Here is a 57,671-nt window from a genome sequence, read left to right on the forward strand (position 1 = left end):
AATCGTCGTGCCCAGCGCGCATGCCACTGCGTCCACGCGCCACCAGTCCGCATCGGCGGGCAGTGCGTCGAAGTCCACGACCGGGTTCACCAGTTTCGGATGCGGAGGGAGCGGTCGGCGCGTCGGCGCGACGACCTGCTCCACGCGAGCCGAGGCCAGTGCACGCTGCAGCGCGGCCTCACCGACGAGGCCGGTCGCCCCGGCCAGCAAGATGCGTGTCATGGAGATACCCGGCGGCTGGAAAGCCGCCATCTTGCCAGCCGTGCACTGGCGATGCCCGGGCTTCGGTTACGCTTCTCCGGCGGGCGCTGCCCGCTTATCGGGAATCCTCCATGCGTGCCGTCGTACTGCCTGCCATCCCCGGTCGCCCCGGATGAACCTGCCGCTCCACTACGGCGTTCTGGGCGCAGTCGAAGCGGGGGCGATCGCGCTGCTCATCGGCGTGCTGTGCTTCCTGTTCTGGAATGCGCTCTGTGCCCGCCTGCGCGGGTCGATGGGTCATGCGATCGGCTGGTCGTGCCTGTCGGCCGTGGTGATCGGCGCAGGCGTGGACGTCTGGAACATGTTCTACCTCGGCATCGCGCGGCTCGAGTCGCCGCTGTATGCGCGCATTGCGCTGCAGGGCATCCACGATGCCGACGGGCTCGGCACGCGCGTGGTCCTGGAAATCGCGGGTGCACTGACCGGTGTCGTGCTGGGTTGGCATTGGTTCAGCAAGAAAATCGAAACCGCGAGCGCGCAGGCTGGCGACGAAAAAACGGATGCGTAACACCAAACAGGGTGCCGCATCACGGATTGGATGCCGCCCTGACATCGCGCTCACGGGTGCCTAACACCGGTTTAGTCGAAGCCGCCTCCGGCGTGGTTAAGCACGCGTGCACGTTCATTTCGCGACGCAAATTTCGTTCATAACGACGGAGGCAAGGTGGGGCCGTGCGCAATCGGACGCACTCCCACAGAACGGAGCACTGACATGACGAATAACAACCGCAAGCCGCTGATCGCCCTGGTCGCCCTGAGCGCCGCGCTGGCCATGCCGCTGGCATTCGCGCAGGAAAAGACCGACGACGCCGCACAGGCGCAGCAGACCGAGCAGAGCGCAGAGCAGGCCGCGGGTTCGGCGACCACCCCGACCCAGAGCACCGAGGCGGGCGCCACGCAGGCCAAGCAGGGTTGGGCTGACGTCGACACCAATGGCGACGGCAACATCAGCAAGGAAGAAGCTGGCGCGAATCCGGGCCTGAGCCAGGTGTTCGACCAGGCCGACGCCAACACGGACGGCTCGCTGACCGCCGATGAGTACAAGGCGTTCGTGAGCAAGAACTACGGCGACCAGCAGAAGTAAGTCATCGCAACAGCCGGGTAATGCCGCGCAGCGCACCGGCGCAACCTCATCGAGGGGCGGCCTTCGGGCCGTCCTTCGCTTTTCCGGAGCCACGCTCCGCAAGGAGGAAAGCATGAAATCGACTGCAGGCGTCGCCGGAGTGGCGATGGTGTTGACACTGCTGTTGTCGGCCGCCGCGTCGGTGCACGCACAGGACGCGTCGGACCGTACCGACAAGACCCCGACGCAGGCTGCTTCGACCCCTGCGCCCGCACCCCGACCCTTCGACGAACTCGACCAGAATGCCGACGGCGCCATCAGCAAGGACGAGGCTGCGGTCGATCCACCGCTCGCCCAGGCCTTCGGCACCCTCGACAAGGATGCGGATGGCCGTTTGAGCCCCGACGAATACGCGATACATGCCCAAGGCACGCCCTGAGGTACCCCTCTCCCAGAACCACCGCATGGAGGAAACGCCATGAAACTGAATTCCCCGCGACGATTGACCCTGGGTCTCGGCTTGGCACTTGCCAGCGCCGGCCTGCTGACCGCCTGTGGCCCCAAACCGGAAGACACGCCGCCGCCCAGTGCTCCCGAGCCCGTGGAGACGGCGCCGCCGACGGACAACATGACGCCGCCCGCGCCGGCGCCGACCGACCCCGCTACTCCGCCGACCGATCCGACCCTTCCGCCCCCCGCCAATCCGAACGCGCCGGAAACCACCCCGCCGCCGGCCGAGGGCACTCCTCCGCCCGCGACGTCCGGCGGCTGAGTGCGGCATCCGCCAGTACTTCATTGATGACACGACGGCCGCCTCCTGCAGGCGGCCGTTTTCATGGGCGTACGCGGCGCGACTGCTATCCTTCGCGGCCTTCTTGGAAGGTGAAGGACGGGCAGACGATGGCACGCATCCGCTGGGTCGGTTTCGATGGTGACGACACGCTGTGGAGGAGCGAGGACTACTACCGGCAGGCCGAAGCCGATTTCGAAGCGATCCTCGGACATTACGTCGACCTGGCCGATGCCGGCATGCACCGGCAATTGCTGGAGGTCGAGCGCCGCAACCTGAAGATTTTCGGCTACGGCGTGAAGGGCATGACGCTGTCGATGCTGGAGACCGCCATCCAGGTCACGGGAGAACGCATCAGCGCGCGCGACCTGCATCGCGTCATCGAGATCGGACGCGCCACGCTGCAGCACCCGGTGGACCTCCTGCCGGGCATCCGCGACGCGGTCGAGCGGATCGCGGCCGACCACGAGATCGTCCTGATCACCAAGGGCGACCTGTTCCACCAGGAAGCCAAGATCGCGCAGTCGGGCCTGGCCGACCTGTTCCACCGCATCGAGGTGGTCTCGGAGAAGGACGAAGCGACCTACGCGCGCGTCCTCCGCGAACTCGATGTCATGCCGTCCGGCTTCGCGATGGTCGGCAATTCGCTGCGATCGGACATCGAACCGGTCCTGGGCCTCGGGGGGTGGGGCATCCACATGCCCTACCACGTCACCTGGGCGCTGGAGGCCGAGCATGGGGTCGCTGCGGACGCGCCGCGCCTGCACGTGGTGGAGGATGCCAGCGGGCTGGCGGCGGCCGTGGCCCGGATCGAAGCGACGCCGGAGGCATGATCCGGCGGGTGGCCAGCCGTAGGGTGGGGCACAATGGTGTGGTGATGAAACGCATGCTGCTGACCCCGGTTCTGCTGTGCTCGCTCGCATGGGCATCCGTCGCGCCGACGGTCGCGCAGGATGCGGCGCCCGACGCTTACACGCCTGCCAGTGGCGATGCGTCGGTCGACCGTCACCTGGCAGACATCAACGAGTACGCCAGCCGCTATCCGGCAGCGTTCGCGGACGAGATGGCGCGCTACTACGCTGTCCCGCGCGCCTATGTCGAAGCGATGCAACAACAGCCCGATTGGACAGCCGGGGACATCTTCATGGCCTGCGCGCTGGCGCAGATCGTGGGGCAACCCTGTCGTGCCGTCGTGCGCGAGTGGTCGCGCGACCATGAAGGCGGCTGGAAGGCCGTCGCGGCCCGCCTGCAGGCAGAACCCGGCAGCGCGCCGTATCGCCGGTTGCGCAGCGCCCTGGATGCGACCTACCGCCGCTGGGATCGTCCGGCGCCCGCGAGCGAGAAGTGAGTGGAGAGAAGTGAGGCGTGAGCGGGAGCCCGCCTTTACCCACGCCTCATTTCTCTCCTCACTCCTGCTTCTTCCCGTACATGATCAGAAGCACCAGGTCTTCCCCGCCGTCCTGGCGGATCGCGTGGGTGCTGCCAGGTCGGGTCAGCATCGCGTCGCCGGCCTCCACCGCCCGCGCGACGCCATCCAGCTCGTACACGCCGCGCCCGCTGAGCACGTAATAGATCTCGTCCTTGTGGTGCTGGTGCAGGCCGATGCCGGCACCCTTGTGCAGCACGCGCCTGCGGAACTCGAAGCCAAGCGCGGGCGCGTCGCGGAAGAAGGGATACGCCGTGGTGGTGCCCGCGCCGCCGTGCGGTCCCGGCTGCTCCACGGCGATGTCGCGCGCGTGCACGATGAGCGACGGGTTCGGCTGCGCCTTGCGGTCGGCCAGCGCGGTCGCGGGCGCGCCGCAGTCCGTATCGCGGGTCACGTGCGCAACGAGCGCGGGATCGACCTGCTTCCAGCCTCCCACCACCAGGCACGCCACCATCACCGCGCCGCGCTGCTGGAAGTGGGTGTCGTCCTGCTGGTCCTGCGCCGGCACGTGCATGAAGTAGGCCTTGCTCGCTTCGTCGCCGGCCGCTCGAAGCCAATCCATGCTCAGGGTGGTCAGGTCGATCAGGCCGATGCGCTCCCGCTGCGCCAGGTCGCGCACGGCCTGTGCGTACAGGCCATGCGTATCGAGCAGTTGGCCGCGATCGAATTTCCTGCGCGCCACCGGCGTCACCAGGATGGGCGTGGCGCCTTTCGCACGCGCGAGGTCGACGTAGCGCATCAGCCACTCCGGGAACGCGCGCTGCGGCTCGTTGTAGCGGGTGGGGTCTTCGATCTTCTCATCGTTGTGGCCGAACTGGATCAGCAGCACGTCGCCCTTGCGCACGTCCTTCGCCATGCCGTCGAACCAGCCTTCGGCGATGAAGCTGCGCGCGCTGCGCCCGCTCTGCGCGTGGTTGCGCACGACGAATGCCTTCGGGTCAAGGAAGCCCTGCAACTGCTGTCCCCACCCCTCGCGCGGCGCGCGTTCCGGGCCATAGGCGCTGGCCGTGGAGTCGCCTGCGATGAAGACCTGGCGTGGGAATGCGGCGTGCGCGGGTGCGCAGCAAAGGAAGATCGTCAGGATGACAAGTCGACGCAACATCGATGTTCTCCTCGCGTCGCTCCCACAGGATCCCGTGCAGACGCGCGCTGCGTCAGCGCGCCAGCCAACCGCCATCGACGGGGATGACCGCGCCGTTGACGTAGTCCGATGCACGCGAGGACAGGAACACCGCCGTGCCCCCCAAGTCGGAGGGTTCGCCCCAACGCCCGGCCGGGATGCGGTCGAGGATCGCCTTGTTGCGGTCTTCGTCCGCACGCAGCTGCGCGGTGTTGTCGGTCGCCATGTAGCCCGGCGCGATGGCGTTGATGTTGATGCCCTTGGCGCCCCACTCGTTGGCGAGCAGGCGTGTGATGCCGGCGATGCCCGACTTGCTGGCCGTGTACGACGGCACGCGGATGCCGCCCTGGAACGACAGCATCGAGGCGATGTTGATGATCTTGCCGCTGCCCTGTGCGATGAAGTGGCGACCGGCGGCCTGCGACATGAAGAACGCGGACTTGATGTTGACGTTCATCACGTCGTCCCAGTCCTTCTCGCTGAAGTCCACCGCGTCGGCGCGGCGGATCAGGCCAGCGTTGTTGACGAGGATATCGAGGCCGCCGAGGCCCTCGACGGTTTCCTTCACCAGGCGTTCCACCGGATCGATGCTGATCAGGTTCGCCTCCAGGTTGAGGAAACGACGGCCCAGGGCGCGCACCTTCTCGCCGGTCTCGGCGGCTTCGACGATGCCGGCAGCGGCGATGTCGGCACCGGCTTCGGCCAATGCCACGGCGATGCCCTGGCCCAGGCCGGTGTTGGCGCCGGTGACCAGCGCGATCTTGCCTTCGAGACTGAACGGATTGCTTGCCATCGTGGATTCCCTCGGTGTGGTGCACTTCTGGTAGAGCGGAGCTTGCTCCGCTGCGCTTGATGCATCGGCTTCGGATGGTGGTTCAGCCGAGCAAGCTCGGCTCTACGGCACGCCCGTCACTTCAGCTGGCAGATGTCCAGCACGTGCATGTCGGTGTAGTCCAGGTTCTCGCCGCCCATCGCCCAGATGAAGGCGTAGTTGCTGGTGCCCGACCCCATGTGGATCGACCACGGCGGCGACACGACGGCCTCGTCGTTCTGCACGACGATGTGGCGCTGCGCGTCCGGTTCGCCCATGAAGTGGTAGACGCGGTCGTTGTCGGCCAGGTCGAAGTAGAAATAGACCTCGCTGCGGCGGTCGTGCAGGTGCGGCGGCATGGTGTTCCACACGCTGCCGGTCTTCAGCACGGTCAGGCCCAGCAGCAGCTGCGACGACTGGCAGGTCGCCGGCACGATGAACTGGTAGATCGTGCGCTCGTTGCTCGTCTCCAGCGCTCCGCGCTCGAGCGCGACGGCATCCTTGATCGAGAGCTGCTTGGTCTCGAAGCGCGCGTGCGCCGGCGTCGAGGTCAGGTAGAACTTGGCGGGGTGCGATGCGTCATCGGATTCGAATGCCACGTCGGTGCTGCCCATGGCCACGTACAGGCCATCCTTCGGGCCCAGCGCGTAGGTGGTGCCGTCGACGGTGACCTTGCCGGCGCCCCCACCAACGTTGATGACGCCCAGCTCGCGGCGCTCAAGGAACGGCTTGCCGGCCGCCGACGCGGGCTCGGTCTGACGCGGCAGGTCGACCTTCTGCGACACCGGTGCAGCGCCACCGATCACGAAGCGCTCGTTGTGCGAGTAGTTCAGCTGCACCGTGTCGGCGACGAACAGGTTGCCGATCAGGTAGCGGTCGCGCAGCTGGTCGTTGCTCGCGCCGTCCATCATGTCCGGGTGGGTGGCGTGGTAGGTCTTGCAGAACATGGGCGGAACTCCGTGGATGCGGACGCGTGTGGAACAGGGCGTCGGGTAGGTCGTGGGCCGATTCTACGGGCTTTGGTAACCGGTGTCATTTTGCGGTGCGGCAGGGGTGTCGCAGCCGCACCGGGCGGATTATTCGGGGGGCTGGGACGAGTCCCGGATGATCAGGTGCGGGCGGATGCTGGCGGCGGCGAGCACGGGCGTGCCTTCCGGCTGGATCAGCATGGCAGCCGCGGTGCGGCCGGTATCGCGGGTGTTGCGGCGCACCGACGTCAGCGAGGGCCACAGGCGCGAGGCCAGCGGGCTGTCGTCGAAGCCGACCACCGACAGCTGGCGCGGGATGCTGATGCCGGCGCGCATGGCGACCTTGTACACGCCGGCCGCCATTTCGTCGTTGCCCGTGAAGATGGCGGTGGGCCGGTTCTTGCCGGACAGCAGCTTTTCGGCCGCGACAACGCCGGATTCGAATGTATAGCCCGCTTCGATGATGCGCGACTTCGGCAGATCCAGGCCGCGCTTCGCGAGCGCCTGCACGAAGCCATCGGTGCGTTCGATCGAGGAGCGATAGGCACTGGGGCCGGTGATCAGCGCGATGTCGGTATGGCCCAGCGACAACAGGTACTCGGCCGCTTCGGCCGCGCCGTCGCGGTCATGGGTGACCACCATGCGCGAGGGCTCGTCCATCGAAACCGACGCAATGCGCGAGTAACGGCAGCCGATCTCCGCCAGCATGTCGGCCAGCGCCTGGTCTTCGGACGCGCGCGGCACCAGCATCACGCCGTGCAGCTTCTGCTGCTGCACGAAACGGCGCACGCCGTCGATGTAGCCGGGGCTGCGGCTGTCGCAGGGATGCACGACGAGCTCGAAGCCCGAATCGCGCAAGGCGTCCAGCGCGCCGTACTGCATGTTCACGATGTACTGCGCCGTCGGATTGTCGTAGACCATGCCGATCAGGAACGAGCGCCGGAACGCCAGCCCGCGTGCCATCGGATCCGGCGAGTAGCCCACCTCGCGCATCAGCGCTTCGACCTTTTCGCGCGTGTCCTTACGCACCAGCGGCGAGTGGTTGATGATCCGCGACACGGTTTTCTTGGAGACGCCGGACAGACGCGCGATGTCGTTGATGGTGGCGGCCTTGCCACCGGTGGGCAGGCTGGCAGGGCTTTCGGGCTTCTTGCGCGCGGGCATGGGGCGATGCGGGTCCGGTCGTCGGTCGAGGGGATTCTAGCGGCTGGGGGTCAGTCCAGCGCGCGATAGCGGAAATTACGGAAATGCACCTTGCCCTGGCCAGCGGCGTACAGCGACGGCTTCAGGGCGAGGAAGCCCCCGGCCACGTTGTGGTGGTAGCCGGAGACCTCCATCTGCACGGGGTACTTGGTCCAAGTCTTGCCGTTCGTGCTGGTATGGAGGGTGAGGACATGGCGGTTGTGGGTGACCCGTAGCCAGAGCTTGCCGCCCTTGGTGCTCGGGGCCAGCTTGCCGGGGCGCTCAAGCCCGTAACGGTGCATCACGAACTGTTCCCCGTTGCTGCCCACGCCGGCATACAGGCGGTCGTTGTAGAACAACACCGCGCCACCCTGCGCGCCGGGCTCGACGTCCATCTCGACCTCGAACTGGTAGGCCAGGTCGCCCGCGATGATGCCCAGCGGCGAGCTGTCGCGCGGCGCGGTGCCCTTGCCCTGCAGCGCCATCACGCCATCGCCGAAAGTGAGTCGACGCGACTCGTCCGGCGCCGGGTCGTAGAAGGCCCACTGCGGGCCGAGCTTGCCGCTGCGGAAGTCGTCCGACAGCGCCATCCCGTGCGGCGACAGCGCTTGGCCCGCGGGTTTACGCAGCGGCTGGCTCAAGTCGCCGCCCTTGGCGACGAACCAGCCGTCCTCCGTCCACTCGATCGGATCGAGCAGTGCCTGCCTGCCCAGCGTCCAGAAGTCGTGTTCGTAACCGTGGTAGATCATCCACCACTGGCCTGCGGCATCCTCGACCAGCGTCGCATGGCCGCGCGACCACCAGTACTGGTCGCGCGAGGTCGTGCGCACCACGGGGTTGTTGGGTGCGTTCACCCACGGACCATGGATCGAACGCGAACGCGCGACGATCACCATGTGGCCGGTGGGCGGGCCGGCCGTTCCGCCGACCGCCGTGACCATGTAGTACCAGCCGTTGCGGAAGGTGATCTTCGGGCCTTCCTGCGCATAGCCTTCGACATCCCAGGATTCGGGATACCGCCAACCGTCGTAGACATGCTTCACCGCGCCGACGGTGCTCAGACCGTCGTCGGCCAACTGCACATAGTCGCCGCCGCTGAGGAACAGGTAGCGCTTGCCGTCTTCGCCCACCGCGTGGCCGGGGTCGATATGCCCGGGCAGGCCGATGTCGATCGGTTCGCTCCACGGCCCGCGGATGTCGTCGGCCCACACGACGAAGTTGCTGCGCCGGGGCGATTCCGTTCCGCCCACGCGCGCGGGAAAGTAGATGTAGTAGCGGCCCTGGTGCTTGACCAGGTCCGGCGCCCAGATCGAGCCGACGTTCTTCGTGATCGCATGGCCGATCGGCTGCCAGTTGATCAGGTCGCGCGAATGCCACACCGGCAAACCCGGATACGCCGTGAACGACGACAGCGTGAGGTAGTAGTCGTCGCCATCCTTGAGCACCGACGGATCGGGTCGATCGCCCGCCAGCACCGGATTGAGGAACGTGCCATCGCCGAGGTCGGCCTGGCGCTGATGCTCGATACCGCGCTTCCAGGCGGGAGGTGTGGTGTCCGCGGCCATTGCCTCGAAGGCGAAACAAAAGGACAGCGCGACGGCGATGAGCCTGATCAACGGCATGCGGAGCTTCCTCAGGGCGTCGCCGGGTGCGACGCCTTCCATTGCGGGTATTCCTTCGACAGCAGCCGCTTCGGCCAGCTGCCGTACCACTCGTAACCGGTGCGACGCTCGCGTGGGATGTCCTCGTAGCGCGCGACGCGTTGGCTGTCACGTGTCGCGAGGACGGCGCTGTTGTCCTTCACGTCGTAGAAGCGCGCCCACAGGCCGGAAGCCGTCGGATCGGCCACCAGCCGGCGGTCCTTCGTACTGCTGTGGTACTGGAACTGCTCGGCGGGCGCCTCGAATGTCTCGATGCGCAACCCCGTGATTTCCACCCGGCGCAGCCACGCGACCGCGCCGTCGACCGCCTTCACCACGTCGGGCGACGGGTCGGGAATCGACATCAGGTAGCGCACCACGCCGACGGTTTCCTGCCCGGTGATCGAAGGCAGTTCGAACTTGCGTCCCTGCGCGGGCGCCAGCGTCTGCGCGTCGTACTGGCCCGCCCAGCCCGCAAGCGCGTCGCCCTGCCTGATCTGCAGCCGGAGCAGGCAGGCGTCGCCCGCGTCGACGGCGGACTGGACGCGGGCGCGCAGCGCGGCATCGACGAAGGCGTAGCGGCGCGTGTCCGACACCACCTTGCGTAGCGTGCCGAGCACACCGGCGGTGACGTCGTCGGCGATGGTGATGTGGGGGTGGTAGGACTGCGTGGCCGGCACCGTGTGCGGCCAGCCCCCGCACGAGGGGATCTGTTGCGCCAGGGTGAACTGCAAGCCCTTCAGGCTGCCGTCGCGATAGCGTACGTCGCCGGTGATCGCATACGCCGTGGCCAGGTAGTCGAGCTGGGTGTAGATGTTGCGATTGTCGAAGCTACCGCCGGACTTGCGCGCCTCTGCATCGAAACGCGCTTTCTCGGCATCGTCCAGGATCCTCGCCGGATCCTGGTTTTCGATCCAGCCGCCGTCCACGCGCTGGTAGCGCAGGATGTTGTCGGCGATCTTCGCAACGTCCTCCGGCAGATAGCGCGGGTACGCATCGCCATGCACGTTGCGCCAGTGGTGGATGGCGTCCTCGAAGCCGGCGAGCGAAGGCGCGTCATCCGACGGCGCGGCCATCGCGGACGAGGATGCGATCAGCAACGCGATGGCTAGGGCACGCACCGCGATCATCCCTTCAACGCCCGCGGCAACCACAGCGAGAGGTCGGGGAACAGCGCCACCACCAGCAGCACCGCCAAGCCGGCCAGCCAGAACGGCCAGATCGTGCGCATGCTCTGCGCGATGGTGATCTTGCCGATGGCCGTACCGATGAACAGCACGGATCCCACCGGCGGCGTCACCAGGCCGATGCCGCCCGTCAGTACCAGCACCAGTCCGAAGTGGATCGGATCAATGCCGTACGCGCGTGCGACGGGCAGGAAGATGGGGGTGCAGATGAGGATCATGGGAGCCAGGTCCATGAACGTGCCCAGCACCAGCAGCACCAGCACGATAAGCAGCAGCACGGTGTACTTGCTGTGTGCGATCGACTGCAGCGCATCGACCGCAGCGGCCGGGACCTGCAGATAGGCGAGCAGCCAGCCGAAGACGGCGGCCGTCGCGATCACGAACAGGATCACGCCGGTGGTGCGCGCCGCATGCGTCACCGTGGCGAAGAATTCCTTCACCGACAGTTGCCGGTACAGGACGCTGGTGACCAGCAGTGCGTAGACGACCGCGATCGCGGCGCTCTCCACCGCTGTGAAAATGCCGGCGCGGATGCCGAAAAAGATCAGTCCCACCAGGCCGAGACCGGGCAGCGCGGCCACCAGCCGCAGCATCACTGCGCGCATGCCGGGGAAGGGCTCGGTGCCATAGCCGCGCCTGCAGGCGACCGCCCAGCCGGTGAACATCAGCACGACCGTCATCAGCAATGCCGGCACGATGCCCGCGGCGAACAGGTCGGCGATCGACAGGCCACCGCCCGCGGCCGCCGAGAACAGGATGAGGTTGTGCGACGGCGGCACCAGCAGCGCCACCAAGGCAGCGGTGATGCTGACGTTGACGGCGAAATCGCGGTCATAGCCCCGCTTGACCATCTGCGGAATCATCGTGCCGCCGACGGCCGATACGTCGGCAATCGCCGAGCCGGATACGCCGCCGAAGAACAGCGACGACAGGATGCTGACCTGGCCGAGGCCACCACGCAAACGTCCCACCAGTGAGGCGGCCAGGCTGATGAGGCGCTCGGAAATGCCGCCGCGAAGCATGATCTCGCCCGCGAAGATGAAAAGCGGAATGGCGATCAGCGATGCGGAGCCCGTGCCCGACGAGATCTGCTGCACCAGCACGATGCTGGGCAGGTCGAGATAGAGCAGCGTCGCCAGCGAAGCCGCAGCCAGCGCATACGCGACCGGCACGCCGATCAGCAGCAGGATCGCGAAGAGGGAAAACAGCAGGGTGATCGCCATCGGTCAGCGGGCCTCGTCGGTCAGCGGCGCACGCAGCACCAGGAACAGGCGGTACAGGGCGAACACCACCATCAACGTCCCGCCGACCGACAGCGGCAGGTAGCCGATGCTCTGCGGCATCGGCGCGCCGGCGATGCGGATGTCCAGGCCGTCGAACAGCAGCACCGCGCCCCAGTACGCCATCACGCCACCAATGGCCGCGATCACCAGGGGCGAGATGGCATGCAGCACCTTCTTCAGGCGCGGACCGACCGCATCGGCCAACAGGAAGAAACCGAAATGTCGCTGGGTGTGCACGCCAGCTGCGGCTCCCAGGCTCATGGCGGTGGTCAGCAGCAGCACGGTGACCGGTTCGGTCCAGCTGGGCGAATCGTTGATGACGTAACGCGCGATGACCTGCCAGCCTTGCACGACCACCAGCCCCAGCAGGGCGGCGACGGCGATGGCGATCGCGGCATCGGACAGCAGGTCCATGCCGCGCTGTACCGGGGTGGCGGGAAGGAGCGTGGTTTCTTCTGACATGGTCGATCCTCAGGCCAGGTCGCGGATGCGGCGGTAGAGCGTGTCGATCGCCGGATCGCTGCGGTATTCGGAGAGCAGGGGCTGCGATGCCCGTGCGAAAGCGGACAGGTCCGCGTCGTTGCGCTCGACCCCGGCCGCGAAGACGGCGCCGCGCGCTTCCGCTTCCGATGCGTCCCAAAGCGTGCGCATCACGCCGACGGACTGGCGCGCGGTGTCGATCAGGAGGTCGCGGTCGCGCCGCTGGAGGCTGTCCAGCGTCCGCTGCGAGACCAGCAGCACGTCGGGCGCGTACGAGTGGTTGGTCTGCGACCAGTAGCGCGCGGCTTCGAAATGCCGGCTGGAGTGGAAGCTGCGGATGTTGTTTTCCGCGCCGTCGATCATGTGCGTCTCCAGCCCCGAGAACACTTCGCCCAGCGACAGCGGAGTGGGATTGGCGCCGAACAGGCGCAGCATGCGGATGAAGATGTCGGACACCGGCACGCGGATCTTCAGGCCATGCAGGTCGGCCGGCGCGCGGATGGCATGCTTGGTGTTGTAGAAGCACCGCGCGCCCGAATCGTAGATCGCCAGGCCAACCAGGCCGCGCCGTGCGAAACCGTCCAGCACCGCCTGGCCCACGCCCTCGTCCATCGCCCGCCGCATGTGCGGGACCGAATCGAAGACGTACGGCAGGCAGAGCGCCTGGGTCAACGGGAAGGCATTGTTCAGCGCGCCGGCATACACGCGCGTCATGTCGATGGCGCCGAACCGCGCCATGTCGATGGCTTCGGATTCGCGGCCCAGCTGGCCTGAGTGGTACTGGCGCAGGGTCACCCGGCCACCGGTCTCCCTCGCGAGGGTCTCGCCGATCCAGCGCACGGCCTGGACGGTGGGATAGTCCTTCACGTGCACGTCGGTAGCGGTGAGCACGCGCCGTCCCTCGTCGGCGAATGCCCGGCCGCCTGCCATCGGCAGCGCGGCCGCCACGCCCAGGCCGGCGCCCAGGAAACGACGACGGTTCATCATGCGCGCCAGTCTCCCTCGTCCTTCGCGGTCGCAGCCGTGGCCACGCCGTCGATGCTGCCATGACCGTCGAACGCGATGCACGCCCGCTGGCCCGGCAGGATGTCGTGGATGCCGGTGGCGTTGCCGGTGGCGATCAGGTCGCCGGCTTTCAGCGGGCGGCCGCGGCGCGCCGAACGCGAGAGCGCGAACGCGAAGGCGGCACGCAGCCCGCCGGGCAGCGTGGTCGCGCCTCCCTGTCCGACCTGCCGGCCGTCGATCGAGGTGGTGCACGCCAGCGAGGCATCGCTGCGATGGGCCCAGTCCGGGATCTCGACGCCCATCACCAGGCCATTGTTGTTGCCGAAGTCGGACACGACGACACGCGGACCCAGCTGATTGATCGTCGCCAGCGGACTGCTGGCGACTTCCATGCCGGTGAACAGCGTCGATGGCACGGCGGCGGTCTCTTCAGGCGTCCAGTCGAGCTTGCCGGCTGGCGCATCCGCGTCCAGTCGCAGCACGTATTCGGCTTCCACCGCGCCGAAGCCGCCCTCGAACACTTCGAAGACCGATTGACTACCGGTGGTCATCTGCAGCTGCTTTGCGAAGATCGGCCCCAGCAGGCGCTCGTCGCCGGACGCATCGCGGCGCTCGGGCGCGATGAATCCGACCTTCCATCCGACCACCCGGTCCGGCCATTGCGCGATCGCCAGATCCTGGACGCGGTAGGCGGTAACGAGGTCGTCGGGGATATCGCCGGGAAAGCCCGGCAAAGCCCTGCCCTGGCGGCGCGCGCCGACGAAACTGTCCGCGATGGCGGCCAGTGCGGGCACCGCGGCGCGCGCGTCGGCGAGGGCATTCTGGTCGTTGCTCAAGTGGGTTCTCCCCGCTGCGTTTTGTTGCACTGCCGAGTGACAGTGCAGGTTGATGGCCTGTATATGGTAAACCGGTGTCATTGACAATGTGCACTGCCGCAAAAACCCATCCCGATGCCACGATGCGTCGATCCACTCCTGGGAGGGAGCCAATGCTTCATATCCGTTTCCCCGCGCGGGCCCGCGGACTGACCTGCGGTCTGGTCGCGATGCTGATGCTGCTGGCCGCGCCACCGCTGCTGGCGGCCGACGCCACGAGCGTCGCCTTTCCCGGCGCACAGGGCGCGGCGGCACACACGCCGGGAGGGCGCGGTGGCAGGATCGTCCGTGTCACCACGCTGGCCGCGGACGGCCCCGGCTCGTTCAAGGAAGCGGTGACCGGGAAGGGTCCGCGCATCGTGGTGTTCGAGGTCGGCGGCGTGATCGATCTCGGCATGAAGGAACTGCGCATCGACGAGCCGTTCCTGACCATTGCCGGCCAGACCGCGCCGCACCCCGGCGTGACCCTCATCAAGGGTGGCCTGACCATCGCCGCCCATGACGTGGTGATCCGCCATCTGCGTATCCGGCCGGGCGACGGCGGCAAGCCGAAGCGTTCCGGCGACATCGACGCCATCACCACGGTGCGTGGGGCGCACGACGTGATCGTTGACCATTGTTCGCTGACCTGGGCGACGGACGAGAACCTCAGCGCTTCCAGCACCCGCTTCCATGGCGAGAACGAGGCGGAGTGGATGGCCAACGCGTCGCGCCGCATCACCTACAGCAACAACATCATCGGTGAGGGACTCGCACACGCCACCCATCCGAAGGGCGAGCACTCGAAGGGGTCGCTGATCCACGACCACGTGAACGACGTGCTGATCGTGGGCAACCTGTACGCGCACAACTACGAACGCAGCCCGCTGTTCAAGGGCGGTGCGCGCGGCCAGGTGATCAACAACCTCATCTACAACCCGGGCCAGCGAGCGATCCACTACAACCTGATCGCCGAAGAATGGCTGGGTCATCCGTACTCGAAGGGCGAGATGGTGGTGCGCGGCAACGTCATGCGCGCCGGCAGGTCGACCGAACCGCTGGCCTTCCTGATGATCGGCGGTTCCGGCGACCTCGACCTGTATGCGCAGGACAACCTCATCGTCGACCGCGTGGGCAACACGAGCATTCAGGAGACCGGCAGCTATACCACCGCGCCGGTCAAGCTCAACCGCCTGAAGAGCGCACCGGCGCTGCCGTTCGGCGTCGCGCTGCTGCCATCCGCCAAGGTGCAGGATGCGGTGATCGAAACGGTGGGCGCCACGCCCTGGAACCGCGACCTGATCGACCGTCGCATCGTGGCCGATGTCATCGAGGGGCGCGGCGAGATCATCGACAGCCAGGAGCAGGTGGGCGGCTATCCCCAGTACAAGGAAGCGCGCAAGCCCTTCGTCGAGAGCGAATGGAATCTCGACACGATGGAGCCGGTGTCCGGCCGTTATCCACGCGGAGAGCCGCTGCGCTGAGGCGAACGCTGCCGGCGCAGGCCGGCAACGTTCGGACAGGCCCGCCCATCGGCGGGCCTTCTGCTTTCCGGCTGGCATGCATGGCGGGCGTGAGGTCAAGAGAGGATCGTCGGCGGATGCGCGGCCGCGGCACTGGTGCGCTCGCGCGTTCCCGCATGAGCGAGCCCGTGGCGGGGCCGTTGGACCGTGCGGCGGACGTCCTGCGGGACGCCCGCCGGCGGGACTCAGAAGTTGAACCGTGCGCCCACGTAGTACTGCCGGCCCGTGTGGTGGTAGACCGAGGCGCGATCGCCCACGGAATCCACGTACTGGTCGTTGAACTCGTCCGTCAGGTTGAGCCCTTCGAAGGTGAGCGTGAACTGCTTGTTCCACTTGTACGACATCGACACGTCCACGCTGCGCGCGCTGCGCTTGCCTTCCACGTCGTTGTTGTTCTGGCCCGGCACGCGCTGCAGGTAGTCGTCCCGGAACGAGGTCGACACGCGGGCACTGAACGTGTCGTTGTCGTAGTACAGCGTCGCGTTGTACGAATCGGTCGACAGGTTGACCAGGTCGTTGGCGATGTAGGTCACCGGGAACGATCCGGGCACCGCGTAGTCGATGTCCGATTCGACGTGCGTATAGTTGAGTAGCACGCCGAAGTGACGGAAGCCGCCCGGCAGGAAGGTGAACGGCTGCTGGTAGTTCAGTTCGAAGCCTTTCAACGGACCGCCAGGCGTGTTGATCGGCGTGCGCACGTCGAACTGGACGTCCCAGAACGTAGAGGGCACCCATTCCAGCGGCAGGCCGGTATCGCGATAGGCGATGTTCTCACGCAGCTCCTGGATGTAGGTCTCGATGTCCTTGTAGAACAGCGCCAGCGAAAGCACCGAGTCCTCGGCGAAGTACCATTCCGCGCTGAAGTCGTAGGTCTTGGCGCGGAACGGGTCCAGATACGGATTGCCCACGCGGATGTTCGGCGTGCCGGTCGTGGTGACGCCGGCGCCGGGCGACAGGTTGCCCAGTTGCGGACGCGCCATCACCTTGGCGGCACCGAAACGCAGCACGAGCTCGTCGGTGACGTCCCAGGCGACGTTGAACGAGGGCAGCCAGTCCTTGTAGTCGTTGCTGACGGTGACCGGACTGCCGCCGCCGACCGACGTATAGCCGCTGGCATCGATATCCGTGGTGGCATAGCGAAGACCGACGTTGCCGCGCAGCGGACGCCCGGCAAGATCGGTGTTGAAGTCCAGTTGCAGGTAGCTGCCCCAGTCCTCCTCGCCGATGCTGCGGTTGTTCCCGCGCGCGTTGCCGTTGGTGATGCTGCTGAGGGTGAAGTCGCCGCCGGGCAGGCCGGTGTTGCAGTTGCAGTAGATGTCGAACAGGCTGGCGATCGCGCCGAGATCCGGAATGAGCCACGCACTCGGCCCGCGGCCGTCGAGTCCGCGGCCGAAGCCGGTGACCAGGGTGGACAGGTCCGCCAGGGTGGTGCCGGCCGGCAGTGCGGGCACCGACGTCTCGCTCGCGCGGCGGAACTCCCAGGTGTCCATCTGGAATTTCTTGTACGACACGCCGCCCCGCAGCGTGAAGGTCTCGTTGATCGCGAAATCCAGATCCAGCTTGCCGGTGTCGAAGGTGTTGTCGACCCCCTGCGGCCGGATGCGGATTTCCGAGCCGGTGGTATTGGCGGCGGGGCTGCTGATCCAGCGCCAGGCCGACGGGCTGGTCACGTCCAGGCTGCCGTACGTGATCACCGGCAGGCGGCTGTTGCCCCGGTAGTCCCAGCTGTAGCCATCGAGGTTCTGGATGTCGAAGGTCACCGTGGTCTGCACGGGATTCCGGAACTCGGACGTCGAGGTGCCGACCATCGCATTCAGCGTCAGCCGGTCGGTGACGTCCTGTTCCAGGCTCAGGCTGTACTGGCTGAATTCGGTGGAGAGCTCATCGAACCGCGACTCCGACCGGACGTCGACATTGTCGAACACGCCATAGACCAGGTTGCCGCGATCATCGACCTCGGCCTGCAGCACGTGCGTTTCGTACTTGCCGCCCTGCGAGTTCGAGCGACTGAAGGAGATCGTTTCCAGGAAATCCTCCTGGCGCGTGGCATCCAGCTTCGAGTACAGCGCGTCGAAGCTCAGCAGGGTACGGTCGCTGGGCTTGAACTGCAGCGCGGCCGTGACGCCGAGACGTTCCTGCTCGTGCGTCAGCCGACCATACCGGGGCAGGCGCGGATGGAAGGTGGTGGTCGCGGACGCCAGGCGGTAGGCATCGTTGTTGGCCTGCGTATTGGCCGGGCGTGGATTGCCGGTGGAGCAATTCAGGGCCGTGGTACCGCGCCCGCTGTTGTTGGTGTTGTTCTGCGGAGCGTAGCCGACCGGGCTGCAGAAGCCGTTGGACGAGGCACCGTTGTCCCAGCGCACCGCGCTGTAGCCTTCCTCCAGCAGGTTGCGCTCGCTGTACGCGGCGGAGAGCAGCGCGCCGAACCTGCCGTCGGCCCACGTGTTGCTGATCAGCGCGGAGAAGCGCGGGTCCCACTGTTTCGACAGGTCGTTGTAGCCCATCTGGGTGGTCACGGTACTGGTGAAACCGTCGTAGTCGAACGGACGCGCGCCGCGCAGGTCGACGGTGGCGCCGAGCGAGCCTTCGTCCACCTGCGCCGACTGCGTCTTGCGTACCGTCAGCTTGCTGAAGAGCTCCGATGCGAACACATTGAAGTCGAAGCCGCGGCCGCGGTTGGCGCCACCCGAGCTGTCGGTGCCGCCGGTGGTCGCCAGCGCCTCCAGTCCGTTGATGCGCACGCGGGTGAAATCCTGGCCCAGGCCGCGCACGGTGATCGAGCGGCCTTCACCGGCGTCGCGGTCGATCGCCACGCCGGGAATGCGCTGCAGCGCTTCGGCGAGGTTGAGATCCGGGAACTTGCCGATGTCTTCGGCGACCACGGCGTCGATCTGTTCGGCGCTGTAGCGCTTTTCCTCCAGCGCCTTCTCCAGGCTGGCGCGGAACGTGCCCACCACCTCGATGCGGTCGAGTTCGGTAGGGGCAGGCGTTGTGGTGACCGACGTGTCCTGCGACTGCGCGAAGGCAGGCGTGTGCAGGGCGACGGCGATCGAGAACGCGAGTGCGGTAACCGGTGTCTTCCGGCGATTCTGATAGTGGTTCATGACATCCCCCTCCCAAGGGCGGCCCGTGGCGTATCGATAGGTCGCCGGGCTGCGGCGACGTGGAATTCCCCAATCATTCCAGTGCGGCGCATGCAGAATGACACCGCTGGTCAAGGACGCTATCAGAGAGTGCGCCGCAACAACAAGTAGTTGATTCGAATGGGAAAATGTCCCGAGACAATGGTGTTGTCAACGGGCGGCCCCCTCATCGGAAGCGCCCGGTCACAGACACAAAAAAAGCCCGGCCGGGAGAGGCGGCCGGGCTTCAGGTGCGCCCCGTGGGGGAGGTGCGGGACCGTCAATGCATCAGAACTTGTATCGCAGGCCCAGCAGGTACTGGCGGCCGGTTTCGCTGTAGTCCAGCGGGAGCTGGCCACCCGAGTTCGCCACCCACGACTCCTGCGGTTCGTCGGTCAGGTTGATGCCTTCCAGGCTCAGTTCCAGCTTGTCGTTGATCTTCCAGCGCACGGACGCGTCGACCGTGGTGGTGCCGGTCTGCCCGTGCACGTCGAAGCCGGCTTCGGTGGCCGGGACCTGCAGCAGGAAGTCGTCGCGATTCGTCGCCGAGACACGACCGGAGAAGCGTTCGCCTTCGTAGTAGAGCGTCGCGTTCCACGCGTGCTTGGACAGGCCGGTCAGATCGGTCTTGAACGAGTTGGCACCGGTCGACGTCAGGTACTGGATCTGCGAATCGACGTAGGTGTAGTTCAACTGCACGCCGAGATTGCCGAACTTGCCCGGCAGGAAAGTGAAGGGCTGTGTGTAGTTGGCTTCGAAACCGGTCAGTTCGCCGCCCGGGGTGTTGAGCGGAACACTGAAGACGAAGTCGTCGTTGACACCGGCGCCGGTGCCGTCCAACAGGCTGGCGGGCAGGCCGCTCGACGAGTACGGCTGCACGACGCGCGTGGTCTGGATGAAGCTCTCGATGTCCTTGTAGAACAACCCCAGGCCCAGCATCGCGCCTTCGTTGAAATACCACTCGAAACCGAGATCGACCGTCTTGGCGCGGATGGGATCCAGGTTCGGATTGCCGCCGCTGACGGTGCGCGCACCGCCGCTGACGTTGACGGTCACGCCCGGCGTCAGGCTGCCCAGGCCGGGACGCGTCATCACCTTGGCGGCGCCCAGCCGGATCAGGAAGTCAGGCGTGATCTCGGCCACCAGGTTCATCGACGGCAGGGTGTCGCTGTACTCGCGAGAGACCGTCGTGGCGACCGGCGTGCCGCTGGCCGTCGCGATGCCCGTGGAAGACTGCTTGGTACGCACGTAACGCACGCCGACGTTGCCGGACACCGGAATCGCGCCAAGATCGGCGGAGAATTCGCCCATCAGGTAGACACCACGATCTTTCTCCTCGACGCTGCGCGTGTTCACCGCGCGCTCGTTGAGGGTGAACGGACCGGTATTGCTGTAGATGTCGTAGAAGTCGGCGATGCCCTGGTAGTCGGGGATCACCCACGTGCCCGGCAATCCGCTCACGCCGCTCAGGCTGGCCTGTTCGGTCAGGTCGGCCGGCACGATGCGGGTGCCGTCGGTGAACATCGGCACGCCGGTCAGTGCTTCCGTCGAACGACGCAGTTCGCGCGTGGAGAAGCTGTAGTCCTTGGCCTGCACGCCGCCCTTCAGGCGGAAGCCCGCGCTGATGTTCCAGTTGAAATCCAGCTGGGCGACGTCGAAATCGTTCTCGACGTACTGCGGACGGATGCGGATCTCGGCCAGGGTCCAGCCGTTGGGGTCGGTCGGGCTGATGCCGTAGTCGATCACCGGCTTGTACGGATTGCCACGATAGTCGTAGCTGTAATTGTCGACGTTCAACTTGTCCATGATGATGGTCGTCTGGATCGGATTCTCGTGTTCCGATTTCGACGTGCCCAGCTTCCCGGAGATCTTGAAGTTGTCCGTGAACTCGTGCTCGCCTTCCAGTCCCAGCTGCGTGAAGACCGTGTTCCACTCGTCGTGGCGGCTCTCGGAGCGGATGTCCACGTCGTCGAACAGGCCGTAGACCAGTGCGCCGTTCTCGATCGCGCCTTCGCGCACGATGGTCTGCGGCTTGCCGCCCTGCGAGGCGCCGCGGCTGAACGAGATGGCTTCGATGTATTTCTCGTCGCGCACCGCATCGATCTTCGAATACAGCGCATCGAAGGCGAACTGGGTGCGGTCGGTCGGCTTGAACTGCAGCGATGCCGTCACGCCGGTGCGCTTCTGGTCGTGCTCCATCAGCGTGTAGCGGGGAAAGCGCGGATGGTAGGTGTTGGCGGCAAGGGCCGGCGTGTAGGGCGAGGCGGGATTGAAGCCGTTGTTGCTGGTGCCGCCGGCCCAGCGTCCGCTGCCGCTGCCCTCTTCCAGTGCCTGCCGCTCGGAGTAGGCGACCGACAGCAGTGCGCCGAACTTGCCGTCGGCCCAGGTATTGGCGATCAGGCCCGCCAGGCGCGGGTCGGTCGTGCTGCCCATGTCGGCATAGCTGGCCTGGCCGCTGGCGACCAGCGTGAACCCGTCGTAGTCGAACGGGCGCGCGGTGCGCAGGTCGACGGTGGCGCCGAGCGAGCCTTCTTCCACATCCGCCTGTGCGGTCTTGCGCACGATCAGCTGCGAAAACAGGTCGGAGGCGAACACGTTGAAGTCGAAACCGCGTCCGCGGTTGGAGCCGCCGTTCTGGTCGGTGGAACCGACCGTGGTCAATGCCTCCATGCCGTTGATGCGCACGCGGGTGAAGTCGGGGCCCAGGCCGCGCACCGAGATGTTGCGGCCCTCGCCGGCATCGCGGGTGATGACCACGCCGGGGATGCGCTGCAGCGATTCGGCCAGGTTGAGATCCGGGAACTTGCCGATGTCCTCGGCGACGATCGCATCGACCACGCCGGCTTCGCCGCGCTTGATGTCGAGGGCTTTCTCGACGCTGGCGCGATACCCGGTGACGCTGACGGTGTCGAGGGTGTCGACGCTCTCGGCAGGCGCGGACTGACCGGAGTCGGCCGATTGCGCGGTCTCCTGGGCATGCGCCGCCGCACTCATCTGCAACGCCAGGCCGATCGAGACGGCAAGCAAGGTAACCGGTGTCTTCCGGTTCTGGTGACTAACTGGCATGTTCTCCCCTCCTCAAGGGACCATGGCCGCGTGGAGCGACTGTTTTGATGGCAAAAACTGCGGTTTATTCCCTTACGAATCCTGCCAGCTGGTAAAATGACACCGCTGGTCAAAAACAACGCTAACAGAGTGTGCGCTGCAACAACAACTGCCGTCTCCGCGCGTTTTTCCTTGTCCCGTGGACAAGTCGCGGATGACAGGCGAGGCTGGTGCGCCACCATCACGGGAGGAGTGGGGTCATGGGCAAGATCGTCTGTTTCGGGGAGCTGTTGCTGCGACTGGGCGCGCCTGGCCGCCAGGCATTGCTGCAGTCGCCGGTGCTCGACGTGCACATCGGTGGCGCGGAGGCGAACGTCGCGGTCTCGCTTGCGCGCTTCGGCCACGACGCGCGCATGGTCGGTCTGGTCGCGGATAACGCACTGGGTGAGGCCGCGCTGGGCGAGCTGCGCCGGCACCGCGTCGACACGCGCGCCGTGCAGCAGGTCGCAGGACGCATGGGCCTGTATTTCCTGACGACGGGTGCGATCCAGCGACCGAGCGAAGTGCTCTACGACCGCGCCGATTCGGCCTTCGCGCGCGCAGGTGGCGGCACGCACGACTGGCCTGCGCTGCTGTCGGGTGCGGACTGGCTGCATGTCTCCGGCGTCACGCCTGCGCTTGGCCAGCAGGCGGCGGACGGCGTCCGCGTGGCGGTCGACGCCGCGCGCGCCGCGGGTGTGAACGTGTCGTTCGACGGCAACTTCCGGCCCAAGCTCTGGGACGCGTGGGGGGGCGATGCACCGACGATCCTGCGCGGCCTGATGTCCGGGGCCGACATCCTGTTCGCCAGTCATCGCGACCTGGAGGTCGTCCTCGGCCTAGACTTCCCGCAGGCGACGCCGCAGGAACGCTTCGCGGCCGGAGCCGCTGCGGCCTTCAAGGCGTTCCCGCACCTCCGGCAGATGGCGGCGACGATCCGCGTGCAACGCAGCGTGGACCATCACGCGCTGTCCGGCATCACGGCCCTGCGCGACGGCAGCCTGCTGACGACGCCGTCCTACGAAGTGACTCCCATCGTGGATCGCATCGGCACCGGCGATGCGTTCGCGGCCGGCGTCCTGCACGGCGGCCTTGCCGGCATGGCGCCCGCCGACGCATTGCACTTCGGTGTGGCGGCGGCATGCCTGAAGCACTCGCTGCCGGGCGACTTCAATCTCGTCGCCGCGAACGACGTACAGGCATTCCTCGGCGAGAACAGCCTGGACGTCAAACGCTGATCACGTTCGGCCGCAAGGGAATGTTGCGTTGCCGCATTCCCGGACGCAGCAAAAACTATCGTTTGAAGATGCTGGCGCGGGCTTTGCTGGTGGCGCGATTCCAGCAGACTGCGCGCCATGATGAGCGCCGTCCATGCGTAGCAAACTGTTCGTGCCCGGCAGTCGCCCGATGCTGTTCGCCAAGGCGTTGGCCGGCGACGCAGACCTCCTGTCCTTCGACCTCGAGGATGCCGTCGCGGGCGAAGACAAGGCGGCGGCGCGCACGCAGGTCGCTGCCTTCCTGCAGCCGGCACCGCACCGTGCCGCGCGCAAGCAGGTGGTCGTACGGGTGAACGCCTGGAGTTCGTCGGCGTGGGCGGACGACCTGCGCGCGATCCTGCCGCTGGACATCGACCTGCTCAACCTGCCGAAGATCGAGTCGGTGGAACAGCTCCGTCAGGCGATCAGTGAAGTCGAGTCGGTCGAAGCGCGCCTCGGCGTCCGCAGGGCCGTCGGGCTGCTGGTGAACATCGAAACCCCCCGCGCGCTGCGCCATGCGGTCAAGATCGCGCAGGCCCATCCGCGCGTCCGCGGCCTGCAACTTGGGCTTGGCGATCTGTTCGAGCCCCACGGCATCCGCCGCAGCGACCTGCGCAACGTGCACGCCGCGCAGTACGCCCTGCGCATGGCCGCGGCGGAAGCGGGAGCGTTCGCTTACGACGCCGCGTTCCCTGGCCTGGAAGACGAAGCCGGCTTCCGCGCCGAAGCCGACGCGGCGCGCGCACTCGGGTTCGCGGGCAAGAGTTGCGTGCATCCGCGCCAGGTGGCGTGGGCCAACGCGGCGTTCGCGCCGTCCGTCGAGGAAGTCGACGCGGCGCGTCGCACGGTTGCCGCCGCAGAGGGGAGTGCGGGTGTCTACGCGGTGGACGGCCGCATGGTGGATGCCCCGTTCCTCGCGCGCGCGCGCGCCGTCCTCGCCGCTGCCGGACGGGAGCGCGCATGACGGTCGTTTCGCGGGTCCGCGGCCGCTTCGGTCGGGTGTCGCTGCACAGGTATCTGGCGATGGTGGGCATTGCCGTGCTGGTCGCATGCGGCGTGTTGCCGGGCCATGCGCGCGGCGAAAGCCTCACGCGTCTTTCGGAGGGGTCGCTTCCTGTACCGCCCGCGAGTGCGCGTGCCCTGCACAGCGCCGGTGACGACCTGCTGGCCTTCGGCGACACCGCTGCGTGGCGGTGGGAGAAGACCGGAGCACGCTGGCAGGCGATCGGACTGAAGGGGCCGGCCCCCGTCGATCATTGGCGGAATGCGGCGCCGGGGCGTCTCTACCTGCTGCAATCGGATATCAACGGCTCGCGGATCGCCGGGATCGCAACAGCGACCCTCGTGCGCGGACAGCTGTCCGTGCAGCCATTGCCGGCGTTTCCGCAACCCCTCGAGCAGGTCCAGCTTGCGGCGGATTCCGCGAATGTCTACGCGGCCGGTCGCGACGACGCGGGCACGGCGCGCGTATGGCGGCGCGCGGTCGATGCCTCGGCCGCCACCGCGTGGCAGGCGCTGCCTGCGCTTCCGTCGGGCGCGCCCCTCAACTCGCTTGTCGCGCAACGCGGCGAACTGATCGCCACCACGCGCGGCGCAGGCGAGGATGCCCAGTGGCGCTGGTCGTCCGAAAACGGCTGGCAATCATTGCCGCCCGTTCCCGGTGCGCTTGCCGGCGAAGGCACGGCGCGCGCGCTCGGACAGGCCCACGTGCTGTATCTGCTCAAGCCATTCGCCGGTTCCACCGCCTCGCGGCTCGCGACCTTCCATACTATCACCCGCGCCTGGACCGACATTCCCGGGTCCACGGCCGCGCTCTCGCCCCGTGTCACGGCCTGGGGCGACGGACTGGTCGGCTGGGACGCCGGCGCCAGCGCGCTGCGGACGACCTCGATCACCGGCGGCACCTACCTGCTCAAGTGGCTGGACTGGCTGGTCATCGTCGTGTATCTCGCAGCGATGGTCGGCATCGGCCTGTACTTCTACCTGCGGGAGAAACGCGCATCCACGGCGGATTTCTTCGTCGGCGGCCGCAGCATCCCGTTCTGGGCGGCCGGCGTCAGCCTGTACGCCACCAACACCAGTTCCATCAGTTTCATCGCGATTCCGGCGAAGGCGTTCGAAACGAACTGGCAGTACCTGACCAACAACCTGATCGCGGTCGTCGGCCTGATGTTCGTCGCCATCTGGATCGTGCCGCTGCTGCGCCGCCTCGACCTGATGTCGGTGTTCTCCTACTTGGAGAAGCGTTTCCATCCCGCCATCCGGATGCTCGCCAGCGCCCTGTGCATCGCGATGCAGATCGGCAGCCGCATGAGCGTGATCCTGTTCCTGCCCGCGCTCGCGATCGCCACGATCACCGGCCTGGACGTGGTGTGGAGCATCCTCATCATGGGCGTGTTCACCATCATTTACACCACGCTGGGCGGCATGAAGGCGGTCATCTGGACCGACTTCGTGCAGGTGTTCGTGATGTTCGGCGGCGCGATCTTCGCCATCGGATTCATCATCTACCACCTCAACGGCGGCGTGCCCGAGTTCCTCCAGGTGGCGATGGCGGAGAACAAGACGCAGCTGTTCGATTTCAGTTTCGACCTCACCAAGGCGACCGTCTGGGGCTTCATCTTCCTGGTGGTGTTCGACGTGGTGCTGACGTTCCCGAAAGACCAGGTGCTGATGCAGCGCGTGCTGTCCACGAAGTCCGACAAGGAGGCGGGGCGTTCGATATGGACGTTCGCCGCCATCATGATTCCCGGCGGCTTCTTCTTCTATGCGATCGGCACGGCGCTGTACGTGTACTACCAGTCCCATCCCGAGCGCATGAATCCGCTGCTGCCCATCGACGCGACATTCCCGCTGTTCATCGCGGCAGAACTGCCGATGGGCGTCACCGGCCTGATCATCGCCGGCATCTTCGCCGCCGCCATGTCCACGCTGTCCAGCATCATCAACAGCGTCTCGACGCTGGCCTCCGTGGATTTCTACGAGAAGCTGGCGAAGAACCCGACCCCGAAGAAGAGCGTGCTGTTCGCGGAGATCATGGGCGTGCTGGTGGGCCTGGTGGGCATCGGCATCGCGCTGGTGCTCTCGCGCTACGACATCCACTCCCTGTTCGACGTCTCGATCGAACTGGCAGGTCTGCTGGGGGGCGGCTTCGCCGGGGCGTACACGCTGGGGATGTTCACGCGGCGCGCCAACGCACAGGGCGTTGCCATCGGCATCGCCGGGGCCATCGTGCTGACCCTGCTTATCTGGTCGATGGATCTCGTGCATCCGTACTTCTACCTGGGCATCTCGATCCTGCTGTGCATCGTCATCGGCTACGCGGCCAGCTGGCTGTTCCCGCCACCGGCGCAATCGCTGCAGGGCCTGACGATCCACCGGCAGGATGCCGTGAACACGGCCGGCTGAGCGCATGGGCCATAGGTCCCATCGTCGGCGCGCCACGCCTCGTGTAGCCTGACGGCAGCAGGGGGAGGCGCGTGGATACCCAGTTCCTGAACACGTTCGTGGTGGTGGCCGACCGCGGTTCGATGGCGGCCGCGGCGCGCGTGCTGAACATCACCCCCGCCGCGGTGGCGCAGCAGATCCGCACGCTCGAGCGGGAACTGGGCGCGCCTTTGATCGCGCGCGCGGGGCGCACCGTCAGCCTGACCGAAGAGGGCGCGCGCATCCTGCAGCGGGCACGCGACCTGCTCCGCGACGTATCGGACATGCGCAGTGTGGCCAACGACAGCGACGTGTCGGGCGAACTGCGCCTGGGCGCGTGCCCGACCGCGCTGGCCGGCATGCTGCCCGACATCCTGGCGCGCATGGTCGATGCATTCCCGCAGATCAACGTCTACATCCGGCCGGCGTACTCGGCCGAGCTCTATCGCGCGGTGGAGGCGGGCGAACTGGACGCGGCGCTGGTGCTGCAGGCGCCGTACAGCCTGCCCAAGACCTGCGACTGGCAGCTGCTGCGCGAAGAGCCGCTGGTGATGATCGCGCCGGCGCGGATGGCGGGACGCGACCCGCACGACCTGCTGCGCAGCGAACCGCTGATCCGCTACGACCGCAACCAGTGGGGCGGGCGCGTGGCGGACGAATACCTGCATGCCGCCGGGATCGTGCCGCGCGAGCGGTTCGAACTGAACGGGCTCAACGCCATTGCGGTGATGGTGGACCGCGGCCTGGGTGTGTCGCTGGTACCCGACTGGGCACGTCCTTGGCCGGAGGGGCTGGACCTGGTGCGCATTCCGCTGCCGCTGCCCAGCGAGCCACGCCGGATCGGCATGGTGTGGTCGCGCTCCTCGGTGCGCATCCGCCTGGTCACCGTACTGCTGCAGGAGAGTCGTGCCGCCACCGGCCATGCCTGAGCCGCGATGTTGCAGTGCACGCTACAAAAACTAGCCTGTGAACATATCGGCGGACGATTCTTCCGTGACCGGTGTCGCCTTACGCTGCCGCCATCGTCGGGTTCACGCGTCTGGGAGGAACGCGGGGCACGCCGGCCGCCAACGCGGTCTTCGCATACACATCTCTAGTCCGGAACGTGCCGCCCGCTGCGCGACCGTGCCGTCCACCGAAGCATTCCGAGAGCACACCATGAAACAGGTACCCGCCGCGTTCGGCGTTTTCCTGCTGGCCGCCGCCGTCAGCGCCAGCGTCAAGGCCCAACAGAACACTCCGCTGCCGCCGCAGGACGCGACGACCGAAGAACGGGCGAAGGATGCCGTCGACCTGGATCAGGTGATCGTGACCGGCGTGCGTGCGCCGAAGTCGATCGACCGCATCCCCGGTGCGGTGTCGCTGGTGTCCAAGGAAGAGGTCAAGCACACGCTTGCGCTGACCGAAGACGCGACGGCGGTGCTGGCACGCACGGTGCCCGGCTATGCGGAATCGTCCCAGGCCATGAGCAATACCGGTGAAACCCTGCGCGGCCGCATCGCGCTGCGCCTGTTCGATGGCGTGCCGCAAGGCTCGCCGTTGCGCGAGGGTGGCCGCAACGCGACGTTCACCGACATGGGCATCGTGGACCGCATCGAGGTCATCAACGGTCCGTCGGCGTCGGAGGGCATCGGTGCCGCGGGTGGCATCATCAACTACATCTCCACGGTGCCGACCAAGGAAGGCAGCGAATTCCGCTTCCTGTCGCGCTATTCCACCCAGTTCAAGGACGACAGCGCCGGCTGGAAACTCGGCCTGAACTATGCGTTCAAGCAGGAGAACCGCGACCTGGTGGTGGGCGTGTCGCGCATCGATCGCGGCATGGCGTACGACGCGGATGGTCGTCGTGTCGGCATGAACACGAGCGGCTCGGTATCGGACTCGGTGGCCCGTAACCTGTTCCTGAAGGGTGGCATCAACTTCGGTGAAGACGGCGTGCAGCGGCTGCAGCTGAGTTACAGCAATTTCAAGATCGAGGGCAACGGCGACTACATCCAGGTCGAGGGCTGCCGCCCCGGCACCTGCCCCAATCCGGTGACCAACACGTCCGAGCGCGGGCAGATCTTCGGCAGCAAGGCGGAGTTCAACGACTTCGAGCAGTTGAATGCGCTGTACACGCACGGAGACTTCCTTGGCGGCAATCTGGTGCTGAATGCGTACTGGGCTGACCAGGCCATGCGTTATCTCCCGGAGAACGGAGACGATCGCCAGTTGGTATGGCCGCTGCCGGTGGGCGCGGAGCGCATCTTCGACCAGTCGGAAATCACCAGCAAGAAGTGGGGTTTCCGTCCGTCGTGGACCCGCTCGTCGCTGTTCGGCGTCGATGGCCTGGAACTCCGCACCGGTGTCGACTATGTCTACGACGAAGCGCAGCAGCGCCTCGCATTGACCAACCGCCTGTGGGTGCCGCCCATGGAATACACCAGCGTCGCGCCCTACGTCCAGCTCAGCTACGACATCGGCCCGGTGACCGTGAGCGGTGGCTTCCGTCGCGAGGACGGTGAGCTGCACGTCGACAGCTACACGACTACGCCCTTCCGCAACAGCGTGTTCGTCGAGGGCGGCGGCGTGGAGTACACCGAGAACCTGGTGAACTTCGGCGCCATCTGGCGTATCGCCGGCGGCTGGTCGGTGTTCGCCTCGTACGGCGAAGGCTTCAGTCTGCCCAACATCGGCATCCCGCTCCGCAACATCAACGTGCCGGGCCAGTCGGTGGACCGGATCCGCGACCTGCAGGCGATCGTCGTCGACAACCGCGAGTACGGTTTCAACTGGCGTGGCGACCGCGGTTCGCTCGGCGGTTCGTACTACGACTCGCGCTCGCCGTTCGGCACCTCGCTGGCGGTCGACCCGGCGACCAACGACTACGTGCTCAACCGCGCCCCGACCCGCATCAAGGGCGTCGAACTGAGCGGCGAATGGCGCTTCAATCCGCAGTGGAAGGTCAACGGTCTTTACTCGCGTATCCGGGGCGAGACCGCGTTCTGGAATGCCGACCTGCTGGGTCGCTATCCCGCAGGCGGGCTCAACAAGCCGATCGGTGTCTCGGACATCAATCCGGACAAGATCGGCGCGTCGGTCAACTGGCGTTTCAACGAACAGGGTGACGTCACCCTCAACGCCACGAAGCTGCTGGATCGCGACCTCACGGGTTCCGATACGCGCGCGTTCGACGGGCAGACCTACTCGTTCCAGGAACACACGCAGGGTTACACGCTGTTCGATCTCAGCGCCAACTACAATTTCGAGAACTATGGTCGCGTGACGCTGGGCATCGAGAACCTGACCAACAAGCAGTACGTGCTCAGCTGGTCGCAGGTGGACTTCTTCAAGAACTACTTCGCCGGTCGCGGTCGCATGTACTCCGTTACCTACGAGTACACGTTCTGATCCACCATCCGCGGATGCCGGTCTTGTCCTTCGCCGCATCCACCCGCGCCGCCCCCTCTCCAGGGCGGCGCGGGCTCTGGATGGTCCTGATACTCTCGCTCGCCGCCTGCGCGACCGCCACCCCGCCGCCGCTCCCGCGTGCGCCGATGGATACGCTGCTCACACAGGACATCGGCAAAGCCGGCTACCTGGGCGCCGTCGCCGTGGTCGCCGATCACGGCGCCGTGGTCTACCGCGGTGCGTTCGGCCATGCCGACCTTCAAGGCCGGCATCCGCTGCGCGAAGACGCGATCTTCCGTATCTATTCCATGACCAAGCCCGTCACCTCGGTGGCGGCATTGATGCTGGTCGAACAGGGCAGGCTGCACCTCGATGCCCCGGTGGCCACCTATCTGCCCGAATTCGCGGGTCTGCAGCGGGTCGCGGGCGGCAGCGTGGAGGCGCCCGCGCTCGTGCCGGTGCAGCGCCCGCTGACCGTGCGGCACCTGCTCACGCACACCGCCGGTTTTGCCACGGGCGGTGACGACATCCGCGTGGCATCCGCCCTGCTGCAGGCGCAGGCGCCGGAAGAAGCCACGGACCTCGCCGGCTATGCCGACCGCGTCGCACGCGCGCCGCTCGCCACCGAGCCGGGCACGCGTTTCCGCTACGACGGCGTCAACACCGAAGTGCTGGCGCGCGTGGTCGAAGTCGCCAGCGGTCAATCGTTCGAGACGTTCCTGCGGACGCGCATCTTCACGCCGCTCGCCCTGCGCGACACCGGTTTCGAAGTGCCGCCGGAGCAACGTGGCCGCATCATGGCGCTGACCACGCGCGATGCCGCAGGCCAGCGCGTCCTGGCCGACACGCCGTCCGCACACGAACCCGGCGTCCGCCTGCGCCCCTACACGAGCGGTGCCGGTGGCCTCTATTCCACCGCCGCCGACTACCTACGCTTCGCGCGGATGCTGGCCGAAGGCGGCACGCTCGAGGGCGTGCGCCTGCTACGCGAAGACACCGTGGCGATGATGATGTCCGACCAGCTCGCGGGCTTCGATCCGCCGGTACCTGCCCCCGAGCCGGGCGAAGGCTTCGGCCTGGGCGGGTATGTCGTCACCGATCCGGCGATCAGTGCGCGTCCCGGATCGCGTGGGCAGTTCGGCTGGTCCGGCGCCGCTTCCACGTACTTCACCATCGACCGCGAGCGCGGGCTGGTGATCCTGCTGCTGTCGCAGCACCTGCCCACCGACGGGGCGCCTCCGTTGCCCAAGCTGGCCACGCCGTTCTATCGCGCGGTCTATTCGGCGGTGTCGCCATGAGTCGCGGTCATGGCGGCGGCGTGCTGGTGGCGGGATCGGCCAATCTCGATTTCGTCGTGCGTGCGGCGCATGTGCCGGCGCCGGGCGAGACCGTATTGGGTCGTGAGTTCGCGACGTTTCCGGGCGGCAAGGGCGCCAACCAGGCCGTCGCCAGTGCGCGTGCCGGCGGTGTGCCGACCCGCATGCTGCTCGCGCTCGGTGACGATCCGTACGCCGTGGTGCTCGAAGCCGCCCTTGCCGACGCCGACGTGTCCACGCACATCGTGCGCGTGCCGGATACCGCCAGCGGCACCGCCTTCATCTGCCTGTCCGACGACGCGGAGAACGCGATCACCGTCGCGCCGGGCGCCAACGCGGGATTGAGGCCGCACCATCTTCCCTCGCTGCGCGGCATCAGCCATCTGCTCCTGCAGCTGGAAACACCGCTGGACAGCGTGGCCAGCTACGCCCGGCTTGCCCGCGAGGCCGGCGTTCGGGTGGTGTTGAATGCCGCACCCGCCACCCCGTTGCCCGCGGGCCTGCTCGACAGCGTCGACGTACTGGTCGTCAACGAAGGCGAACTGGCCACGTTGGCCGGCGAAGGTTCCGTAGCCGCGCAGGCGGCGCGCCTGCCGGTGCCCTGCGTGATCGTGACGCTTGGCGCGCGCGGTTGCTTCGCACGGCGGGGTGGTGAAATCTTCCTGCAGCCCGCGTTCCTGATCGACGCCGTGGATACGACCGCGGCCGGCGATACGTTCTGCGGCGCATTGGCCGCCCGCCTGGCCGAGCATGCCGGGCTGGCGGACGCGCTACGCTTCGCCAGCGCGGCCTCCGCGCTCGCCTGCACCCGGCTGGGCGCGCAGACCAGCATCCCGGCGCGCCCGGAAGTCGAAGCCTGGTTCGCCGGGCATGTCGACGCACCCTCGCAGCAGGCCGCCCTGGCGGCTTACTGCGGCCTTCCCCGCGACTGATCCATCGTCCCGATCCAAGATCTCCCCATGAGCACGCCCACGTCCCCCGATTCCCATGATGCCGCTGGTCACGACGACACGTACGTGGTGAAGACCGAATACAAGTTTTCCCACGTCACCACGCAGCGCTACCTGCCCACGCCGGGCAAGGCGCCGGGCTGGCCGTTCGCCGACATCGGCCAGTGGAAGATCGATGCCAATGCCTCGGCCGACGATTGGGTCGCCGAACTGAAGGACTGGCGGCGCGAGCACCTCACCCGCATCGGCTACGACGACGCCAACTACCGCCGGCCGGAACTGCAGTGGGCCCAGCGCAACTTCGTGCATGCGCAAGTGATGGTCGAGGACCGCTACCTCTACGACCCCGTCGCCGGCCGCTACACCGTCGACCGCTACCTCGATGATCTGGAAGCGCGCTTCGGCGGGCTCGACAGCGTGCTGTTGTGGTGCGTGTATCCCAACATCGGCGTGGACGACCGCAACCAGTTCGACCTGGCACGCAGCCTGCCGGGCGGGCTGGAGGCGCTGCGCGGCGCGATCGACGATTTCCACCGCCGCGGCGTGCGCGTGTTCCTCACCACCATGCCGTGGGACAACGGTACCCGCGACGAAGGCGCGCCGGACTGGCAGGCCATCGCGCAGATCGTCAAGGCGGTGGGAGCCGACGGCATCAACGGCGACACCTACAACGGCGTGCCGCGCGCGTTCTTCGACGCCTGCGATGCGCTGGGCCATCCGGTGGTCGTGCAGCCGGAATCCACGATCAGCGCCGAAGAACACCTGATCTGGAACGTGCAGAGCTGGGGCAAGAAGGCGCCGAACGAGGTCGTGCCGCCGGTGGCGAAGTTCAAGTGGCTGGAACCGCGCCACATGATCAACTACGAGAACCGCTGGGGCCGCGACCGCAACCACGACCTGCAGTACATCTTCTTCAATGGCGTGGGCTACAACGCCTGGGAGAACGTGTGGGGGCTGTGGAACCAACTGACCCCGCGCGACGCCGCTTCACTGCGCCGCATCGCCACGATCTACCGCCGCTTCGCGCCGTTGCTGGTCAGCCTGGACTGGCGCCCGTACGAACGCACGCTGCAGGCCGGCATCTTCGCCAGCCGCTTCCCGGGCGAGGGCCGCACGTTGTGGACGCTGGTCAACCGCCACGAGTACGCGATCGCCGGTGAGCAGCTCGCCGTGCCGCATGTCGACGGCACGCGCTATGTCGACCTGTGGAACGGCACGGCACTGCAGCCGCGCATCATCGACGGCCACGCGATCCTGGAGACGACGCTGGAAGGCCGTGGCTTTGGCGCGCTGCTGGCGTTGCGCGCGGGCGTGGAGGAAGAAGGCCTGGATGCCTTCCTGGCGCAGATGGCGGAGCACGCGGCGACGCCGCTGGCATCTCTGTCCGCACGATGGACCGCACTGCCGCAGGCCTTGCAGCCGGTCGCCGCGACCCCGCCACAGGCCACGGCACCGGACGGCATGGTGACGATTCCTGGCGGCGAGTTCCTGTTCGCCGTGCAGGGCATCGAGATCGAAGGGCAGGTGTGGGAAGGCGTGGACGTGCAGTTCCCGTGGGAACCGACCGCGCGCCGCCACCATCGCCAGCGCATGCAGGTCGCGGCGTTCCACATCGATCGCCACCTGGTGACGAACGAACAGTTCAAGGCCTTCGTCGATGCCACCGGCTATGCGCCACGCGATGCGCTGAATTTCCTCCGCGACTGGCGCGATGGCGTACCGCAGGCGGGCTGGGAGAACAAGCCGGTCACCTGGGTGTCGCTGGAAGATGCGCGTGCCTATGCCGCCTGGGCGGGCAAGCGCCTGCCACACGGCTGGGAATGGCAGTACGCCGCACAGGGAACGGACGGTCGCCTGTATCCGTGGGGCGATGCCTGGCGAGACGATGCCGCGCCACCGGTGTTCCGCGGCCGCGTGCTGCCGCCACCGGCCGATGTCGGTGCGTTTCCCGCCGGCGCCAGTCCGTTCGGCGTGATGGACCTGGTGGGCCATGTCTGGCAGTGGACGGATGAATTCCACGACGAGCACACGCGCGCAGCCATCGTGCGCGGCGGCAGCGACTACGAGCCGCGCACCTCACACTGGTACTTCCCCCAGGCCAAGCGACTGGACCAGCACGGCAAGCTGCTGTTGATGGCGCCGGGCAAGGACCGATCCGGCCGCATCGGTTTCCGTTGCGTGGTGGATGCCGCATGACGACGACGGCCTCCACTGCGTCGTCGGTCGTGCTTGGCGGCGTCCTCGGCGCAGCCCTCGAGGCCAACCTGCGTGGCCGCCTCTCGCACTTCATCACCGCGCCGGACAGTCCTGCGATCGCGCTGTTCTCGCCCGAGCACCGCGCGCGCAACACCGAGGGCGACTGGTACGGCGAGCATGCCGGCAAATGGCTGTCGGCCGCCGCCCGTGCCTACGGGCGCAGCGGCGATGCGACGCTGGGCGCGCACCTGCGCGCGGTCGCCGACTACCTGCTCTCCGTGCAGGAAGCCGACGGCTACCTGGGTACCTACGCGGAAGAGCGCCGCTTCATCCATCCGCAGCCGCCGAAGCCGCCCAGCTGGGACGGCGCGCCCGCGCTGCGCACCTGGGACATCTGGGTGCACGCCTACCTGATCCTCGGCCTGGTCGAGACGGCGCGCGCCCTGCAGGACCCGCGCTATACGCAAGCCGCCGCGCGCATCGCCGACCTGTGCGCGCAGGCGCTGGCGTCCGGCATCGACATCACCACGCTGGGCAACCACCACGGCATGTCGGCCACGGTGCTGATGGATGCCGCGCTGGAGTTGCATGCCGAAACCGCGGAGCCGCGCTTCCTCGCGCTCGCCCAGCGCGTGCTGGAGCAGGCGAACTCGCATCCGGCGCTGCGCCTGCTGCCCGCGCTCGAGGCCGGTGCCGATGCGTCCGAGATCGCCACCGGCAAGGCCTACCAGCTGCTCTGGAACCTGGTCGCGCTGGTGAAGCTATGCCGCGCCACCGGTGACGCCGCCCTGCGCGACACGCTGGAGCGCATCTGGCAGAACGTCCGCGAGCACCACCTGACCCTGGGCGGCGGGCCATGGGGCGGCGTCGCCCATCGCTCGCGGGAAGTGTTCAATGCACGCGGCAGCTTCAGCCCGAACGCCTACGTGGAAACCTGCTCGCTGCTGTCGTGGATCCAGTTCAACCGCGAGCTGCTGCAGCTCACCGGTGAGGCGCGTTTCGCCGAAGAGATCGAGCGCACCGCGTACAACGACCTGCTCGGCGCGCAGGCGCCGGATGGCGAGGACTGGTGTTACTACTCGTTCCCGAACGGGCGGCGCGTGCACACCACCTACTGGCGCTGCTGCAAGTCCAGCGGCGCGATGGCGGTGGAGGAACTGCCGTCACTGGCGTATGCCGTGGACGGCGACACCGTCCGCGTGCAGCTTTACGGGCCCGGCGAAGCGCGCCTGGCCCATCCGCAGGCCGGGACGGTGGTGCTGCGCCAGCACACCGGGTATCCGTTCGACGGCGACGTGTCGCTGGACGTGCAGCCCCAGCGCGACGCGACGTTCGACCTGCAGCTGCGCATTCCATCCTGGGCCGAGGGCGCCACGGTGTCGGTCAATGGCGAGCCCGTGGAGGCCGCGGTCGTGCCCGGTGCTTTCCTCGTCCTGCGCCGCCTGTGGCGTTCCGACGACCACGTGCAACTGGCGTTCCCGCTGCGGCCGACGCTGCACCGGCAGGTGCTGCGCAACGTGCAGGAATCCCGCGCGCCGGACGGCTCGGCGGTCCACCAGCAGGTGCTGGACCTGCATTACGTCGGGCTCACGCGCGGCCCGCTGGCCTACGCCACCGACCTGATCGACGGTTTCAAGACCGAAGAGACCGTCCGTCTGCCCGACGGACCGCAGGACGACTGGCTGCAGGTGCTGCCGGTGACCGACGCCGAGGAGGGCGCGGCCATTTCGCTGCAGCCCGCGAGCCGGCCGCCGCTGCTGTTCTGGCCGTACTACCGCGCCGGTGGGCGACACGACGGCGCCTGGCGCCTGACCTGGCTGGCGCTGCCGCCGCCATGACCGTCCGCGCGCTCGCAAGAATTTGTGGCAGCAGAAACTACGGCCGCTGGCTGTATCGCGCCCGCGCCGTGGCACAGACTGGCCATCGCCGTTGCGGCGGCGGCTGAAGGAGCCCTCTTCCATGGACAATCCGTCTCCCTTCCGTTCGCGCCTGCGCACGGGCCCCGCCGGTCCGCTGAGCGGAGTGAAGGTGCTTGACCTCAGCGCCTACATCGCCGGCCCGTACGGCTGCACGCTGCTGGCCGACCAGGGCGCCGACGTGATCAAGGTCGAGCCGCCCGATGGCGACAACCTGCGCCAGTACCCGTCCACCCTGGAGCGCGAGAGCCGCGCCTTCCTCGGCGTGAACCGCAGCAAGCAGGGCATCGCGCTCGATCTCAAGCAGCCGGCCGACCACGCCGCGTTGCTGCGCCTGGTACGCGAGGCCGACGTGCTGGTGCACAACTTCCGTCCCACCGTGCCGAAGCGGCTGGGCATCGATTTCGACAGCCTGACGGTGATCAACCCGCGGCTGATCTACTGCGCGGTGACCGGCTACGGCGAAACCGGGCCGATGAAGGACAAGGCCGGCTACGACCAGGTGCTGCAGACGATGACCGGCATGTGCACGTTGCAGGGCAAGCGCGGCGGTGCGCCGGAAATCATCTACGGCTCGGTGGTGGACTACTACGCGGCGGCGCTGCTCGCCGCCGGCGTGTCGTCGGCGCTGTACGAACGCGAACGCAGCGGGCGCGGGCAGTTCGTCGGCGTGTCGTTGTTGCGCAGTGCGCTGACCATGCAGTCGGCCCGGATGATCTGGGCCGAAGGCGAAGCGCTCGACATCGGCCGCGACATGCGCTCCGGCGGCGTCACCGGCATCCATCCGGCGCGCGAAGGCTATCTCTATCTCTCCGCCAACACGCCGCGCTTCTGGAAGGCGCTGTGCCGGCTGACCGGCCTGGACGCCTTGGCCGACGATCCGCGCTACGACAGCGTGCGCAAGCGCGCCGCGCAGGCCGCGGAGATCGTCCCGCAGCTGCACGACGCGCTGCAGGCGCGCACCGCGACGGAGTGGGAAGCGCACTTCGGCGACGAAGTGCCCTGTGCTGCGGCGCGACGCGTCGAAGACATGTTCGAGCATCCGCAGGTACTGGCCGAAGACATGGTGGCCGAGATCGCGCATCCGGTCGTCGGCAGCTACCGCGGCGTCACCCGGCCCATCGCGTTCGGGCGTACGCCGGGTCCGGCACCGTTCGCCGCGCCGGTGTTCGACCAGGATGCGGAGCACGTGCTCGGCACATCATCGCCGCAGGCACGCAACGCCGGCTAAGGCAGGGCGCGCGGCTTTACGCCGAATTTACGGCAGTGCGCGGGAAGCGCATGGCGGCTTTACGCGGGGCAGGACCAGACTTTCGCGGTCGGCGGAACGTCTTCCGCCTGGATCGCATTCATGTCCTTCATCTCCTCCGCTTCGCGCCGGCGCATGCCTGCGTTCGTCGTTTCTTCCGTCGCCGCTGGCCTGCTGCTGGCCATGGCGTCCACCGCGCAGGCCGCGACCTTCAACGGCTCCGGTGCGCTCACCACCGATTACGTCTGGCGCGGCACCACCCAGACGCAGGGCGACCCGGCCGTGCAGGCCGGCTTCAAGGCTACGGCTGACAGCGGCCTGTATGGCGCGGTGTGGGGCTCGAACATCGAGTTCGCACCGGAAACAAAGGCCAGCAGTGAAATCGACGTCACCCTCGGCTGGGGCGGCACCCTGTCCGACGACTGGGCGCTCGATGTCAACCTGACCCACTACCGCTATCCGTCCACCACCGTCGACCTCAACTGGACCGAGGCCATCGGTACGCTGACCTGGAAGCAGAACTACTGGGCGCAGCTGGGCTACTCCCCCGAAGCGCTCGCGACGGATGAAGCCGGCACCTACGCACAGCTCGGCGCCAGGTTCCCCCTGAGCGAACAGGTGCGCCTGGAAGCCGCCGCCGGCTATTACTGGCTGGACGACGCCTACGACGACAGCTACGCGCATGCGCAGCTGGGTGCGGTGTGGGCGTTCAAGGCGCCGTTCGAACTGCGCGTCACCGCGCACGCCACCGACAACAGCGCGAAGACGCTGTTCCCCGGCCTGGCCGGTTCGCGCGTGGAAGCGGCGCTGCAGGCCGCGTTCTGAGCATCGCCATGGCCACCGACTTCCTCCACCTGTCGTTGTCGCTCGTCGGCATCCTCGCCGGCGCCGGTCTGATGTTCCTGTTGATCACGCGGCGCGAACGCGCGCCGATGGATGACTCCCATGACTGAATTCTTCCTTGTGTTCGCGCTCGCGATCGCGCTGGGCTGGCCGCTGGGCCGGTATCTCGCCGCGGTGATGCGTGGTGCGCCGATGCGCGGCGACCGTTTGTTCGGTCTGGTCGAACGCCCCCTCTACGCACTGCTCGGCGTCGACCCTTCGCGCGGCATGGGCTGGAAGGGCTATGCCAAGGCCTTCCTGCTCAGCAACCTGGTGCTGGGCGTGATCGTGTGGGGCGTCCTGATGACCCAGGCCTGGCTGCCGCTCAATCCCAACGGCATCCCCAACATGCGTTGGGACCTGGCGCTGCACACGATGGTGTCGTTCCTCACCAACACAAACCAGCAGCACTACTCCGGCCAGGCGCAGCTGTCGTACCTGGCGCATGCCAGCGCGATCGTCGGCCTGCAGGTGATCACGCCGATGATGGGGCTGGCCCTAGTCGCGGCCACCTTGCGCGGCCTGTTCGGCGGGCGTGGGAAGAGCGCTGCAACGACGGACACCACCACGAACGGTGAAGCCGATGTCGGTAACTACTGGGCCGATGTCATCCGTCCGACCGTGCGCTTCCTGCTGCCGCTGTGCCTGGTGTGGTCGCTGGCGCTGACGAGCCAGGGCGTGCCGGCCACGTGGGACGGCGGTCCGGTTGCCACCCCGATCGACGCGAGCGCGGAGATGCCCGAGCAGAAGATTCCCTTGGGCCCGGTCTCGCCGATGGTCGCGGTGAAGCAGCTCGGGACCAACGGCGGCGGTTGGTATGGCCCCAACAGCGCCGTGTCGCTGGAGAACCCAACCCCGTTTTCCAACCTGCTGGAGACGCTGGCCCTCATCCTGATCCCGGTCAGCATCGCCTTCATGGTGAGCGGCTTCACCGGCCGCAGGAAATTCACCGCGCTCGTGTTCGGCACCATGCTGACCATGTCGGTGATCTCGACCGGTGCGGCCGTGTGGTCGGAGAGCTATTCCGCCACATCGAGCGACATCGCGCTGATGGAAGGCAAGGAAGTGCGCTTCGGTGCCGCACCGTCCGCGTTGTGGGGCGCACTGACGACGCAGACCTCGAACGGCTCGGTCAACGCGATGCACGACTCGCTGGCGCCACTGACCGGCCTGGTGACGATCAGCAACATGCTGGTGAACAGTATCTGGGGCGGCATCGGCTGCGGCCTGCAGCAGTTCCTCGTCTACCTGCTGCTAAGCGTGTTCCTCGCCGGCCTGATGACCGGCCGCACGCCGGAACTGTTCGGGCGCAAGATCGAAGCGCATGAAGTGAAACTGCTCGCCGCGTTGGTGCTGCTGCAGCCGCTCGCGTTGCTGGCGTTCACCGCGATCACGCTGGCCGTGCCGTCCATCACCGGCAATTCCAATCCGGAGTTCCACGGCATCAGCCAGGTGTTCTACGAGTATGTCTCGGCGTTCGCCAACAACGGTTCCGGCTTCGAGGGCCTGGGCGATGCGACGTACTGGTGGAACCTCAGCGCGTCGCTGATGCTGGCGCTCGGTCGTTACCCCGCGCTGATCATCCCGCTGGCCATCGCCGGTTCGCTGGCGCGCAAGCGCGCCACGCCCGAAGGCCCCGGCACCCTCCAGGTGGAAACCCCGACCTTCGCGCTCACCCTGATCGCCGTGGTCGTCATCCTGACCCTGCTGCAGTTCATGCCCGTGCTGGTCCTCGGCCCGATCGCCGACCACCTGGCCCTGAGCGCGCTCTGAGAACACCGACATGACTTCTTCCTCCTCACGCTCCGCCGGCCGTGCGCCGGCCCTGCTCGACAGCGCGGGCTTCCGTGCTGCCGTCATCGGCTCCTTCACCAAGCTGGCCCCGCAGCACGCCTTCAAGAACCCGGTCATGGCCGTGGTCTGGCTGGGCACGCTGCTGACCGCCGGCCTCACCTTGGCCGGTACCACCACGGCGGGCATCGGCTGGTCGGTGACCGCGCTGCTGTTCGTCACCGTGCTGTTCGCCAACTTCGCCGAAGCCGTCGCCGAAGCGCGTGGCCGCGGCCAGGCGGCGTCGCTGCGGCGGGCCCGCAAGGATCTCGTCGCACGCCGCATCGACACGCCGCTGGGCGGTGCCGAGCGTCGCATCCCCGCGGCCGACCTGAGGCCCGGTGACTACGTCATCGTGTCTGCCGGCGAACAGATCCCGGCCGACGGCGAGATCGTCAAGGGCCTGGCCACGATCAACGAATCCGCCGTCACCGGCGAATCCGCCCCGGTGCTGCGCGAAGCCGGCACCGACCGCAGCGGCGTGATCGGCGGCACCAAGGTGCTGTCCGACGAGATCGTGGTGAAGATCACCGCTGAGCCCGGCCACAGTTTCCTGGACCGCATGATCTCGCTGGTCGAAGGCGCCAACCGGCAGAAGACGCCGAACGAGATCGCGCTGGGCCTGCTGCTGCTGACGATGACGCTGACGTTCCTGATCGTCGTGGTCACGCTGCCCTTCATCGCGGGCTTCGTGGGTGCGAAGCTCGATCCGCTGCTGCTGGTCGCGCTGCTGGTCTGTCTGATCCCCACCACCATCGGCGGCCTGCTGCCGGCCATCGGCATTGCCGGCATGAACCGCGCGCTGGCGGCCAACGTGCTGGCCAAGTCGGGCAAGGCGGTGGAAGTGGCCGGCGATGTCGATGTGCTGCTGCTCGACAAGACCGGCACCATCACCCACGGCGACCGCCAGGCCACGCTGTTCCATCCGCTGGCCGGCATCGACCGCGAGCAGCTGCGCGACGCCGCCATGCTGTCCTCGCTGGCCGATCCCACGCCGGAAGGCAAGTCGATCGTGAAGCTGGCGCGCGAGCAGGGCGCTACCCCGGCCGATCCCGAGCGTGCGCAGTTCATCGCCTTCACTGCGCAGACCCGCATGTCCGGCGTGGATCTTCCTGACGATGGCCGCGGCCACGTCCGTGTCATCCGCAAGGGTGCGATGGACGCGATCCTGAAGCATGTGCAGGCGCTGGGCGGCAGCGCGCCGGCCGAACTCACCGCGCGCGTCGAGCAGGTCGCCCGCAACGGGGCCACGCCGCTGGTCGTCAGCGACGGCAACCACGTGCTCGGCGTGGTCGAACTCTCCGACGTGGTCAAGCACGGCATCAAGGAAAAGTTCGCCCACATGCGCGCCATGGGCATCCGCACGGTGATGATCACCGGCGACAATCCGTTGACCGCCGCCGCCATCGCCGCCGAAGCCGGCGTGGACGACTACATCGCCGAGGCGCGCCCCGAAGACAAGCTGGCGCGCATCCGCCAGGAACAGGCCGGTGGCCGCCTGGTCGCGATGGTCGGCGACGGCACCAACGACGCACCGGCGCTGGCGCAGGCCGACGTGGGCCTGGCGATGAATTCCGGCACGCAGGCGGCGAAGGAGGCGGGCAACATGGTCGATCTCGACTCCGACCCGGCCAAGTTGCTGGAGGTCGTCGAAGTCGGCAAGCAGCAGCTGATCACGCGCGGCGCGCTGACCACGTTCTCGCTGGCCAACGACGTGTCGAAGTACTTCGCGATCCTGCCGGCGCTGTTCGCCTCGGCAATCCCTTCGATGGGGGCGCTCAACGTGATGCAGCTGTCCAGCCCGACCAACGCGGTGATCGCGGCGCTGATCTTCAACGCCATCATCATCCCGCTGTTGATCCCGCTGGCCCTGCGCGGCGTGCGCTTCCGCCCGGCCGGCGCCACCGCGCTGCTGCGCCGGAACATGCTGGTCTACGGCGTCGGCGGCGTGCTGCTGCCGTTCGCCGCCATCAAGCTCATCGACCTGTTGCTGGCCGCCGTCACCGGCGCCTGAGGATTTCCCATGAACACCCCTTCCGCTTCTTCCGTCGCCGCCGCGCCCCTATGGCGCCCGGCCCTCGTGCTGGCCGGCGTGGCGTTGCTCGGCTTCGGCCTGCTGTACTCGCTGGCAGGTGCCGGCCTGGGTTCGTTGCTGTTCCCGCACCAGGCCGGCGGAAGCCTGATCGAACGCGACGGCAAGGTGATCGGCTCGTCGCTGGTCGCCCAGCCGTTCACCGACGACCGCTATTTCCAGTCGCGCCCTTCCGCCGCGAAGTACGACGTGATGGCGCTGGCCGGCAGCAACCAGGCGCGCACCAACCCCGACCTGCGTGCGCGCCTTGACGAGGCCCGCACCGCCATCGCCACGCGCGAAGGCGTAGCGCCCGACGCGGTGCCCAGCGATCTGGTCACCCAGTCCGGCGGCGGCATTGATCCGCACCTGTCTCCGGAAGCCATCCGGATCCAGATCGCCCGTGTCGCCCGCGTACGCGGCCTGCCGGTCAGCGAGGTCGAGCGCCTGGTCGCCGCGCATACCGAGGCCCCGCAATTCGGTTTGCTGGGCGCTGCGCGCGTCAACGTGCTGGAACTCAACCTCGCCCTCGATGGCGTGCGAAAACCGGAGTAATCCCCATGGATCACGACCGATGTCCCAAAGGTCTGGCAGGCCACCAGCGACGCGTCGGCGCCCGGCGACGAGCGCTGGTGCTCCGTGCCGCGCTGTTCGCGGCCGCGGCCGGCTACGCTTTGGTCATCGTGGCGCTGGCGCGCAATGTAGCCGCGGGATGATCTTCGTCCTTCGCAGCTCTTGCGGGCAGCAGGCGAATCATCACGCGACGCGGTGCGGTTGTTTCCCTCTCCCCGCCTGCGGGGAGAGGGTGCCGAAGGCGGGTGAGGGGCGACGGCGCCGCGGGGCTGTGTCGTCGCGTGATGCATCGAGCGGTGTGATGCCCGGTCGTCGTGCGCGGAGGGATTCGGTGGTCCGAGAACGCACTGGCTTCGTTCGCCCCTCATCCGCCCTCCGGGCACCTTCTCCCCGCGCGCGGGGAGAAGGAAACAACCGCACGATGCTGAAGATGCTTTTTCCTCTCCCCGCCAGCGGGGAGAAGGGAGAGGCCTGTGGTGATCGATCACCTCTGTGCGGTACTTGTCGTCCTGCGACTGAACCAGAAAGGTGCGCTGTCAGAGCGCATCGCCTCGTTCACGAGGTTCGGAAGCTGGCGCACAAGGGAAATTTTCCTCAATGCACAAAGTTCCACGGTGAGACGACGAGAAAAATTCGTTCGCGCGCGAGGCTCGAAGCTGTCATGACGAGGCGAACTTCATCGACGTCGAACCGGGAAGGGTCTGAGGGTCGAGGCTTTTGGGTGAGACGACGAGGGAACTGGCGATGCCATCGAACCAAACAGGTGCGCCGGCAGGGAGATCTTCTTCGCGCGCAAGGCGGTTCTGCCTTGCCGTCGGGGAAATTCTCCCTGAAGAGGCCTTCCGCACAGCCGGCGCCCCTTCGACGTGACACGACAACAGGCAGAATATCCGCATGACCGACGCCCGCCACCGCCAGGCCGATGCCCTGATCGACCACCTGCAGCGTGAGCAGGGCGGGCGGCTGACGATCTTCCTGGGCGCCGCGCCCGGGGTCGGCAAGACCTACACCATGCTGTCGCGGGCGCGCGAGCTGCGTCGCCAGGGCCGCGACGTAGTGGTGGGCATCGTGGAGACGCACGGGCGCGGCGAGACCGCCGCGCTGACCGAAGGCTTGGACATCCTGCCGCGCAAGCGCGTGGCCTACCAAGGTCGTTGGCTGGAGGAGATGGACCTGGATGCGCTGCTGGCGCGTCGCCCGCAGATCGCGCTGGTGGACGAACTCGCCCACCGCAACGCGCCGGGCAGCCGCCACGAGCGCCGCTGGCAGGACGTGATCGAACTGCTCGATGCCGGCATCGACGTCCACACCACGATCAACATCCAGCACCTGGAGAGCCTCAATGATGTCGTCCACCGGATCACCGGCGTGCGCGTCAGCGAAACCGTGCCGGACGCCGTGTTCGACCGGCTGCGCGACATCGTGCTGGTGGACCTGCCGCCGCGCGAACTGATCGAACGCCTGCACCAGGGCAAGGTGTACCTGCCGGAACAGGCGTCGCAGGCGTTGCAGGCGTTCTTCTCGCCCTCCAACCTGATCGCATTGCGCGAACTGGCCATGCAGACGGCGGCCGACCGTGTCGACGCCGACCTGCGCGAAGACCAGGCTGCGCGTGGCCTGCCCGGCATGCCGCTGCGTCGTCGGGTGCTGGTGGCCATCGACGGACGCGGCCAGTCCGAGTACCTGGTGCGTGCCGCGCGCCGCATCGCCGAACGGCGCGATGCACCGTGGAGCGTGGTGACCGTGCAGGTGTCGGACACGGTGGACGAGGCGCAGCAGCGCGAGATCGACCAGGCCTTCGCGCTGGCGCGTCGGTTGGGCGCGGACACCGAGGTGCTGCGCGGTGCGCGCATTCCCGATGCGCTGCTCGACCATGCCACCCAGAGCGGAGCCTCCACACTGGTGCTGGGGCGTACGCGCGAACGGCCGTTCGCGCGCATGATCAACCGCACGCTGACGCAGCAGATCCTGCAGCGCGGCGTGCACTACGAGCTGGTCATCATCAGCACGCCGGAAGCGCGCGCGCGTTCGCGCCGTGGCAGTGCCGGTCCGAACGGCTGGCTGCCCCGGGAGGAGCTGGGCTTCGCGGCGACGGCCTCGGTCCTGTCAGTGGGCGTCGCCTGGCTGGCCGAGCGCTGGGTAGGGCTGGAAGATCTGTCGATGGTCTTCATCGTCGCGGTGGTGCTGGTGGCCGCACGCACGCGCATGACCGCCGCCGTGGTGGCCGCACTGTTGAGCTTCCTGGCCTACAACTTCTTCTTCATCGAACCGCGCTTCACCTTCAACATCGGCGCGCGCCAAGGTGTGGCCACGGTGTTCCTGTTCCTGGTGGCGGCCCTCGTTGCAGGACGCCTGGCCTCGCGCCTGCGCATGCAGGTGGTCGCGCTGCGTGCGGCCAATGCGCAGGCCACGGCATTGCAGGCCCTGGGCCGCGACCTGGCCGGCGCCGCCGACCTGGGCCAGGTGCTGGTCGCCGGCCGCAAGGCGTTGGAGCGCGCACTCGGCGCCGATGCCTGGCTGCGCGTGCAGGGGCGCGAAGAGCCCGTCGACGCCACGCTGAGCGAGATCGACCGTGCCGCCAGCGACTGGGCGCAGCAGCACGGACAACCGACCGGACGCCATACCGACACGCTGGCGGGCGCGGCGCGCTGGTTCCTGCCGCTGCGCGGCGACCGCGCCAGCCTCGGGGTGGTGGGGCTGCGTTTCGAGGACGCCGCCCGCCTGCTGCCGGAGCAGCGGCGGCTGGCGGAAGCGATGACGGAAGACATCGCGCAGGCGGTGGTGCGCACGCGGCTGGTGACGGAGCTGGAAGACGCGCGCGTCAGTGGCGAGACCGAACGCCTGCGGTCGGCGCTGCTGTCGTCGGTGTCGCACGACCTGCGCTCGCCGCTCGCCTCGATGATCGGTTCGGCCAGCAGCTTGGCCAGCTACTGGAGTGCGATCAGCGAAGGCGATCGACGCAGCCTGCTCGACACCATCCAGCAGGAAGGCGAGCGGCTGGACCGCTACATCCAGAACCTGCTCGACATGACGCGGCTGGGCCATAGCGGATTGACGCTCAACCGCGACTGGATCGGCGTGGACGAACTGCTCGGCTCGGCGGTCTCGCGCCTGCAGCGTTACCAGCCGGACGTGCGCGTGCAGACCACGATCGCCGCGGACGTGCCGACGATCTGGGTGCATCCGGCCCTGATCGAGCAGGCCGTGTTCAACGTGCTGGAGAACGCCGCGAAGTTCTCGCCGCCGAACGAACCGGTGCAGGTCGACGCGAAGTTGATCGACGGTGCCTTGCGCATCGACGTGCGCGACCGGGGACCCGGTATTCCGGAAGACGAGCGCGCGCGCATCTTCGACATGTTCTACAGCGTGGAGCGCGGCGACCGTGGCCGCCACGGCACCGGTCTGGGACTGGCGATCTGCCAGGGCATGGTGGGCGCGCACGGCGGCAGCGTGCAGGCGCTGCCCGGGCCGGATGGCCGCGGCACGGTGATCCGGATTACCCTGCCGCTGCTCACTCCCGCACCACAGGCACCGGCTTGACCTACACCGCGCCACCCCCCGCGTCCGCACCGCCGGCCCGCATCCTGGTGATCGACGACGAGCCGCAGATCCGGCGTTTCCTCGACATCAGCCTGCGCGCGCAGGGCTATGTGGTGGCGCTGGCCGAGAGTGGCCATGCCGGACTGGCCGAGCTGGCGGCGCAGGGTGCCGACCTGGTGGTGCTGGACATCGGCCTGCCCGACCTGGACGGCCACGAGGTACTGCGCGAACTGCGGCAATGGTCGCAGGTGCCGGTCATCATGCTGACCGTGCGCGACGGCGAAGCGGAGAAAGTCGCCGCGCTCGATGGCGGCGCGAACGACTACGTCACCAAACCGTTCGGCGTGCAGGAGCTGATGGCGCGAATCCGCGGCCTGCTGCGCACGCGCATCGCCGCCAGCGATGCGGCCATGCCGCTGTTCGACGACGGCCACCTGCACGTCGACCTCGGCCGCCGCGAAGTGACGCTGGACGGCGAACCCGTCGCGCTGAGCCGCAAGGAATTCGCCCTGCTAGCCCTGCTGCTGCAACACCCCGGCCGCGTGGTCACCCAACCGCAACTGCTGCGCGAACTCTGGGGCCCCACCCACCAGGACGACACGCATTACCTGCGCATCCTGGTGGGCAAGTTGCGGCAGAAGCTGGGTGATGACGCGACAGCGCCAAGGTATATCGCGACGGAGCCTGGGGTGGGGTTGAGGTTTGTGGCGGCGGGGTGAGGAGTGTCGCTGTAACCTGAGGGGTGCAGCTACGGATTCAGGAACGGTATGTAGACCTGCTTGCGTGGCACATCACGTGTGCCGCGCTCGTCGCGCACAGGACGCGGGCCTGCGTTCCGTATCGGATTTTCTCCGCTATTGGCGCGCGCACCGCTGTCGGGTCGTGCCAGCCGAGATGTCTGGCTCGCTACGCGGGCCACGGGATCCTCCACGGCGAGCGATCGGGAGCAGCAAGCGGCAACGCGTGGTGGTGCGCATCCTTGGCCGTACACAAACACAGGAGATTGACTTCCCCGAGCGATTGCCAGATCCACACATCCGTCATGGTTGAGATCGCCTGCGGCGAAGTAGTAAAGCCGCCCCATGCTCTGGTAGGCATTGATGAGGGTTTCCGGGGCCAGGCCCTCACTGGTCTGAAGGTAGTACCCGATGTAGCTCCATCCGGTGTGCGCCTTTGCCAGGTCGGTCCGACCATCGCGATCGAGGTCTACGGCGATCATGGGGCCGGAGCTCGAGTACCGGGTAATTTCGACGCTGGAGGCGAGGTTGCCCTGCGAATCTTGGATATACAGGCGAAGGTTCGCTCCGTTTCTCGCTTCATCCAACACCAGGTCACCGCGGCCGTCGCCATTGAAGTCGCCAACGACGAGCGATGACGTATGGTTGGATCCCAGTGGCAGGGAGCGCACCACCGGAGTGGCATACCCCCCTGAGGCCAGTGCTGGATAGATCCGGAACTCCTCCAGGGGCCTGTTGAAGATCGTACCCAGAATCAGATCATCCAAGCCATCTCCCGTGACATCGCCCGTCGTTCGAGCGGCAGCCGAGGGCAATGGCAACGTTGATACGCGGTCGAAGGAACCATCACCGTCCCCGTGAATAACGGTGGCTAACGTATCGCTTGAGTCGACCAAAACGTCTAGGTAATCATCGCGATCGACGTCGGTCACTACGATGTCGAATGGGTCGCCAACGACAGTGGTGTTCGAGGTAAACGTGCCATCCGCATGCGAGCGAAGTGTCATGACGCCATTAACGGTGGCGGTGATGATATCGCCTACACCATCGCGGTCCAGGTCGGCGACCAGGAGCTGGTGCGAGAGATTGTTGCCCGAGTCAGCAATCCTGACTGCCGCATCAAGACGACCGTCGCTGAGCTGGTGGGCGACGTAGATTTCCGTACGGTTGTTTATCGGATTAGGGGCGTGGCGCAGGTACAGGAAGACAAGGTCGTCCCGGCCATCGCCCGAAACATCGCCCACTGCAAGGGAGTGAGCTTGAGCAGCGGCTGGATCCGGGAGGAACTCAGGCGCAGACATCGAGTAGGACGGCTGCTTTAACGACAGTGATGGCAGCGACGAGAGAGCAACGCTCGTTCGGCTACGCATGCGCTCGACGGGCCCTGCCGTTGACCAGGCATTGATCCGCGTCGGGAAAGTTCGGTGGGCAGAAGTTGACTGGAGGGCAACCTCTTTCTCATCGTCCATAGCCGTCGTGGCCAGAACGCCCGCCGGAATACTGGCCATTGAGTCGTAGGGCCACGGAACGATGTCGGCGAATCCTTGCGACGCCCAAAGCAGACCAGCGCATGTGCCGCTGGCAATGAGTACCGCCACTGAACCGGATCGCTTGCGCATATCCACCCCCTGGTCACCCCGCGGAGTATATCGACGCCAATAGGCCTGAAAGGTTAGCGGTTCGCAGAGTGCGCCCCGACTCCACATCCGCCAATGGCTTAACCGATTGGCATAGCGGCTATCCGTCGTCCCGTCGCGGGTAGAATAGGGCTATGTACCTCATCGACCACGACAAACTCCGCCTCTCGGTCGCCCCGATGATGGACTGGACGGACACGCACTGCCGCGTGTTCCACCGGCTGCTGGCGCCGAACGCACGCCTGTACACCGAGATGGTGCATGCGCAGGCGGTGATCCATGGCGACCGCGATCGACTGCTTGGGTTCGATGCGGGTGAGCATCCCGTGGCGGTCCAGCTGGGCGGCAGCGAGCCGGCGCACCTGGCGCAGGCCGCGCGCATCGCGCAGGACTGGGGCTACGACGAAGTGAACCTCAACGTCGGCTGCCCGTCCGACCGCGTGCAGGCGGGGCGCTTCGGTGCCTGCCTGATGAAGGAGCCCGCGCTGGTGGCCGAGTGCGTGGCGGCGATGATCGAGGCCGTGAGCATTCCGGTGACGGTGAAGTGCCGTCTCGGGGTGGACGAGCAGGAAGACTACGACCTCTTCCTCGCCTTCATCGATACGGTGGCGGCCACCGGTTGCAACACGTTCTTCGTGCATGCGCGCAAGGCGTGGCTGCAAGGGCTGTCGCCCAAGGAAAACCGCGAGATCCCGCCGCTGCGTTACGACTGGGCCTACCGGCTCAAGCGCGAGCGGCCGGCGCTGACGGTGGCGATCAACGGCGGCATCACCACGACCGCGCAGGTGCACGAGCACCTGCAGCACAGCGATGGCGTGATGATCGGCCGCGCCGCGTATCACGAGCCCTATGTTCTGCATGAAATGCAGGCGGCCTTGTTCGGTGGCGACATCGCGCCCCGCGCGGACCTGCTGCGCGCATGGCGCCCGTATGTCGAAGCGCAGCTGGCGAAGGGCGTGGCGCTGAAGCACCTGACGCGCCACGTGCTGGGGTTGTTCCATGCGCAGCCGGGGGGACGCGCGTTCCGGCAGATCCTTAGCGAAGGGGCGCACAAGCCGGGCGCGGACTGGTCGCTGGTAGAACAGGCGCTGGCGGCGACCGTGCGCGAACTGCGGCCGGCGGCCTGAGCATGATCACGCGCGACGTCGCCGACTTCGTCGCGCATGCGCGCACGCTGGCGCCGGACGTCGGGCCCGCCACGGCGCGTGCCGCGTTCCTCGTGTCGCCGGATGGATTCATGCGCGCCGAGCAGTCCGCGCAGGACAACCGGTACATGGCGGGCGCCGAGGCCTTCGACGCGGATGCCGCGCTGCGCGAGCATCAGGCGCTGCATCGGGCGTTGGCGCAAGACGTGCCCGTGATCTGCTTCCCCGGCGACGACGCGACACCGGATGCGGTGTTTCCCAACAACGTGTTCGCCACCGCGCGCGTCGGCGGGGAACCGAGGCTGATCGTCGGCCGCATGCGCCACGAAGTCCGCCGGCGCGAGGCGGAACGCGCGGACATCCGTCGCTTCTTCCGCGACGCCCTGGGTTATGCCGAGATCGATCTGTCCACCCAACCGCATCCCTGCGAACTGACGGGCGCGCTGGTCATCGATCGCGCGCGCGGGATCGGGTTCTGCGGGTTGTCCGAACGCTGCGACGAAACAGGGGCGGCGAGGATGCACGAGGCGTTCGGACTGCGTGCCACCTTGACGTTCGACCTGGCTCCCGGCGAGTACCACACCAACGTGGTGTTGGCGGTGCTGGCCGGCCGGGTCGCGCTGGTGCACCAAGAGGGGTTGGTGTCCCCTGGGCTGGTGGCCGCACTGGACGCGCTGTATCCCGATCAGGTGGTCGAATTGGATGCGGCGGAGCAGGCGGCCTTCGCCGGCAATGCCATCTCGCTGACCGAGGGCAGGGTCTGGATGAGCCGGCGTGCACATGCAGCCCTCCGTCCCTCCTCGCTGGCGCGCCTGGCCGCCGCGGGACTGGCGGTGCATAGCGTGGCGCTGGACGCGATAGAAGCAGGCGGCGGTTCGCTAAGGTGTTGTGTTGCCGAGGTTTTCTGACGATTCAGCTGGCTGAATGCGGGGCGTTGCCCTGTGGATAAATTCAGAACCGATTCACTGCCGCGGACCAAGACTGCGCTTCCATTCTCCAGAGGCGGTTTCGGGTTTCGTTCAGTTTCGCGAACCCACTTCCGTTACGATTCCGTTATGCGTTTTCGTGCCCCGACCCTCGCCGCCCTTGCCCTGGCGGTCCTCGCCGCCCTCGCCGGCACCCATGCGGTGCAGGCGCAGGACGAGCGTGGCCGCAACGACGGTCCGCCGCCCCGCGAGCGCGGCTTTCCGCGCAGCGATGACCGGGGCCACCGCAATTCCATGTCCGATTCGGTGCGCCGCGTGCGCAGTGAATCGGGCAATCAGGTGTTGAGCGTGGAGCGCATGCAGTACGACGGTCGCGATGTCACGCGCGTCAAGTACATCGACGAGCGTGGTCGCGTGCGCACGGAAACCCAGGACGACCGAGGGGCGTCGCGCCGCGACGCAGACTCGCCCGTTCGTCCGCGTCGCGATCTTGCGCCCCCTCCGCAGCCTGCACGCGGCGATAACCCCCCGCGCCCGTAGTCTTACGTAGAATCCAGGCTCAACAGAGCACGTCCCGCGCGGCCCGCTGCCGCGCCGCATTCCCAAGGAGAGTCCATGCGTATCCTGCTGGTCGAAGACGAAGCCCCCCTGCGTGAAACCCTTGCCGCGCGCCTCAAGCGCGAAGGCTTCGCGGTGGACGCGGCCCAGGACGGCGAAGAGGGCCTCTACATGGGCCGCGAAGTGCCGTTCGACGTGGGCATCATCGATCTCGGCCTGCCCAAGATGTCGGGCATGGAGCTGATCAAGGCGCTGCGCGACGAAGGCAAGAAATTCCCCGTGCTTATCCTGACGGCGCGTTCCAGCTGGCAGGACAAGGTGGAAGGCCTGAAGCAGGGTGCAGACGACTATCTGGTCAAGCCGTTCCATGTGGAAGAACTGCTGGCGCGCGTCAACGCGTTGCTGCGCCGTGCGGCGGGCTGGAGCAAGCCGACGCTGGAGTGCGGACCGGTCGCGCTCGACCTCGCTGCGCAGACAGTCAGCGTCAACGGCAGCAATGTCGACCTGACCAGCTACGAGTACAAGGTGCTCGAATACCTGATGATGCATGCCGGCGAGCTGGTCTCGAAGGCCGACCTGACCGAGCACATCTACCAGCAGGACTTCGATCGCGACTCGAACGTGCTGGAAGTGTTCATCGGCCGCCTGCGCAAGAAGCTGGATCCCGATGGCGAGCTGAAGCCGATCGAGACCGTGCGCGGCCGCGGCTATCGTTTCGCGATCCCGCGCAGCGGCGAAGGCTGATGTCCCGCGCCGGCATCGCCTGCACTTGATGCCTGCGCCACCGTCCGGCGCCGCGCCATCCGCCCCCGTCGGCCGTGACCGGTTCGACGGGTGGCGTCCGCGATCGTTGCGCGCGCGCCAGCTGCTGGCCGCCAGCCTCGCGCTGGTCGCGTTCCTTGCCCTAGCGGGCTACGCGCTGGACCGTGCGTTCGTCGACACCGCCGAGAACAACCTCCGCCAACGCCTGAAGAGCTATGCGCTCTACTACACCGACAAGGTGGAGTTCGGGCGCAACGGCACGCTGATTCCTCCCTACAACACGCCGGACCCGCGCTTCGACATGCCCGACAGCGGCATGTACGCGCAGGTGGTGCTGCAGGGCGTGCCGCCGTGGGGATCGAATTCGACCCTCGGTCCGGAATTGCCCGCCCCGCGCATGCTGGGCGCGCTCGAGGAGTCGTTCGAAGGGCCGTTGCCGATCCGCCGCGCCGATGGCAGCGACAGCGAGGCGTACCGGTATGGCGTGGGCTATGCGTGGCCGGCGACGCACCAGCACGCCGAGATCCCGTACAGCATCTACATCTTCGAGGATGCGCAGGCGCTGAGCGCGCAGATCCGCGTGTTCCGGGGTTCGCTGTGGGTGTACCTCGGCGGTGCCGGCGTGATCCTGCTGTTGCTGCAGATGCTGGTGTTGCGATGGAGCCTGCGCCCGCTGCGGCGGGTGATCTTCGAACTCAGCCGCGTGCAGCGCGGCGAGCTGTCGGGCATGACCGAGAGCCATCCCCGCGAGCTCGAGCCGCTGACCGACAGCATCAATGCCTTCATCGAAAGCGAGCGCGAGAACCTGGAGCGCCAGCGCAATACGCTGGCCGACCTGGCGCACAGCCTGAAGACGCCCATCGCGGTGCTGCGGACGCAGCTGGACAGCGGGGGAGGCGATCCGCAGGCCTTGCGCGAGGAGCTCGATGTGCAGCTGAAGCGCATGAACAACCTGGTCTCGTACCAGTTGGCGCGCGCGGCGTCGAGCGGACACAAGCTCTTCTCGGCCGCGGTACCCATCGAACCGCATGCCGAGGAAATCGTGCGCGGCCTGGAGAAGGTGTATGCGGCGAAGGGCGTGATCTGCGAATTCGAAATCGATCCGCGCGCCCGTTTCCACGGCGAGACCGGCGACCTGCAGGAGCTGATGGGCAACCTGCTCGAGAACGCGTTCAAGTGGGCGCGTTCGCGCGTGCTGCTGACGGTGATGGTGGGCGCGACGGCGCCGCAGCGTCGCCCCGGTGTGTTCATCGCCGTCGATGACGATGGCCCCGGCATCGCCGAGGACGACGTGGCGAAAGTCCTGCAACGCGGCGTGCGCGGCGACGAGCGCGTGCAGGGCCATGGCATTGGCCTCTCGATCGTGCAGGACCTGATCCGCGACTACCGCGGCGAGCTGCAGGTACGGCGCTCGGACGAACTGGGCGGTGCGCGCTTCGAAGTGCGCCTGCCGCCCGGACTCTGACTCATTCCGCGTCGGGCGCCATCGGCGAAGGGCCGTAGAAGCGTTGCAGGTGCGCCGCCACGTCCGGCATGGCCTCGGCCAGTATGTGCGGCGCGGAGAAGTGGTATTCCGTGACGACCGCGAAGAATTCTTCCGGCGCCTCGGCGGCGTAGGGATCGAGGGTGGTGTCGCGGCCCAGGTCGACCTGCATGCAGAAGTCGTCGTACGCGCGCTGGAAGTCGCGTGCCCAGCGGCCGCGCCACGCATCCGGAAGCGGCGGGGTGCCGTCGAGTTCGCCATCCAGCACGTCCAGCTTGTGCGCCATTTCGTGCACGGCCACGCAGAAACCGGCGTCCGGTTCGGCCAGGTCGGCCTGCACATCGGCCCACGACAGGATCAGCGGCCCATGGTCCCAGGCTTCGCCCGCGAGATCGTCTTCCCACTCGTGCAGCACGCCGGCGGCGTCGGTGTGCGTGCGCTGCACGCGGAAGGCGTCGGGGTAGACGATCAGCTGCAACCATCCGCGCAGGCCGGCTTCGCCGAACTCGAGCAGCGGAAGGCAGCACAGCGCGGCCAGTTGCGCCCGCTGCGCGTCGTCCAGGCGCAGTCCTGCCAAGGGCGTGATGGTCTTTCGATGCAGGAACAGCGCGGTCAAGGCGCGCAGCCGCGCCGCACGTACCTCATCCAGCGCAGACACCCACGGCGTGCCGGTGAGGACGGACTGCCACAGGTTGTCTTCAATCGTCGGGGGCGCGGGCCGCAGGCGGCGCAACAGTCCGATCACGGGGTGCCGACGTCCGCCTCAGCGGAACATGCCCGGCAGGAAGCTGTGCCACTTGGACCCGCGGTTGCGCGGTAGCGGGGTGTCGTCGTCGTCGCCACCGCCCCGCGTAGTGACGGGCGCCAGGGTTGCCGGCACGCCGTACTTGGTGCGGGCGGCATTCGCGCGAGCGCGACGGGGGTCCGAGGCAACCGGCACGGCATCGACCTGCCGTTCCGCAACCGCGCGGTCGGCGATCTCCGGACACGTGTCGACGTTGCCGTTGGCGAGGCCACGCCCGTTCTGGGCGAACGCCACGGCCGAAGCAGCCAGGAGCAGCAGGGCAAGGCTGGCGCGAAGCATCGGGGAGACTCCTGTCAGTCGGGTACAGCGGCCAGAGAACGCCGCCGACTATAGCCGGATTGGCGCCGGAGGGCATGGATCCTCGAGCGCTTTGCGACGAAACCGCGCCCCGCGGCGACGGACCGGGGGAAACCCGGCATGGGCTGCTGCGGCGCAACAGGGCGGCGCCCGCGCTTGCGGCAGACTCTTGCCATGCCCGCGCCCCACGACCGTCCCCTGACCGCCCCCGCCCTGCGCCTGGCGCTGATCGCCGGGGCCCGTCGGGTCATTGCGGCCCGGGATGGATTGAACCGCATCAACGTGTTCCCGGTCGCCGATGGCGATACCGGCAACAATCTCGCCTCGACGCTCGGCAGCGTGCTGCACGGCGCGCTCAGCCAGCCCAGCCAGCATGCCGGCGATTTGCTCAGCCGTGTCGGCAATGACGCGATCGATGGTGCGCGCGGCAATTCCGGCGCCATCCTGGCGCAGTTCCTCCATGGGGTGGCCGAGCACGTGCATGCATTGCCCGAACTGGACGCGCGTTCGCTGGCGGCCGCGGTGCGCCGCGGTGCGCAGAGCGCCCGGCAGGCGCTGGCCCAGCCGGTCGAGGGCACCATCCTCAGCGTCATCAGCGCCTTCGCCGACGAACTCGACGCGGCGGCGGACAGCGCGCAGCCCGACACGCGCAGCGGGTTCACGCGTGCGCTTATGCGCGCACGGCATGCGCTTGCCGACACGCCGCGCCAGATGGCGCTGCTGCAGAAGGCCGGCGTGGTCGATGCCGGCGCGCAGGGCTTCGTCGACCTGCTGGAGGGCATCGCCGAGTTCGTCGAAGGGGGGCCGCGCGCCGTGCGCGTGCGCGCCGGTGCGCCGGTCGCGGCGAACGACGCCGCCGCCCCCTTGGACCATGACCACGAGATCGACCCGGATCGCCGCTGGTGCACCGAATGCCTGCTGCTCGGCGAGGGCCTGGACCGCGAGCGCCTGCGCGCGGCGCTGGAGGCGATTGGCGCCGATTCCATCGTCATCGCGGGCGGTACCGCGCGCCTGCGCGTGCACGCGCATGCCGGATCGCCGCAGGCCTTGTTCGATGCCTGCGCGCAGCAAGGGCGCGTGGAAGGCATGAAGGCTGACGACATGATCCGGCAGCAGGCGGTCGCCGCTGCGCCGCAACCGCTCGTGGTGGTCACCGACAGTGCCGCCGACCTGCCGGACGACATCGCCGAGCGTTACGCGATCGGCGTGGTGCCGGCCCGGGTGGATCTGGACGGCCGCGATTACCTCGACAAGGTGGGGCTGTCGACGGCCGAGTTCTATCGGCGCATGGCGGCTTCGCGCCAGTTGCCGCGCACGAGCCAACCCCCGCCGGGGGATTTCCGCCGCCAGTTCGAACTGGCGCTCGCACATCATGCGCGCGTGCTGTACGTGGGCCTGTCGCGGGCGTTGTCGGGCACGCTGCAGTCCGGCGAGCATGCGGCGGCCCGCGACCCCGGCAGGCGCGTGCGCGTCTTCGATACGGTCAACGCGGCCTGCGGCCAGGCCCTGCTGGTCTGGCGCGCCGCCGAGCTGGCCGCGCTGGGGCATGACGAGGCGGAGGTGCTGGCCGAACTCGCGCGCCTGCGTCCGCAGACCCGCATGTGGGCCATCGCACCCGACATCTCCCACGCGGTGCGTGGGGGCCGCATTCCCCGCTGGGCGGCGCCGATCGCACGGCTCAGTGCGCTGACGCCGATGGCGAAGATGAGCGTCGACGGCCGCATGGTCGTCGCCGGGCTCCTGCTGACCCGCGATCGCGCACCCGAAGCGTTCGCACGGCGCGTTGCGCGACAACTGCCGGCGGGACAGCGCTGGCGCCTGATCGTCGGACACTGCGATGCGCGGCCCGAGGGCGAGCGCCTGCTGGCCGCACTGCGTGCGCGCGTGTCGATCAGCGAAGACCGGTTGGTGGAAACCGGGGCGGCGATCGGTGCACACGCCGGGCAGGGCGCGCTGATCGTGGCGGTGCAGCCGGCCGCCGATGCCTGAACCTGTGCGGGGGCGTGGCCCATAATGGCGCCATGCTGATCGCCTCCCTGCTGTTGCTGTCCGCCTATCTGGTCGGGTCCGTATCGGGCAGTCTGGTGCTGGGCCGCCTGCGAGGCGTGGACATCCGCACGCAGGGCAGCGGCAACGCCGGCGGCACCAATGCCTTCCGTACCCAGGGCGCGAAGTTCGCGCTGGGCGTGGTGCTGGTCGACATCGGGAAGGGCGCGCTGGCGGCATGGCTCGCGCTGGCCTTCGCGCCGGAGGACGGATCCGTGCCGCCGCGCGTGCTGGGCTTCATGGCGGCATTCGTGGCGGCGCTGGGCCATGTCTGGCCGGTGTGGCACGGCTTCCGCGGTGGCAAGGGGGTAGGCACGCTGTTGGGCGGCATGGCCGTGATGTGGCCGATGGCGCTGCTGCCCCTGTTCGCGGTTTGGGTGGTCGTGCTGGTGGCGACGGGCTACGTCGGCCTGGCGTCGATCGTCGCCACCGCCTGCCTGGTGCCGCTGTCGTGGTGGCTGCCGGTCGATCGCGCTGCACAGGTGTTCGCGATGGCCGCCGCGCTGCTGGTGCTGTTCACCCATCGGGTGAACGTCCGGCGCCTGCGCGATGGCACGGAATCGCGCTTCGAGCGCGTCCGTATCTGGCGCCGTCGCGCGTGAGCGGCGAACGCGAACTGCTGCAGCGCCTCATCGACGGCCCTGCGACAGGCGACGCGCTCGCGCGCGATACCGGGTTGACGCGTGCGGCGATGTGGAAGCGCATCGAAGCCTTGCGCGCAGGGGGAGTGCGCATCGACGCGCAGGCGGGGCGTGGCTATGCGCTGGCCGACGCGGTCGAGCTGCTGGATGCCCACCTGATCCGCGCGCGCATGCGGGATGCCGCCGCGTTGTCGTCGCTCGATGTGGCATGGGCCTTGGATTCCACCAACAGCGAGCTGC

General features: G+C 67.6%; 46 protein-coding genes and 1 pseudogene (2 of these 47 only partly in view). 31 read left to right on the forward strand and 16 right to left on the reverse strand.

Going from position 1 to position 57,671, the window contains the following annotated elements; all coding sequences use genetic code 11:
* Positions 1–222 carry the 5' end (the start) of an NAD-dependent dehydratase gene (locus ACSQ19_RS09870; RefSeq protein ID WP_296279330.1) on the reverse strand. The gene continues 414 nt to the left of window position 1, outside the view, so 222 of the gene's 636 nt are visible here — the first part of the coding sequence; its start codon is at positions 220–222; the stop codon falls past the left edge of the window.
* Between the two features lie 151 nt (positions 223–373).
* On the opposite strand from ACSQ19_RS09870, the gene ACSQ19_RS09875 reads away from it, so the two are divergent.
* From ACSQ19_RS09875 to ACSQ19_RS09900, 6 genes are all read left to right on the forward strand, one after another.
* On the forward strand, positions 374–769 hold the full coding sequence (locus ACSQ19_RS09875; protein ID WP_436000933.1) for a hypothetical protein: 396 nt from the start codon (positions 374–376) through the stop codon (positions 767–769).
* A 204-nt stretch (positions 770–973) separates the two neighbouring features.
* On the forward strand, positions 974–1,345 hold the full coding sequence (locus tag ACSQ19_RS09880) for an EF-hand domain-containing protein (RefSeq protein WP_296279333.1): 372 nt from the start codon (positions 974–976) through the stop codon (positions 1,343–1,345).
* 112 nt (positions 1,346–1,457) lie between these two features.
* Positions 1,458–1,763, forward strand: a complete 306-nt coding sequence (locus ACSQ19_RS09885) for an EF-hand domain-containing protein (RefSeq protein WP_435996659.1) — start codon at positions 1,458–1,460, stop codon at positions 1,761–1,763.
* 39 nt (positions 1,764–1,802) lie between these two features.
* Positions 1,803–2,096, forward strand: a complete 294-nt coding sequence (locus ACSQ19_RS09890; RefSeq protein WP_435996661.1) for a hypothetical protein — start codon at positions 1,803–1,805, stop codon at positions 2,094–2,096.
* 128 nt (positions 2,097–2,224) lie between these two features.
* Entirely contained in the window at positions 2,225–2,947 is a 723-nt protein-coding gene (locus ACSQ19_RS09895) for an HAD family hydrolase (protein WP_296279336.1), read from the forward strand.
* A gap of 44 nt (positions 2,948–2,991) precedes the next feature.
* Positions 2,992–3,462 (forward strand): hypothetical protein, encoded by a 471-nt coding sequence (locus ACSQ19_RS09900; RefSeq protein ID WP_296279337.1) that lies wholly within the window; start codon positions 2,992–2,994, stop codon positions 3,460–3,462.
* Between the two features lie 58 nt (positions 3,463–3,520).
* Here ACSQ19_RS09900 and ACSQ19_RS09905 read toward each other — a convergent pair whose 3' ends face one another.
* The 10 genes from ACSQ19_RS09905 to ACSQ19_RS09950 all read right to left on the reverse strand — a co-directional run bounded on the left by ACSQ19_RS09905 (position 3,521) and on the right by ACSQ19_RS09950 (position 14,052).
* Positions 3,521–4,642 carry a cupin domain-containing protein gene (locus ACSQ19_RS09905; protein WP_435996663.1) on the reverse strand — a complete coding sequence of 374 codons (1,122 nt, stop codon included), beginning with the start codon at positions 4,640–4,642 and terminating at the stop codon, positions 3,521–3,523.
* A gap of 52 nt (positions 4,643–4,694) precedes the next feature.
* Positions 4,695–5,453 (reverse strand): 2-dehydro-3-deoxy-D-gluconate 5-dehydrogenase KduD, encoded by a 759-nt coding sequence (gene kduD / locus ACSQ19_RS09910; protein WP_055937192.1) that lies wholly within the window; start codon positions 5,451–5,453, stop codon positions 4,695–4,697.
* A 116-nt stretch (positions 5,454–5,569) separates the two neighbouring features.
* Positions 5,570–6,418 (reverse strand): 5-dehydro-4-deoxy-D-glucuronate isomerase, encoded by an 849-nt coding sequence (kduI, locus tag ACSQ19_RS09915; RefSeq protein ID WP_435996666.1) that lies wholly within the window; start codon positions 6,416–6,418, stop codon positions 5,570–5,572.
* A gap of 129 nt (positions 6,419–6,547) precedes the next feature.
* Positions 6,548–7,603 (reverse strand): LacI family DNA-binding transcriptional regulator, encoded by a 1,056-nt coding sequence (locus tag ACSQ19_RS09920; protein WP_435996668.1) that lies wholly within the window; start codon positions 7,601–7,603, stop codon positions 6,548–6,550.
* A 50-nt stretch (positions 7,604–7,653) separates the two neighbouring features.
* Complete coding sequence (locus ACSQ19_RS09925; RefSeq protein WP_436000935.1) at positions 7,654–9,186, reverse strand: family 43 glycosylhydrolase; 1,533 nt, start codon at positions 9,184–9,186, stop codon at positions 7,654–7,656.
* Positions 9,187–9,254: 68 nt separating this feature from the next.
* Positions 9,255–10,391 (reverse strand): pectate lyase, encoded by a 1,137-nt coding sequence (pelA, locus tag ACSQ19_RS09930; RefSeq protein ID WP_435996670.1) that lies wholly within the window; start codon positions 10,389–10,391, stop codon positions 9,255–9,257.
* Entirely contained in the window at positions 10,388–11,671 is a 1,284-nt protein-coding gene (locus ACSQ19_RS09935; RefSeq protein ID WP_435996672.1) for a TRAP transporter large permease, read from the reverse strand. Before ACSQ19_RS09935 ends, pelA begins: the two co-directional genes overlap by 4 nt.
* 3 nt (positions 11,672–11,674) lie before the next feature.
* Positions 11,675–12,193: a TRAP transporter small permease gene (locus ACSQ19_RS09940; protein WP_296279344.1), complete on the reverse strand. Its 519-nt coding sequence runs from the start codon at positions 12,191–12,193 to the stop codon at positions 11,675–11,677.
* A gap of 9 nt (positions 12,194–12,202) precedes the next feature.
* Complete coding sequence (locus tag ACSQ19_RS09945) at positions 12,203–13,198, reverse strand: TRAP transporter substrate-binding protein (RefSeq protein WP_435996675.1); 996 nt, start codon at positions 13,196–13,198, stop codon at positions 12,203–12,205.
* Positions 13,195–14,052: a 2-keto-4-pentenoate hydratase gene (locus tag ACSQ19_RS09950; protein WP_435996677.1), complete on the reverse strand. Its 858-nt coding sequence runs from the start codon at positions 14,050–14,052 to the stop codon at positions 13,195–13,197. Before ACSQ19_RS09950 ends, ACSQ19_RS09945 begins: the two co-directional genes overlap by 4 nt.
* A gap of 152 nt (positions 14,053–14,204) precedes the next feature.
* Here ACSQ19_RS09950 and ACSQ19_RS09955 point away from each other — a divergent pair, with 152 nt between their 5' ends.
* On the forward strand, positions 14,205–15,554 hold the full coding sequence (locus ACSQ19_RS09955) for a pectate lyase family protein (RefSeq protein WP_435996679.1): 1,350 nt from the start codon (positions 14,205–14,207) through the stop codon (positions 15,552–15,554).
* A gap of 224 nt (positions 15,555–15,778) precedes the next feature.
* Here ACSQ19_RS09955 and ACSQ19_RS09960 read toward each other — a convergent pair whose 3' ends face one another.
* The gene (locus ACSQ19_RS09960) at positions 15,779–18,697 is read right to left on the reverse strand and encodes a TonB-dependent receptor (RefSeq protein ID WP_435996681.1); all 2,919 of its coding nucleotides are present in this window, start codon (positions 18,695–18,697) and stop codon (positions 15,779–15,781) included.
* A gap of 306 nt (positions 18,698–19,003) precedes the next feature.
* Positions 19,004–21,781, reverse strand: coding sequence for a TonB-dependent receptor (locus ACSQ19_RS09965; protein WP_435996682.1), 2,778 nt, complete (start codon positions 21,779–21,781; stop codon positions 19,004–19,006).
* A gap of 239 nt (positions 21,782–22,020) precedes the next feature.
* On the opposite strand from ACSQ19_RS09965, the gene ACSQ19_RS09970 reads away from it, so the two are divergent.
* From ACSQ19_RS09970 to ACSQ19_RS10045, 16 genes are all read left to right on the forward strand, one after another.
* Positions 22,021–23,037 carry a sugar kinase gene (locus ACSQ19_RS09970; RefSeq protein WP_435996683.1) on the forward strand — a complete coding sequence of 339 codons (1,017 nt, stop codon included), beginning with the start codon at positions 22,021–22,023 and terminating at the stop codon, positions 23,035–23,037.
* 133 nt (positions 23,038–23,170) lie between these two features.
* Positions 23,171–24,019, forward strand: coding sequence for an HpcH/HpaI aldolase/citrate lyase family protein (locus ACSQ19_RS09975; RefSeq protein WP_435996684.1), 849 nt, complete (start codon positions 23,171–23,173; stop codon positions 24,017–24,019).
* Entirely contained in the window at positions 24,016–26,463 is a 2,448-nt protein-coding gene (locus ACSQ19_RS09980) for a sodium:solute symporter (RefSeq protein ID WP_435996685.1), read from the forward strand. The genes ACSQ19_RS09975 and ACSQ19_RS09980 overlap by 4 nt, the downstream gene beginning before the upstream one ends.
* 71 nt (positions 26,464–26,534) lie before the next feature.
* Positions 26,535–27,410 (forward strand): LysR family transcriptional regulator, encoded by an 876-nt coding sequence (locus ACSQ19_RS09985; RefSeq protein WP_296279356.1) that lies wholly within the window; start codon positions 26,535–26,537, stop codon positions 27,408–27,410.
* A 229-nt stretch (positions 27,411–27,639) separates the two neighbouring features.
* Positions 27,640–29,871, forward strand: coding sequence for a TonB-dependent receptor (locus ACSQ19_RS09990; RefSeq protein ID WP_299344492.1), 2,232 nt, complete (start codon positions 27,640–27,642; stop codon positions 29,869–29,871).
* Between the two features lie 146 nt (positions 29,872–30,017).
* Entirely contained in the window at positions 30,018–31,169 is a 1,152-nt protein-coding gene (locus tag ACSQ19_RS09995) for a serine hydrolase domain-containing protein (RefSeq protein ID WP_435996686.1), read from the forward strand.
* Complete coding sequence (locus ACSQ19_RS10000; protein ID WP_435996688.1) at positions 31,166–32,119, forward strand: ribokinase; 954 nt, start codon at positions 31,166–31,168, stop codon at positions 32,117–32,119. Before ACSQ19_RS09995 ends, ACSQ19_RS10000 begins: the two co-directional genes overlap by 4 nt.
* Before the next feature lie 27 nt (positions 32,120–32,146).
* The gene (locus ACSQ19_RS10005; protein WP_435996690.1) at positions 32,147–34,333 is read left to right on the forward strand and encodes an SUMF1/EgtB/PvdO family nonheme iron enzyme; all 2,187 of its coding nucleotides are present in this window, start codon (positions 32,147–32,149) and stop codon (positions 34,331–34,333) included.
* On the forward strand, positions 34,330–36,171 hold the full coding sequence (locus ACSQ19_RS10010; RefSeq protein WP_435996692.1) for a glycoside hydrolase family 127 protein: 1,842 nt from the start codon (positions 34,330–34,332) through the stop codon (positions 36,169–36,171). The genes ACSQ19_RS10005 and ACSQ19_RS10010 overlap by 4 nt, the downstream gene beginning before the upstream one ends.
* 121 nt (positions 36,172–36,292) lie before the next feature.
* Entirely contained in the window at positions 36,293–37,480 is a 1,188-nt protein-coding gene (locus tag ACSQ19_RS10015; RefSeq protein ID WP_435996694.1) for a CaiB/BaiF CoA transferase family protein, read from the forward strand.
* A gap of 120 nt (positions 37,481–37,600) precedes the next feature.
* Positions 37,601–38,323: a TorF family putative porin gene (locus tag ACSQ19_RS10020; protein WP_435996696.1), complete on the forward strand. Its 723-nt coding sequence runs from the start codon at positions 37,601–37,603 to the stop codon at positions 38,321–38,323.
* Between the two features lie 120 nt (positions 38,324–38,443).
* Positions 38,444–40,153: a potassium-transporting ATPase subunit KdpA gene (gene kdpA / locus ACSQ19_RS10025; RefSeq protein ID WP_435996698.1), complete on the forward strand. Its 1,710-nt coding sequence runs from the start codon at positions 38,444–38,446 to the stop codon at positions 40,151–40,153.
* A gap of 10 nt (positions 40,154–40,163) precedes the next feature.
* Positions 40,164–42,224 (forward strand): potassium-transporting ATPase subunit KdpB, encoded by a 2,061-nt coding sequence (gene kdpB / locus ACSQ19_RS10030; RefSeq protein WP_435996700.1) that lies wholly within the window; start codon positions 40,164–40,166, stop codon positions 42,222–42,224.
* Positions 42,225–42,233: 9 nt separating this feature from the next.
* The gene (gene kdpC, locus ACSQ19_RS10035) at positions 42,234–42,836 is read left to right on the forward strand and encodes a potassium-transporting ATPase subunit KdpC (protein ID WP_435996702.1); all 603 of its coding nucleotides are present in this window, start codon (positions 42,234–42,236) and stop codon (positions 42,834–42,836) included.
* 912 nt (positions 42,837–43,748) lie between these two features.
* Positions 43,749–46,394 carry an ATP-binding protein gene (locus ACSQ19_RS10040; protein ID WP_435996704.1) on the forward strand — a complete coding sequence of 882 codons (2,646 nt, stop codon included), beginning with the start codon at positions 43,749–43,751 and terminating at the stop codon, positions 46,392–46,394.
* Positions 46,391–47,113 carry a response regulator gene (locus ACSQ19_RS10045; protein ID WP_435996706.1) on the forward strand — a complete coding sequence of 241 codons (723 nt, stop codon included), beginning with the start codon at positions 46,391–46,393 and terminating at the stop codon, positions 47,111–47,113. The genes ACSQ19_RS10040 and ACSQ19_RS10045 overlap by 4 nt, the downstream gene beginning before the upstream one ends.
* Positions 47,114–47,142: 29 nt before the next feature.
* Here ACSQ19_RS10045 and ACSQ19_RS10050 read toward each other — a convergent pair whose 3' ends face one another.
* On the reverse strand, positions 47,143–48,750 hold the full coding sequence (locus tag ACSQ19_RS10050) for an FG-GAP repeat domain-containing protein (RefSeq protein ID WP_435996708.1): 1,608 nt from the start codon (positions 48,748–48,750) through the stop codon (positions 47,143–47,145).
* A 152-nt stretch (positions 48,751–48,902) separates the two neighbouring features.
* Between ACSQ19_RS10050 and dusA the strand changes: the two genes are divergently transcribed.
* The 5 genes from dusA (at position 48,903) to ACSQ19_RS10075 (ending at position 53,624) form a co-directional block, all read left to right on the forward strand.
* Positions 48,903–49,895: a tRNA dihydrouridine(20/20a) synthase DusA gene (gene dusA, locus ACSQ19_RS10055; RefSeq protein ID WP_435996710.1), complete on the forward strand. Its 993-nt coding sequence runs from the start codon at positions 48,903–48,905 to the stop codon at positions 49,893–49,895.
* Positions 49,896–49,897: 2 nt separating this feature from the next.
* Complete coding sequence (locus tag ACSQ19_RS10060) at positions 49,898–50,821, forward strand: arginine deiminase-related protein (protein ID WP_435996712.1); 924 nt, start codon at positions 49,898–49,900, stop codon at positions 50,819–50,821.
* A 147-nt stretch (positions 50,822–50,968) separates the two neighbouring features.
* On the forward strand, positions 50,969–51,379 hold the full coding sequence (locus ACSQ19_RS10065; RefSeq protein ID WP_296279384.1) for a hypothetical protein: 411 nt from the start codon (positions 50,969–50,971) through the stop codon (positions 51,377–51,379).
* A 75-nt stretch (positions 51,380–51,454) separates the two neighbouring features.
* The gene (locus ACSQ19_RS10070; protein WP_055937106.1) at positions 51,455–52,141 is read left to right on the forward strand and encodes a response regulator transcription factor; all 687 of its coding nucleotides are present in this window, start codon (positions 51,455–51,457) and stop codon (positions 52,139–52,141) included.
* Positions 52,142–52,169: 28 nt separating this feature from the next.
* Positions 52,170–53,624: an ATP-binding protein gene (locus ACSQ19_RS10075; RefSeq protein WP_435996715.1), complete on the forward strand. Its 1,455-nt coding sequence runs from the start codon at positions 52,170–52,172 to the stop codon at positions 53,622–53,624.
* 1 nt (position 53,625) lies between these two features.
* Here ACSQ19_RS10075 and ACSQ19_RS10080 read toward each other — a convergent pair.
* A pseudogene (locus ACSQ19_RS10080) lies at positions 53,626–54,439 on the reverse strand (zinc-dependent peptidase).
* Positions 54,406–54,726, reverse strand: coding sequence for a hypothetical protein (locus ACSQ19_RS10085; protein ID WP_296279391.1), 321 nt, complete (start codon positions 54,724–54,726; stop codon positions 54,406–54,408). Before ACSQ19_RS10085 ends, ACSQ19_RS10080 begins: the two are co-directional and overlap by 34 nt.
* Positions 54,727–54,918: 192 nt before the next feature.
* Here ACSQ19_RS10085 and ACSQ19_RS10090 point away from each other — a divergent pair, with 192 nt between their 5' ends.
* The 3 genes in view from ACSQ19_RS10090 to birA are tightly spaced (at most 32 nt apart) and all read left to right on the forward strand, a layout consistent with a single transcriptional unit that may run on beyond the window.
* On the forward strand, positions 54,919–56,733 hold the full coding sequence (locus tag ACSQ19_RS10090; protein ID WP_435996718.1) for a DegV family protein: 1,815 nt from the start codon (positions 54,919–54,921) through the stop codon (positions 56,731–56,733).
* Positions 56,734–56,765: 32 nt separating this feature from the next.
* Positions 56,766–57,392 (forward strand): glycerol-3-phosphate 1-O-acyltransferase PlsY, encoded by a 627-nt coding sequence (plsY, locus tag ACSQ19_RS10095; protein WP_435996720.1) that lies wholly within the window; start codon positions 56,766–56,768, stop codon positions 57,390–57,392.
* A protein-coding gene (gene birA, locus ACSQ19_RS10100) for a bifunctional biotin--[acetyl-CoA-carboxylase] ligase/biotin operon repressor BirA (protein ID WP_436000937.1) crosses the window boundary here: on the forward strand, positions 57,350–57,671 show its 5' portion. Its footprint extends 680 nt past the window's final position; only the first 322 of its 1,002 coding nucleotides appear in the window; its start codon is at positions 57,350–57,352; its stop codon lies off the right edge, out of view. The genes plsY and birA overlap by 43 nt, the downstream gene beginning before the upstream one ends.

The organism is Pseudoxanthomonas sp. LjRoot127, from assembly GCF_964253495.1.
Taxonomy (GTDB): Bacteria; Pseudomonadota; Gammaproteobacteria; order Xanthomonadales; family Xanthomonadaceae; genus Pseudoxanthomonas_A.

What these genes read in the sequence shown, in the direction of transcription:
- ACSQ19_RS09875 (WP_436000933.1), top strand. Translation starts at nt 374, where the DNA reads ATGAACCTGCCGCTCCACTACGGCGTTCTGGGCGCAGTCGAAGCGGGG.
- ACSQ19_RS09880 (WP_296279333.1), top strand. Translation starts at nt 974, where the DNA reads ATGACGAATAACAACCGCAAGCCGCTGATCGCCCTGGTCGCCCTGAGC.
- ACSQ19_RS09885 (WP_435996659.1), top strand. Translation starts at nt 1,458, where the DNA reads ATGAAATCGACTGCAGGCGTCGCCGGAGTGGCGATGGTGTTGACACTG.
- ACSQ19_RS09890 (WP_435996661.1), top strand. Translation starts at nt 1,803, where the DNA reads ATGAAACTGAATTCCCCGCGACGATTGACCCTGGGTCTCGGCTTGGCA.
- ACSQ19_RS09895 (WP_296279336.1), top strand. Translation starts at nt 2,225, where the DNA reads ATGGCACGCATCCGCTGGGTCGGTTTCGATGGTGACGACACGCTGTGG.
- ACSQ19_RS09900 (WP_296279337.1), top strand. Translation starts at nt 2,992, where the DNA reads ATGAAACGCATGCTGCTGACCCCGGTTCTGCTGTGCTCGCTCGCATGG.
- ACSQ19_RS09905 (WP_435996663.1), bottom strand. Translation starts at nt 4,642, where the DNA reads ATGTTGCGTCGACTTGTCATCCTGACGATCTTCCTTTGCTGCGCACCC.
- kduD (WP_055937192.1), bottom strand. Translation starts at nt 5,453, where the DNA reads ATGGCAAGCAATCCGTTCAGTCTCGAAGGCAAGATCGCGCTGGTCACC.
- kduI (WP_435996666.1), bottom strand. Translation starts at nt 6,418, where the DNA reads ATGTTCTGCAAGACCTACCACGCCACCCACCCGGACATGATGGACGGC.
- ACSQ19_RS09920 (WP_435996668.1), bottom strand. Translation starts at nt 7,603, where the DNA reads ATGCCCGCGCGCAAGAAGCCCGAAAGCCCTGCCAGCCTGCCCACCGGT.
- ACSQ19_RS09925 (WP_436000935.1), bottom strand. Translation starts at nt 9,186, where the DNA reads ATGGCCGCGGACACCACACCTCCCGCCTGGAAGCGCGGTATCGAGCAT.
- pelA (WP_435996670.1), bottom strand. Translation starts at nt 10,391, where the DNA reads ATGATCGCGGTGCGTGCCCTAGCCATCGCGTTGCTGATCGCATCCTCG.
- ACSQ19_RS09935 (WP_435996672.1), bottom strand. Translation starts at nt 11,671, where the DNA reads ATGGCGATCACCCTGCTGTTTTCCCTCTTCGCGATCCTGCTGCTGATC.
- ACSQ19_RS09940 (WP_296279344.1), bottom strand. Translation starts at nt 12,193, where the DNA reads ATGTCAGAAGAAACCACGCTCCTTCCCGCCACCCCGGTACAGCGCGGC.
- ACSQ19_RS09945 (WP_435996675.1), bottom strand. Translation starts at nt 13,198, where the DNA reads ATGATGAACCGTCGTCGTTTCCTGGGCGCCGGCCTGGGCGTGGCGGCC.
- ACSQ19_RS09955 (WP_435996679.1), top strand. Translation starts at nt 14,205, where the DNA reads ATGCTTCATATCCGTTTCCCCGCGCGGGCCCGCGGACTGACCTGCGGT.
- ACSQ19_RS09960 (WP_435996681.1), bottom strand. Translation starts at nt 18,697, where the DNA reads ATGAACCACTATCAGAATCGCCGGAAGACACCGGTTACCGCACTCGCG.
- ACSQ19_RS09965 (WP_435996682.1), bottom strand. Translation starts at nt 21,781, where the DNA reads ATGCCAGTTAGTCACCAGAACCGGAAGACACCGGTTACCTTGCTTGCC.
- ACSQ19_RS09970 (WP_435996683.1), top strand. Translation starts at nt 22,021, where the DNA reads ATGGGCAAGATCGTCTGTTTCGGGGAGCTGTTGCTGCGACTGGGCGCG.
- ACSQ19_RS09975 (WP_435996684.1), top strand. Translation starts at nt 23,171, where the DNA reads ATGCGTAGCAAACTGTTCGTGCCCGGCAGTCGCCCGATGCTGTTCGCC.
- ACSQ19_RS09980 (WP_435996685.1), top strand. Translation starts at nt 24,016, where the DNA reads ATGACGGTCGTTTCGCGGGTCCGCGGCCGCTTCGGTCGGGTGTCGCTG.
- ACSQ19_RS09990 (WP_299344492.1), top strand. Translation starts at nt 27,640, where the DNA reads ATGAAACAGGTACCCGCCGCGTTCGGCGTTTTCCTGCTGGCCGCCGCC.
- ACSQ19_RS09995 (WP_435996686.1), top strand. Translation starts at nt 30,018, where the DNA reads ATGGATACGCTGCTCACACAGGACATCGGCAAAGCCGGCTACCTGGGC.
- ACSQ19_RS10000 (WP_435996688.1), top strand. Translation starts at nt 31,166, where the DNA reads ATGAGTCGCGGTCATGGCGGCGGCGTGCTGGTGGCGGGATCGGCCAAT.
- ACSQ19_RS10005 (WP_435996690.1), top strand. Translation starts at nt 32,147, where the DNA reads ATGAGCACGCCCACGTCCCCCGATTCCCATGATGCCGCTGGTCACGAC.
- ACSQ19_RS10010 (WP_435996692.1), top strand. Translation starts at nt 34,330, where the DNA reads ATGACGACGACGGCCTCCACTGCGTCGTCGGTCGTGCTTGGCGGCGTC.
- ACSQ19_RS10015 (WP_435996694.1), top strand. Translation starts at nt 36,293, where the DNA reads ATGGACAATCCGTCTCCCTTCCGTTCGCGCCTGCGCACGGGCCCCGCC.
- ACSQ19_RS10020 (WP_435996696.1), top strand. Translation starts at nt 37,601, where the DNA reads ATGTCCTTCATCTCCTCCGCTTCGCGCCGGCGCATGCCTGCGTTCGTC.
- kdpA (WP_435996698.1), top strand. Translation starts at nt 38,444, where the DNA reads ATGACTGAATTCTTCCTTGTGTTCGCGCTCGCGATCGCGCTGGGCTGG.
- kdpB (WP_435996700.1), top strand. Translation starts at nt 40,164, where the DNA reads ATGACTTCTTCCTCCTCACGCTCCGCCGGCCGTGCGCCGGCCCTGCTC.
- kdpC (WP_435996702.1), top strand. Translation starts at nt 42,234, where the DNA reads ATGAACACCCCTTCCGCTTCTTCCGTCGCCGCCGCGCCCCTATGGCGC.
- ACSQ19_RS10040 (WP_435996704.1), top strand. Translation starts at nt 43,749, where the DNA reads ATGACCGACGCCCGCCACCGCCAGGCCGATGCCCTGATCGACCACCTG.
- ACSQ19_RS10050 (WP_435996708.1), bottom strand. Translation starts at nt 48,750, where the DNA reads ATGCGCAAGCGATCCGGTTCAGTGGCGGTACTCATTGCCAGCGGCACA.
- dusA (WP_435996710.1), top strand. Translation starts at nt 48,903, where the DNA reads ATGTACCTCATCGACCACGACAAACTCCGCCTCTCGGTCGCCCCGATG.
- ACSQ19_RS10060 (WP_435996712.1), top strand. Translation starts at nt 49,898, where the DNA reads ATGATCACGCGCGACGTCGCCGACTTCGTCGCGCATGCGCGCACGCTG.
- ACSQ19_RS10065 (WP_296279384.1), top strand. Translation starts at nt 50,969, where the DNA reads ATGCGTTTTCGTGCCCCGACCCTCGCCGCCCTTGCCCTGGCGGTCCTC.
- ACSQ19_RS10070 (WP_055937106.1), top strand. Translation starts at nt 51,455, where the DNA reads ATGCGTATCCTGCTGGTCGAAGACGAAGCCCCCCTGCGTGAAACCCTT.
- ACSQ19_RS10075 (WP_435996715.1), top strand. Translation starts at nt 52,170, where the DNA reads ATGCCTGCGCCACCGTCCGGCGCCGCGCCATCCGCCCCCGTCGGCCGT.
- ACSQ19_RS10085 (WP_296279391.1), bottom strand. Translation starts at nt 54,726, where the DNA reads ATGCTTCGCGCCAGCCTTGCCCTGCTGCTCCTGGCTGCTTCGGCCGTG.
- ACSQ19_RS10090 (WP_435996718.1), top strand. Translation starts at nt 54,919, where the DNA reads ATGCCCGCGCCCCACGACCGTCCCCTGACCGCCCCCGCCCTGCGCCTG.
- plsY (WP_435996720.1), top strand. Translation starts at nt 56,766, where the DNA reads ATGCTGATCGCCTCCCTGCTGTTGCTGTCCGCCTATCTGGTCGGGTCC.